This window comes from Thermaerobacter nagasakiensis, from assembly GCF_055396825.1.
Genome location: NZ_AP043740.1, coordinates 2,594,795 through 2,652,465, shown reverse-complemented (window position 1 = coordinate 2,652,465; position 57,671 = coordinate 2,594,795). Strand labels below are relative to the sequence as shown.

Genomic DNA, 57,671 nt, shown 5'->3' with positions numbered 1-57,671 from the left:
CATCCATCAGGGTACCGTCCCCATTCACGTGGAACTGATCAATTCCCTGGGCAATACGCCGCTGCTGCCGATCCTGGCCATGGCCGGCGCAGGCCAGGTGGGCGCCTCGCTGGCCGTCTATGTGAAAACGCGGGATCGGGAGTTGCGGCAGATCATCCTCAGTGCGCTGCCGGTGGGCATCCTGGGCATCGGCGAGCCGCTGATCTATGGTGTCACGCTGCCGCTGGGCCGGCCGTTCATCGCCGCCTGTCTGGGCGGCGCAGTGGGCGGTGCCTTCATCGCCGTCACCAAGATCGGTGCCCTGGCCCTGGGCGTATCGGGTGTGCTGCTGGCGTTCCTGGTGACCAGCCCGGTCCTTTACCTGCTGGGCATCCTGATCTCGTACGCCGCCGGCTTTGCCATCGCGTACGTCATGGGCTTCGACGAGAGCCTGGCCCAGAACAGCCGGACCTTCGCCTTCACCGCGGACTGACCGTGTCAACCGGTGCGCCGGCGGCGATGAGGCGGGCACCGGCCCTACCGACCTCCCGCAAACCGCCTTTCCGAACTGGCACGAGGCCGGCCGCAGCGGGCGGCCGGCCTCGATGTTCGATCCTGGGGAACAGGCGCTGGTACAGGAACGGAAGGTGCGAGAGCCCAGCGCTCCCGCCGACCAGGTGACCCAGCGGGCTACCCGGGCGGTGGGGGAGGGGGCGCCAGCAGATGCGATGGCTGCGGAAGGGCGGGCCGTGAGCAAGGGCTATTGGGGAAGGGCTACGAAGGGGGCAACAACATGGAGGGGCAGCACCAGCAAAGCGGGGCTCGGAAGCCGGACGTGCCGTCTCCAGCAGGCCGAGTCGACCTGTCCCGGCTGGTTACGGAACAGCCCAACCCGGCCACGGCCAGGCTGGATATCCTGGATGCACGGGAGATCTGCCGGTTGATCAATGAAGAGGATCACAAGGTTGCGCCCGCTGTGGCCCAGCACCTGGACGTGATTGCGGAGGCGGTGGAACGCATCGCGGCGGCGCTGCGCCGCGGGAATCGCCTGTTCTACGTCGGCGCGGGAACCAGTGGCCGCCTGGGCGTGCTCGATGCTGCCGAATGCCCGCCCACCTTCGGCACCGACCCCGAGATGGTTCAGGGCATCATTGCCGGAGGGCCCCAGGCCCTGACGCGAGCGGTGGAAGGGGCCGAAGACGACAGCGAAGCCGGCCGGCAAGACATCAGGGCGCGGGGCGTTCGGGCTGGCGACGTGGTCGTGGCCCTGTCGGCCAGCGGGCGTACGCCCTACTGCCTGGGCGCCTTGCAGGCCGCCCGGGAGGCCGGTGCCTTCACCGTGGCCGTCACGTGCAACCCTGGTTCCGCCATGGGCGGCGTGGCCGATCTGGCCATCGAGGTGGTGGTGGGACCGGAGGTGCTGGCCGGTTCGACCCGAATGAAGGCCGGTACCGCTCAGAAAATGGTGCTCAACATGCTCAGCACGGCGGCCATGGTGCGGCTCGGCAAATGCTATGGCAACCTCATGGTGGACCTGCGGCCGACCAATGAGAAGCTGGTGGAACGCGCACGCCGGATCATCATGCGCGTGCTGGGATGCGATGCCTCGACGGCAGCCGACCTCCTGGCCCGGTCGGGAAACCAGGTCAAGGTGGCCATCGTGATGGGCGCCACGGGTCTGGACGCCGAGGGTGCGCGCCGCCGCCTGGACGAGCACGGCGGGTTCGTCCGCAGGGTATTGGACGAAGCGGCGTCTGGGTCGAGCTGAAGGGGGAGGGATCTCCCGTAATGCGGGGACACCGTGGGCGGGCCACCCTCTACATCGAGATCATGGAGTTCCTGCGGCGGCGGATCCGGGAGGGGCACCTCCGCCCCGGCGACCGGATCCCCTCCGAGCGCGAGCTGGCCGAGCAGTTTGGCGCGAGCCGTATGACGGTGCGTCACGCCTTGGACCAGCTGGCGTGGGAAGGGGTGATTCGCCGGGAGCAGGGGCGGGGAAGTTTCGTTGCCGAACCCAAGATTCCCCTGGGGCTGCAGTTCCTGACCAGCTTCTCGGAAGACATGCGCCGGCGGGGGCTTGAACCTTCGTCCCGCCTGCTGTCCGTGGCGGTGGTCGAGGCCGACGATACCGTGGCCGCCCAGCTGGCGCTGGCGGTGGACCGGCGGGTCACCTCCCTGCGCCGCGTGCGCTACGCCAACGGCGAACCCCTTTCCATCGAGCATGTGCAGGTCCCCTACCGGCTCCTGCCCGACCTGGCGGAGCATGTCCGCGAGCGGTTCCGGGGACAGCGAGCGACCGCCTTTTCCCTGTACGAGCGTTTCGACCGCGTGGGCATTGTCCTGCAACGGGCCCGGCAGACCATCGAAGCCGCCGTGGCCACGGCCGAACAGGCCCGCTGGCTCCAGGTGCGGGAAGGGAGCGCCCTGCTGCTGCTCACGCGGGTGAGTTTTGACACCACGGGCCGTCCGGTCGAACTGGTCCGTTCCTGGTACCGGGGGGATCGCTACCGCTATGAAACGGAGTTGATTCGGCCTCCCGCGGCGGCCGAGGTCCTCCCCGCAGCGGCTGGGGGTGAACCGGAACAACCTTGACCAGGACCAGCCTGGGTCCAGGTGCAGGAAAGGAAGCGATGGCCAGCATGGACATGACGCATCCTCTCCGGGAAGCAGCGGAAGGGTTTACCCTTCGGAGCCGTCGCATCGTGGTGCCCGGGGGCATCCTCGACGGTTACGTGCGGGTTGCCGGGGGGCGCATCGCCGAGGTGGGCGCGGGTGACCCGCCGTCTACAGGCGGGGGTAGGGTGACCTACCTCGGAGATGCCTGGCTGCTCCCCGGAATGATCGATCTCCACATCCACGGTCTGGGCGGCTGGGACACCTACGATCTGCGGCCTGAAGCGGCCCGCCACCTGGGGCTCCTGCTGGCGGCGACCGGAACCACGGCGTACTGGCCCACCCTGGCCACGGCGGAATGGGATGCGATGGAGGCGGCCTGTGCCTTCTGGGGCGGGTTCATCCGGGAGGAATGGGCCGGAGGCGGCGATGGGCCTGCTGGGGGTGGCGCGGGTGATGGGAGGGCGCTGGCGTCGTGGGCTGGACGGGTGAGGCCAGCGGTGCGGGCCGGACGGGTGGCGCGGGCGGTGCGGGCGATCCGGCCGGCTCGGCCGGTCCGGCAGGCCCGGCCGGCCACCCGTCCTGGGGAGCGGGGGCGCGGCCCCTGGGCCTTCACCTGGAGGGTCCCTTCCTCAACCCCCGCAAGCCCGGTGCCATGCGCCCCGAGTGGATGGTGCCGCCCGATGCCGGCCGGTTGCAGCTCCTTCTGGACCGGGCCCGGGGAACGGTGCGGCGGGTCACCCTGGCCCCCGAGCTGCCGGGGGCGCTGGACCTGGTCCGGCACCTGCGCCGGCTGGGCGTCGTGGTGGCCGCCGGCCACAGCGAGGCCAGCTATGGGGAGGCGGTGGCGGCCTTTCACGCCGGGGTCACCCTGGGCAACCATATCTTCAACGCCATGCCGCCCCTCCATCACCGGGAGCCGGGCCTGCTGGGGGCGGTGATGGACCTGCCCTTCGACGGCGAGCTCATCGCCGACGGGGTCCACGTGCACCCGGCCGCCATGCGGTTGCTGTGGCGGCTGAAGGGGACCGGCCGGCTGGCGGTGATCAGCGATGCGGTGGCAGCCGCCCTGCTGCCGCCCGGGCGTTACGATCTGCGCGCCTTCGTGGCGGAAGTGCGCCCCGATGGAACCAGCCGGCTGGCCGACGGGACCCTGGCGGGCAGCACGGCCACCATGCTCACCTGCCTGCGGGTGCTGGTCGAACAGGTGGGGGTGCCCTGGCCCGAAGCCGCCCGGATGACGGCCGCGGTGCCGGCGCGCATCGCGGGAGTGGGGGAGCGGAAGGGGGCCATCGTGCCGGGACTGGACGCCGACCTCTTCGCCCTGGACGAGCAATGGCGAGTCGTGGCAACCTGGGTGGAAGGGGTACCCGTCCACACGCCGGAGCGGCCCCTGGTGGTCGCAGACCTCATCAACCGCGCCCTGGCGGTACAGTGAACGGGCTGCCGGGCCGGACGGCACCCGTCCGGTGACCGCCCGGTGCCGGGGGAGCGGTTCGAGCCCCCTGGCCGGCACCGGCAGCCCTGGCGGGCCGGTCCGGGTGGGACGCCTTCTGGAGGGTTGACCATGCCACCCCGCATCCGCATCGCCGAGTCCTACGAAGCCATGAGCGCGGCCGCGGCGGAGGCCGTCGCCCGCAGGCTGGCCGCTCGGCCCAGCCTGCGCATGCTCCTGCCTACAGGGCATACTCCCCTGGGCATGTACCGCCGCCTGGTCGAGATCACCCGCCACGAAGGGCTGCGCTGGGACCGGGCGCAGGTCTTCCTCCTGGACGAGTATCTGGGACTGGGTCCTGAGGATCCCGGCTCCTTCCGCCGTTACATGGCGGAACACCTGCTGCGGCACCTGAACCCGGCCCCGGCCGTGGACAGCCTGAACGGCCGGGCCGCCGATCCCGGGTCGGAGTGCGCCCGGTACGAGCAGGCCCTGGCAGCGGCAGGCCTGGACCTGGTGGTCCTGGGGATCGGGCGCAACGGCCACATCGGCTTCAACGAGCCCGGCTCGCCTTTCACCTCCCGCACCCGGGTGGTGACCCTGACCGCCGATACCCGGCGGGCCAACGCCCCCGATTTCGGGGGTGACCCCGAGGCGGTTCCTCCCCAGGCCCTCACCGTGGGCATCGCCACCATCCTGGAAGGCAAGGAGATCTTCGTCCTGGCCGCCGGGGCTGCCAAGGCCCCGGCGGTGGAACGGGCCATCCAGGGGCCCCTGGATCCCGCCGTACCGGCTTCGGCCCTGCAGCGCCATCCCCGGGTCACCTGGTTCCTCGACCGCGAAGCCGCCGCCGGGCTGGATCCCGAGCTGGTACCTGCCGGGGTGGGAGGCGGCGGGTCCGGGGCATGGCCCGGCAGCGAGGGGCGGAACCGCGGGGGCGCGGGCCGTGACTAGCCCGCCCGGCGGCCCCGCGCGGCGGTACCGGCTGCTGGCCCTTGACCTGGACGGCACGGTCCTGGATCCCCGGGGTCTCATCACGCCGCGCGTCCGCCGGGCGGTGGCCCGCGCCCGGGCGGCGGGCATCCGGGTGGTGCTGGCCACGGGCCGGGTTCTTCCCTCGGCGTGGGTTTATGCGCGGCAGCTGGGGCTCGAGGGGCCGCTGGTGGTAAGCGACGGGGCCGTCCTGGCGACCCTGGGCGATCCCGGAGACGGCGGCACCGCCGGCAGCACGTCCGGCACCGTACCGGCAGAGACCGGAACCGCGGCGGCCGAGGCCGGGGCGGCGGCTGCCGGTGCCGGGCTGCCGCGCCGGGGCCCGTGGACGGTCCTGGACGTCCAGCCGTTTCCGCGCGACCTGGCCGAGGCGGTCACCGCCGAGCTGGTGGCGGCGGGCTGCCCGGTGGTGGTCCAGTTTCCCCAGTTCCTGGCCAGCAGCCGGCGCCCGCCGGTGGGAACGCTGATCCGGTCCCTGGCCGTACCCTACCTGCGGCACTACTGGGTGCTGCGCCGGTACGTGGTCGTCCATCCCGGGGCCGAGCTGGCCCGGTTCGTCGCCCGGGCCCCTGAGCCGCCCGTCAAGATCTCGGCCTTGGGGCAGGGGGCGGTCCTGCGCCCTCTGGAGGAGCGGATCCTCCAGCGCTACGGTCGGGCCCTGCGGCTGACCCACTCCGGACCCGGCAGCTTCGACCTCTTGCCGCCGGGCACCCACAAGGCCGCCGGGCTGCAGCGGCTGGCGGCCCGCCTGGGCATCGACCGGGAGCAGGTGGTGGCCGTGGGGGACAACGACAACGATTGCGAGATGCTGCGCTGGGCCGGGCTGGGGGTTGCCATGGGCAACGCGGATCCCGCGGTTCGGGAGTGTGCCGGCCGGGTCACCGCGTCCAACGCCGAGGATGGGGTGGCGAGGCTGATCGAAGAGGTGCTGCTGGGGGATGATTCGGGGGCCTAGCGGCCGGGCCGCCCGTGGTCCGGCTGAAGGGGAACCGTTAATCGCCGGCGCAAAAAGCCGTACAATCGCCTTGGTGAGCCCCGGACAGGCCCCCGGCCCCGGGCGGCCGCCGCCGGGCCGGAGAAGGCGGCGGGGGCCATCCACCACCCATCCCACGAAGCCGGAGGCGTATCGCTGTGGCCGAACCCCACTGGAGCCGCCAGCTGATCTTCTTCGTGGCGGGGAACCCCGCCGTGACCCGCTTCGTCACCCGCTACGGCATGCGCCTGGGCGCGTCCCGGTTCGTCGCGGGGGAAGACCTGGATTCCGCCCTGACCGTGGCCCGCCAGCTGAACCAGGAAGGGTTTCCGCTGGCCATCCAGTTCCTCGGCGAGCACGTGACCCGGGCGGAAGCCGCCGCCGAGGCGGTGGAGGAGTACCTGAGGCTGCTGGCCGCGCTGGAAGAACGCGGCATCGACGCCTACATCTCCATCAAGCCCAGCCAGATGGGCCTCGAGGTGGACGAGGAGCTCGCCTATGCCAACTGCCGCCGCATCCTTGAGCAGACGGCGGCGGCGGGCCGGTTCGTCCGCATCGAGATGGAGGACTCGCCCTACACCGAAAAGACCCTCCGGCTGTACCGCCGCCTGCGGGAGACCTTCGGGACCCGGGACGTGGGGATCGTCCTCCAGGCCTACCTCTACCGCTCGGCCAGGGACCTGGAGGACCTGGCCGCTCTGCACCCCAACATCCGGTTCGTCAAGGGGGCCTACAACGAGCCGGCGTCGGTGGCCTATCCCGACAAGGCCGACGTGGACCGCAACTACCGGCAGCTGGTGCAGCGGCACCTGGAGCGGGGCGACTACGCCGCCATCGCCACCCACGACGACGTCCTGATCGAGGACCTGCTGCAGTTCATCGAGCAGCGGGGGATCCCCCGCGACCGGTTCGAGTTCCAGATGCTCTACGGTATCCGGCCCCAGCTGCAGCGGCAGGTGCGGGACCGGGGCTACCGGATGCGGGTCTACATCCCCTACGGGCGGGACTGGTACGGGTACTTCGTCCGCCGCCTAGCCGAGCGGCCGGCCAACGTGGGGTTCGTGCTGCGGAACCTGATCCGCGGGTAGGCGACCCGCTGCGCCTGCCCTGTGCCAGGCTCGGCGCCCGCCGTGGCCCGTCGCCGACCCCGGGAACGCGGGTCTGGGATTGATGTGCTCGGACCGCCGATCCTGCGATGACCGGACCTGGGACGGCCCGTGCCGCAGCCGGCGGGCCTGCAGCCTGCCAAGGCCCGCGGCGGCGGCCCGCGGAAGGCGACCCCGGTCCGGCTGGGGCTCGACCGCCGTGGGCCCCGGCCCCGGCCCGACGTCGCGGGCCGGCGACCCTCGCCCGGCGCTCACCTGGCCGCGGCCCGGCGGCCCAGCTCCGCGGCCACGGCATTCCAGCCCGCGTCCCGCACCACCAGGAGGACCGTCAGGTGGTAGAGGAGATCGGCCGCCTCTTCCACCAGGCGGTGGCCGTCCTGGTGCCCGCCGGCCACCACCGTCTCCACGGCTTCCTCGCCGACCTTCTGCAGGATGCGGGGCAGCCCGGCCTCCAGCAGTTGGGTGGTGTAGGATCCCGCCGGCCGCTCCCGGACCCGCTCCCGGATCACGGCTTCCAGGCGCGAGAGCTCGCGGGCGATGGACCCCTCCGGCGCTCCGGCGCGGGCCTCAGCCGGTGCCGCGGCGGCCTGGGCCCCCGCGGTGGGTGCGGGGGCTGTCGGGGCCGCGGGGGACGCTGGGGCCGCCGGGGCTCCTGAGGGAGCCGGGGCTGCCGGAGCCCCCGCGGGAGAAGGGGTTTCGCGGCCGCCAGGGCCACCCGGGGAAACCGCGCCGTCGGCCGGGGCCCCCGCCGGAGCAGCAGCCGAGGCGGCGGCCGGGGCGGCCGCCGGGACGGGGGCCGTGCGGTAGAAGCAGCTGCGCTCCCCGGTGTGGCAGGCGGGACCCGCCGGTTCGACCCGGTAGAGGACGGCGTCGCCGTCGCAATCGATGCAGACCTCCCGCACCCGGAGGGTGTGGCCCGACGTCTCGCCCTTGCGCCAGAGGCGCTGCCGGGACCGGCTGAAGAACCAGGCACGGCCCTCGGCCAGGGTGCGGGCCAGCGCCTCGCGGCTGGCATAGGCCAGCATCAGCACGTCGCCCCGCTCCGCATCCTGGACCACCACGGGCACCAGCCCCCGCTCGTCAAAGCCCACGGATTCGAGCAGGGAGTGCCCGGATTCAGGGAGGGGATGACCGGATGGAAGAAGGGGCGCCGGGCCCTCCACCGCACCTCCGCGATCACCGGCCCGCTCTCGGTCTGCCATGCTGCCCACCTGCCGTTTCTCGAGACGCCCGTTGCCGAAGGCGCATGCCGCCCGAGGGCGGGTTGCCTTCGTGCCGCCTCCAGGGTGTTTGGTTGGTCAGGCGACTTGAGGTTGTTCGAGCCGCACCGGAACGCCCCGGGCCGCCAGCAAGGCCTTGACCTCCGCGATGCTCACCTGCTGCCAGTGGAAGATGGACGCCGCCAGGGCGGCATCGGCCCCGCCCCGGACCAGCACCTCCGCAAAGTGTTCGGGCCGCCCGGCACCGCCCGACGCGATCACCGGCACGGGCACGGCATCCGCCACCGCCCGGGTCAGCTCCAGGTTGAACCCGTCCCGGGTGCCGTCGGCGTCGATGCTGGTCAGCAGGATCTCGCCGGCGCCCAGCCGGGCGGCGCGGCGGGCCCAAGCTACCGCGTCCAGGTTCGTGGGGCGGCGGCCGCCGTGGGTGTAGACCAGCCAGCGGGGTGCGGCAGGGGCGCCGGTGCCCGCGTCCGGGTTGGCCGTGTCCGGTCTGGCAGCGCCCGTGCCGGGGCCGGCCGGGTTCCTCCCCGCGTCGATGGCCACCACGATGCACTGGCGGCCGAAACGCTCCGCCGCCTCGGCCACCAGCTCGGGCCGGGCCACCGCGGCACTGTTGATGGCCACCTTGTCGGCGCCCGCCGCCAGGAGGCGGGCGATCTGCTCGCAATCCCGCACCCCGCCGCCCACCGTCAGGGGGATGAAGACCTCCGCCGCGACCCGGCGGACCACTTCCACCAATGTCTCGCGGCCCTGGACGGTAGCGCTGATGTCCAGGAAGACCAGCTCGTCCGCACCCTCCCGATCGTAGCGGCGGGCCAGTTCCACCGGGTCCCCCGCATCCCGGAGGCCCTGGAAGTGGATTCCCTTGACCACCCGCCCGCGGTCCACGTCCAGGCAGGGGATGATGCGCCGGGTCAGCATGGAGTGCCACCTCCCGCGTCCGGTGGCTCGGGGGATGCCTCGCCTGGGTTGCGGCCGGGCTCCTGGTGTGGGGTGTCGCCTGGGCCCCGGCCCGCGGCCCGCCACGGGGTGTCGCCTGGGCCATGGCCCGGGGCCGGGCGGATGCTCCGCCCCTCGTCCCGGCCCGGGGCCGGGACGGGTTCCCGGCCTGCCTCATGAACCGGGGTCCCGCCGGGAAGAAGGCCGGGGGCCTTGCCCGCTTCCCGCACGGCCGCCAGGGCCGCCGCCAGATCCAGGGTGCCCTCGTACAAGGCGCGCCCGGCGATGACCCCCGCCAGGCCGGCCTGCTGCAGCCGGACCACGTCGTGCACGTCCCGCACGCCGCCCGCGGCGATCACGCGCAAGCCGGCACGCAGGAAGGGCGCGAACACCGCCGGGTCGACCCCGGCCAGGGTACCGTCGCGGCCGGTGTCGGTGACGATGACCTCCGTCACCCCGGCGGCCCTCAGGCGCTCCAGCAGTGCCGCCGGGGGCTCGCCCGCCGCGGTCCAGCCGTCCACCGCCGCCCGCCCCTCCTTGAGGTCCAGGCTGGCCAGCACCCGGCCCGGGTAACGGGTCGCCACCTGGGCCACCACCTCGGGCTGCCGGACCGCCACGGTGCCGAAGATCACCGCGGCGGCGCCGTCTTCCAGATAGGCCGCGGCCGTGGCGGCGTCGCGAATGCCGCCGCCCACCTGTACCGGTACGGGCACCGCCCGCACCAGCTGCCGGATCAGCGCCTGGTGGACCGGCCGCCCCTGCCGGGCCCCGTCCAGGTCCACCACATGGAGCCGCGGCGCCCCGGCGGCCGCGAAGGCCCGGGCGGCGGCCACCGGGTCGTCCCCGTAGACCGTCTCCCGCTGGTAGTCGCCTTGCCACAGGCGGACCAGGCGGCCGCCCCGCAGGTCAAGGGCTGGGATCACAAGCACCGCACATCGCTCCAAAGTTCCGCAGGATGCGCAGGCCGGCCGGCCCGCTCTTCTCCGGATGGAACTGGGTGCCCAGCACCGGGCCGGCCTCCACCGCCGCCACGAAGGGGCCGCCGTAGTCCGCCCGGGCCCACAGGATCCCGGCGGAAGCCGGTGCCGGCGCAGGGCAGGACCCGGCGCCGGAGGATCCTCCGGCCGGGTGCCGGCCTGCCGCCGGGGAGCCCGGCGCGAGACCGGCCGATGCCGGCGGCCCGGATGCCACCGCCGCGGGCAGGGGAGAGGAGGCCGGCCCGGGCGAGCCCGCCGGCGGCCATGGCACCCGGTACGAGTGGACGAAGTAGGCATAGAAGGCGCCGCCCAGGCCCGCCAGCAGGTGGCTGCCCGGCGGGACGGCGACCCGGTTCCAGCCCATGTGGGGCACCTTGAGGGGGCCTTCGGGTGCCCCGACGTCACCCGCGGCTCCCCTCCGCCCTTCCGGGTCGCTGGTCCTGGCTCCTGCCCCCCTCACCGCTCCCGGGCCCCTGGCCTCCGCTCCGCCCCCGGCGGCCGCGCCGTCCCCAGGCGCCACCGGGTCCCCGGCGGCCGCCGCTTCCCGCGGCGCCGCTGCAACCCCGGCCACCGCCAGGCGGGTGGAGAAGGGTTCGACCCAGCCGGGCAGCAGGCCGAGGCCGGGCCAGCAGCCGTCCTCCCGGCTCCCCTCAAAGAGAAGCTGCATGCCCAGGCAGATGCCGAGCAGCGGCCGCCCCGCCGCCACCCGCTCCAGCAGCACGGGGATGAGGCCCAGGGCCTCCAGCCGCCGCCGGGCGGGGCCGAAGGCCCCCACGCCCGGCAGGACCACCCCGGCCGCCCGGGCCAGTTCGTCCGGGTCCGCGGTGAGGCGGGTCCGGCAGCCGGCCCGCTCCAGGGCCTTGCCCAGGCTGTGCACGTTGCCCGTTCCGTAGTCGACCATGGCCACGTACGGCTGCGCCATGCTGCTGCCTCCTTGCCGGTCGGTGCCGCGGGCGCGTTCCCCGGCATTCCCCCGGCCTGCCAGACCGGTCCACCGCCCAGCCGGACCGGTCCGCCCACCCGCCGGGCGGCACCCGCCCGCCCGTCCTTCCCACCCGCCCGTCCTTCCCACCCGGTCCGGCCGTCCGCCCGGCCGGCGGGTTTCCCGCGGACTGCCTGACCGTCCGGCCCGGGATGCCGGCCCCAGGGTGCCCGCCGGCACCCTGGGGCCGGCTCTACTCCAGCACGCCCTTGGTGGAGAGGGGGCCCCCCGGCCGCGGGGCGAGAGCCTGGGCCAGGGCCCTGCCGGCGGCCTTCCAGATCGCCTCCAGCCCGTGGTGGGCGTTGCGGACCCGCAGCAGGTCGACGTGCAGGGTCAGGCGCGCCTCCACGGCCACCGCCCGCCAGAACTCCTCGGCCAGCTCGGTGTGGAAGGCGCCGAAGCTGCGGGGCGGCACCTCCACCGCCCAGACCAGGTAGGGGCGGCCGCTGGCGTCCACCACCACCCGGGCCAGGGCCTCGTCCATAGGCACGTAGGCCGCACCGAAGCGGGCCACGGCGCCGTAGCCGGCGGCCGCCTGGCGGAGGGCCCGGCCCAGGCAGATGCCCGTGTCTTCCACCGTGTGGTGGCCTTCCACCTCCAGGTCGCCCCGGGCCAGCAGGTCCAGGCCGAAGCCCCCGTGCACGGACCAGGCCGTGAGCAGGTGGTCGAAAAAGGGGATCCCCGTTTCGATCCGGGCGGCCGGGCGCGGGTCCGTCCCGTCCAGGTCGATCCGGCAGCGAATGGCGGTCTCCCGCGTGGACCGCTCCACCAGGGCCCGCCGGCCGCCGGCACCGACCGGGCTCGCCTCGGCGGCTGCCGCTCCGGCCCCGCCCGGGCCGGCCTCCTCGGCACGGCCTGGCAAGAGACGTTGTGCTTCTGGACGTTCCATCCCTGGACGTTCCATCCCGGTCATGCCGGGCTCCCTCCCCGTTGCGAGGGGCCGGACCCGTCCGGAGCGGCCAGGGGCTGGCGCCCAAGGCCGGCGAGAGCGGCCGCCAGGGCATCCAGCAGGGCCGCGTTCTCTTCCTCCGTCCCCACCGTGACCCGCAGGTAACCGGCCAGGGACGGCTCCCAGGGGAAGGACCGCACGGCGATGCCCCGGGCGGCCAGGGCATCCTGCAGGGCGGCGGCCCGAGCGGGGTCGGGGGCCGGGGGGGCGCCGGGGCGGCCCGGGCTGGTGCGGGAGCCGGCCTCGGCGCCGGTCCCTGCACCGCTGCCGGCGCCGGCCCGCCCACCGCGACCGGCGGCTTGGTCACCGGCAGCCGTGCCGGCCTGCCCGCCGGCGCCGCGCCCGGAACCGGCCTCGCCTCCGGTTCCGGCCGGTTCTTCCACCCGCACGAGCACGAAGTTTCCCTGGGAGGGCAGCGGCACAAGGCCGGGCAGCCGGGACAGCTGCTCCCTCAAGCGCTCCCGCCGGCGGCGGGTCGCCGCAGCCCGCTCGAGGAAGACGGCCCGGTGCTGGAGGGCCACCCGGGCGGCCACCAGGGACATGGTGTTGAGATTGTAGGGCTGCAGCCAGCGCCCAAGTTCGGCGGCCACCGGCGGGGCGGCCACGGCGTAGCCCACCCGGGCGCCGGCCAGGGCGAAGGCCTTGGAAAGGGTGCGCAGGATCACCAGGCGCTCCGGCGCCCATCCCCCGGGGTGCCCGCTGAAGGCGCCGCGGGCGGTGCCGCTGAAGGCGCCCCTCGAGGCGGTACCGGAGGAGTCCCTCAAGGCGCCGCCGGAGGCGCCGCTGAAGGCGCCATCGAAGGCGCCGCTTAAAGCGGCCGGCGCCGTCCGGCCGAGGCCGTCCAGGATGCTCTCGCCCGCAAACTCGGCGTACGCCTCGTCGACCACCAGCCACAGGTCGGACCGGCGCAGCAGCCCCTCGACCACCTCCGGGGAGCAGGAAAGACCCGTGGGGTTGTTGGGCCGGCACAGGAAGACCAGCTTCTGGCCCGGCAGGGCGTCCAGCACGGGGACCAGGTCGTCCAGCTCCACGGCCCGCTCGGGTGGAACGGGCACCGCCCGGTAGGGCACGCCGGCGGCCGCCGCGGCCGCGGCGTAGTAGCCGAAGGTGGGCGAGGGCGCCACGGCGGCGGTGCAGCGCCGGCCGATGGTGGCCAGCACGGCCTGCACCAGCTCGTCGGAGCCGTTGCCCAGCACCACCGCCTCCTCGGGCACCCCGGCGTAGCCGGCCACCAGGGAGCGGACCGCCTGCCGCAGCAGCCGGGGCGGGTAGCGGTGGGGAGCGCCGTCCTCCAGGGCCCGTGCCAGCTCCCTCACCAGCTCCTGGCGAAGCTCTTCCGGCCACGGCTCCGCTTCATTGGCGTCCAGCTTGATGGGGGCCGGCCTGTCCGCCACGGTGTACCCGGCGGGGACCGCCGGAACGGGCGCCGGGAGGCTCGCCCCCGCCAGCCCGGAGCCGGCCGCGGCCGGAGCACCCTCCGGGGCCGGGCCGCCGTCCGGAGCCGGGCCCCTGCGGGGATCTCCGGCCGGATCGGCTCCCGGGGAGCCCGCCGCGCCGCGGGGGCCGGGGCCTGCCACGGCCGGGCGGCTGCCGCCCGCCGCCCCGGCCTCGCTGCGGCCAGGGGCAGGACCGCCGGCCGACCCAGGCCCGCCGGTGCGGGCCAGGGCGGAACTGCCGGCGCTGCCGGCCGATCGGCTTCCCGCCGGCCCGGGTTCGCCGCCGCCGGCCCGTTCTTCCCGCAGGGCGACACTGGCCGCATGGGCGGGCAGCCCCTCGGCCTCGGCCAGGGTCCGTGCGGCCGGCGCCCACGCCCGCACCCCTTCCCGGGAGCCGGCGAAGAAGGGGATGGTGCGGACGAAGGCTTCCGGGCCCAGGGCCGCCTGGAACCGGGCGGCACCGCCCGTGGGGAGGATGTGGTTGGTCCCGGCGGCGTAGTCGCCGGCCGCCACCGGGGCGTACGAGCCCAGGAACACGGCCCCGGCCGCCCGCACCTGCCCGAGCCACCGCTCCGGATCCCGCACCTGCAGGCTCAGGTGTTCGGGGGCCAGCCGCCCGGCCAGCTCCACCGCTTCCGCCAGGCTGGCGGTCTGCACCAGGAATCCCCGCTCCAGGGCGGCGGCGGCGATGGCCGCCCGGGGGGTCCCGGCCAGCTGCCGGTCCAGCTCCGCCGCCACGGCTTCCAGCAGCGCCCCGTCGGGACTCAGGCAGCCCACCACCGCCAGGGGATCGTGCTCGGCCTGAGCCAGCAGGTCGGCGGCCACCCAGGCGGGGTCTGCCCCGTCGCCGGCCACCACCACGATCTCGCTGGGGCCCGCCAGGGAGTCGATCCCCACCCGGTGGGCCACCGCCGCCTTGGCGGCCGTCACGTAAGCGTTGCCCGGCCCGGCGATCTTGTCGACCGCCGGCACCGTCTCCGTCCCGTAGGCCAGGGCGGCGATGGCCTGGGCGCCGCCGGCCCGGATCACCCGGTCGACCCCCGCCAGGGCGGCGGCCGCCAGCACCACCGGCGGCACCGTCCCGTCGGGGCGGGGCGGCGTGGCCAGCAGGATCTCCCGGACTCCGGCCAGCCGCGCCGGCAGGGCCGCCATGAGGACGGTGGAGGGGTAGGCCGCCCGCCCGCCGGGGACGTAGAGGCCCACCCGGTCCAGAGGCCGCACCACCCGGCCCAGCCGGTTGCCGGCCTCGTCGGTCCAGGCCACGCTCTGGGGGACGAACCGGCGGTGGTAGGCGGCGATGCGGGCGGCGGCCTGTTCCAGGGCCGCCCGCAAGGCGCCGGGCAGGCCCGCCAGCGCCCGGGCCGGCGCCTCGGGCGGGAGCAGCAGCTCCTCGCGGGTGAGGGAGGGGGCGTCCCAGCGGCGGGTGTACTCGAGCAGGGCCTCGTCCCCGCGGCGGCGCACGTCGTCCACGATAGCCTCGGCCGCTTCGCGGACCTCGGGCGCGAAGGGCTGGCGCCGGTCCAGTTCGGCCAGAAGCTCCGCCGGGGTCAACCGGCGCATGGGCTTTCCCTCCCCGCGGCGGCCCCCTGGGCGGCCGGCTGCCGGGCGGGCGTCCCCCGGGCGGCCGCCTCCAGCCCCTCGGCCAGGGGGAGGAGGCGCTCTTCCCGCAGCCGCAGGCTGGCCTCGTTGGCGATCAGGCGGGCGGTGCTGGGGAAGAGTACTTCGTACTCCACCAGCCCATGGGCCCTCAGGGTGCGGCCCGTGGCCACCAGGTCGACGATCACGTCGGCCAGGCCCACCAGGGGCGCCAGTTCCACCGACCCGGCCAGGGGGATGACCTCCACCTCCGCCGGGCCGCCGCCCAGGGCCCGCCGGGCGCAGGAGGGGTACTTGGTCGCCACCCGCAGCCGGCCTGCCTGCAGCCGGCGCCAGGGCCAGAGCCCGGCCCCCGCCGGCGGGCCGGCCACTACCATGCGGCAGGCCCCGGCACCCAGGTCGGCCAGTTCCACCACCCCGGTCGGGTCGAGCCGGCCGCCGCGGGCGTCGCCGGCCTTCTCCTCCAGCACGTCCTTGCCGGTGATGCCCAGGTCCGCGGCACCGAAGGCCACGTAACTCCACACGTCCCCCGGGCGGACCAGCAGGAGCCGCACGCCGCTGGCCTCATCGTCCAGCACCAGGGCTTCCGGGTCGTCGCCCGCGGCCAGGGAAGCCGCGGCGGCAATGCCCGTCCGGGCGCAGAGGGCGGCCACCTCCGCCAGCATCCGCCCCTTGGGCAGGGCCAGGGTGAGGGGCCGCTCACCCCCGGCCCGGGAATCTCCAGGTAAATAACGCATTCAGGCATCGCTCCTGGGTGCGCACCGTTGCCCGTCACGAGGGCGCCCGTCACCGGGCGGCGGGCCGGGCCATGCGCAGGACCCGGCGGCGCCCGTCCAGCCAGAGCAGGCGCAGGCACCCCCGCCGGCGGGCAGCGGCCAGCGCCTCTTCTTCCGAGGAGGCACCGCAAAGGACCACCGCCGACGCCCCCTGCTCCCGCAGGCGGCGCGCCTCCGCCCACAGGCGGCCGGCCTCGTCACCCGCCGGGCCCGCCACCAGATAGTCGATGGCTCCCGCTACGGGCCCTTCTGTCCCCGGGCCGCTTCCCGGGAGCTGTTCCGGCGGGACCGCCCCGGGCACCCGGCCCGCCGGGAGGCCGCCGGCGCCGGGGCCCGGGCCCTCGGGCGGACCGGCCGCCTCGGTCACCGCCTCCAAATCGAAGGCAACCCCCACCGCCGGTCCCCGCCCACCCAGGCGGGCCAGCAGGCCGTCGTACCGCCCTCCGGCGGCGATGCGCCGCCAGCCCGCGAACACCTCGATCACCAGTCCGGTGTAGTACTCGAGGTCCCGCACCAGCCCGGGCTCGAACCGCAGGCGCTGGGCGGCGGCCGGGAAATAGCGGCCGGCCGCCCGGAGAACGGCGGCCAGCTCGGCCGCCGGTGCCGTCCCCAGCTGTTCGAGCCGCTGCAGAGCGTCGGGGAGGGGAAAGCTGCCGGTCAAGAAGCGATAGCTCTCCGTAGCCCTGCCTGCCCCCAGCGCCGCCTCCAGGTGCCGGCGCAGGGCGACCCGGTCCCGGCGCGCCAGGGCCGCGAGGGCGGAAGCGGCGGCGGGTTCGTCCAGGCCGGTGGCCGCCAGGTAGTCCTGCAGCACGCCGGTGTGGCCCACGGCGACCCGGGCGGGGAAGGGGATGCCCTCCGGTCCCGCTGCCTCCAGCGCCGCGGCCGCCCCCGCCGCCGCTTTCAAGGTTGCGGCCGCCTCCACCGTCGCTTCCGTGGTGGCGGTGGCGGAGGCCGTGGCGGCCGTTCCCGGTGCCGCCAGGGCATCCAGGGCCTCCAGCAGAAGGCCCAGGATCTCCACGTCCCCCTCCGGCGCCGGCGAGCCCAGCAGCTCCACACCGGCCTGGGTCACCGCGGTGAAGCGCCCGTCCCGCGGATCCCGCCGGAAGACGGGGTCCAGGTAATAGAGCCGCCAGGGATCGGCCCCGTCCAAGCGCGACGCGGCCCAGCGGGCCACGGCCAGGGTGTGGTCCGGGCGCAAGGCCAGCACCCTGCCCGCGGGATCGACGAAACGGCACAGGGCGGTCTCGGGGAACACCACCAGCAGCTCGTCCCGGGCCTCCTCCCAGAGGGGGGTGCGGATGCGCCGGTAACCCCAGGCGGCAAAGCGCCCGGCCAGGCGGCGGCGGGTTTCCTCGGCCGGGTCGGCGGCCAGGGCTGCCGGTGCCCCGGCGGCCGCCGGCAGGGTGAGGGGGACGGGTGGCATACCGGGCGACCTCCTTGCTGCGCCTTGCAGCGAGCATCCCGCTTGCTTCAGTTCTTTAGCACTTTAACACGATAAAGAAGCGGAGGCAACCCCAGCCGGTGCCGTTTCGCCACCGCCATGGTGCCGGGGTGGCGCGGAGGAGACGGGTGACGGGAGCGGCGGCGAGTCGCCGGCCCGGGGAGCCGAGGGCGCCGGCCTGGCACGGGCTGGCGGATCCTGGATCATGCTTCCGGCTGCACGGGAAAGGGTTCGGGCCCGCGGTGGGGAATTGCCACTGCAACCGGTCCCGCGGCGCTTGAGCGGGCCCGCGGCCGGCAAGCAGGGAGGCATGCTCCGTGTACGACGCGATCGTAGTGGGCCTGGGCGGCATGGGCGGCGCCATCGCGTACCACCTGGCCCGCCGTGGCCGCCGGGTGCTGGGGCTCGACCGCCTGGCCCCGCCCCATGATGCGGGTTCGTCCCACGGCATGAGCCGGATCATCCGGCAGGCTTACTTTGAAGACCCGGCCTACGTGCCGCTGCTGCTGCGGGCGTACGAGCTGTGGGAGGCGCTGGCGCGGGACGCCGGCGAGACCTTGCTGGTCAAGACCGGCGGCCTCATGATCGGGACCCCCGACTCGGCCATCGTGGCGGGCAGCACCGAGAGCGCCCGGCGCCACGGGCTTTCCTACCGCATGCTCAGCCCGGAGGACGTGGGCCGCTGGTTCCCCGCCTTCCGGCTGGAACCCCACGAGGTGGCGGTGTACGAAGAGGCCGCGGGCGTGCTGTTCCCCGAAAAGGCCGTGGCGGCCCATCTCCGCCTGGCCCGGGCGGCGGGCGCGGAATTGCGCCTGAACGAGCCGGTGGAATCCTGGGTGGCCGGGCCGTCGTCGGTGTCGGTGCGCACCACCGCCGGCCGTTACCAGGCGGAGCGCCTGGTGCTGGCGGCCGGCGCCTGGAACCCGAAGCTGCTGGGCGGGTTCTTCCCCATGGAGGTGGAGCGCCAGGTCAGCCTGTGGTTCCGGCCGGCGGAGCGGCCCGACTGGTTCGAGGAGAACTTCCCCGTCTTCATCTGGGACCGGGGGGACGAGCCGGCCCTCTACGGCCTGCCCGGCCTGAACGGCGAGGGCATCAAGGCCGGCCTGCATCACGGCGGCCAGCGGGGGGATCCCGACCGCCTCCCCCGGGAGGTCACGCCGGAGGACATCGAGCCGGTGCAGCGGCTGCTGGCCCGGCGGCTGCCCCTGCTGGACCCGGAGCCCCGGCGGGCGGCGGTATGCCTCTATACCAACACCCCGGACCTGCACTTTCTGGTGGGTCCCCATCCCGATCATCCCGCGGTCCTGCTGGCGGCGGGGTTTTCAGGGCACGGGTTCAAGTTCTGCCCGGTGATCGGGGAGGCGGTAGCGGACCTGGTGGAAGGCAAGGAGCGGCGCGACCTGGCCCTCTTCGACCCCGGCCGGTTCCGGGCGGGGCAGGGGAGGTCATAGCCCGTGGGTTTACGGGGGATGGCCTACGTGCTGGCCGCGGCCGCCCTGTGGGGGACCCTGGGTGTGGTGGCCCGGCTGGCGTATGCCGAGGGCGCCCAGCCCGGCGAGGTGGTGTTCTTTCGGGCCGCCATCGCTTTCGTGCTGGCCCTGGCGGTGGCCCGGCGGCAGGGGGTGGCCCTGGCCGTACCGCGCCGCCGCTGGCTTCTTCTGGGCGCCTACGGGACCATCAGCGTCGGCCTGTTCTACCTGAGCTACTTCTGGGCGGTGCGGATGCTGCCCGTGGCCGTGGCGGCGGTGCTGCTGTACACCGCGCCGGTCTTCGTCGCCCTGCTGGCCCGGCTGTTTTTGGGGGAGACCCTGGGGCCCCGGCGGCTGCTGGCCCTGGCCGTGGCCCTGGCGGGCGTGGTGCTGGTCAGCGCGCCGGACCCGTCGGCCGGGATCCGCTGGGGAGGGGTGGCGGTGGGCCTGCTGGCGGGTCTGACCTATGCCCTCTACAGCATCTTCGGCAAGGTGGCCCTGCGGGACCTGGACCCGGCGGCGGTGGTGGTCTACACCCTGGGCATCGGCGCCCTGGTGCTGCTGGCGGCCTTGCCGCCCGGGCGCCTGCTGGACCTGGCCTGGTCGCCGGCGGTCTGGTGGTGGGTGCTGCTGCTGGGCGTGGGACCCACCTTCCTGGCCTATCGCCTGTACACCGCCGGCCTGCAGTGGGTGCCGGCCTCCACGGCCTCCATCGTGGCCACGGTGGAGCCTGTGGTGGCGGCCCTCTTAGGCTGGCTGGTGCTGGGGGAGAGCCTTTCGGCCGGCCAGGGGGCCGGGGCGGTGCTGGTCCTGCTGGCGGGGTGGCTGGCCCAGGAGGGGCTGAGCTTGCGGGCCGCCGCCCGCGCCACCGGCGGGCCGGAGGGTCATGGTCCCCGGGGCCGGCGCCGGGGGTCCCCTGATGGAAAGGAGGCGGAACGCCCGTGCCCGTCCGCTGGCTGAACGCCGCCGCCGTCGAGCGCTGCCTGCCCATGGCGGAGGCCGTGGATGCCATGGCGGCCGCCTTTGCCGCCGTCAGCGCCGGCCGGGTGGCCATGCCCCTGCGGCTGGCCGTCGAAGCACCCGCCGCCGGAGGCACCACCCTGTTCATGCCGGCCCACGATCCGGAGCTGAACTACACCGTGCTGAAGACCGTCTCCGTCTACCCCGGCAACCCCGCCCGGGGGCTGCCGGCCATCGGCGGCCTGGTGATCCTGCTGGACGGGGCCACGGGGCAGCCCGTGGCGGTGATGGAGGGAGCCACCCTGACGGCCCTGCGCACCGGCGCCGCCAGCGGCGCGGCCACCCGGGCGCTGGCCCGGGAAGACGCGACGGTGCTGGCCGTGCTGGGCGCAGGGGCCCAGGCGCCGTACCAGGTCCTGGCGGTGTGCGCCGTGCGCCCCATCCGCCAGGTACGCATCTACAATCGCACCCGGCAGCGGGCGGAGGCCCTGGCCCGCTGGCTGGAGGGCCGCCTGGGCCCGGGGGTCGAACCGGTGGTGGTGGGCACCCCTGCCGAGGCCGCCCGGGGGGCCCACGTGATCTGCACCGCCACCAGCAGCACCGCTCCCTTGCTGGACGCGGCGGACGTGGCGCCGGGGACCCACATCAACGCCGTGGGCAGCTTCCGCCCGGCCATGCGGGAGCTGGGCCGCGACCTGGTGGCCCGCTGCCGGCCGGTCTTCGTCGACCAGCGCCAGGCCGCCGGGGAGGAGGCGGGGGAGCTGATCGACGCCCTCCAGGCCGGCGTCCTTGAGCCCCAGGATCTGGTCGAACTGGGCGAGGTGCTGGCCGGCGCCCACCCCGGCCGGGTTCGTCCGGACCAGGTGACCCTGTTCAAGAGCTGCGGGCTGGCGGCCCAGGACCTGTACGCGGCGGTCCGGGCGTGGCAGCGGGCCCGGGAGCTGGGGGTGGGGCAGGATGTGGAGCTTTAAGGGGGGGCTCGAGGCCGGTCCCAAGTCGGGCCGCCAGGCCGGTCTCAACGCCGGCCGCCAGGCCGCCCCGCGCCAGGGGAGGCCGCCCGGCCCCGGCGGGGGCGCAGGGCCGGTGCACCCGCTGGCACCCCTGCTGGCCCTGGCCGGAGCCGTGCTGGCCATCTCCTTTTCGTCGGTGCTGATTCGCTACTCCCAGGCACCCAGCGCCGTCATCGCCTTCTACCGCATGGCCCTGACCACGCTGCTGCTCTTGCCCTGGGCCTGGCGGGATGCCGGCCGCGTCCGGCGGCTGTCGCCGCGCCTGCTCTGGGCCAGCGTCCTGAGCGGCGTGCTGCTGGCGGGCCATTTCCTCACCTGGATCGCCTCGCTGCGCTACACGTCGGTGACCGCCTCGGTCCTGCTGGTCACCTCCCACCCGCTCTACGTGATGGCGGCCGATGCCTGGCTCCTGCGGGAGCGGGTGCCCGCCCGGCGGCTGCTGGGCGCGCTGCTGGCCCTGACCGGCGTGGCCGTGGTGACCTTCGCCGGCGCGGGGGCGGGTGACCTGGCCGCGGGCGGGACCGCCCTCTACGGAAACTTCCTGGCCGTGGCGGGGTCGTGGTTCTTCGCCGGGTACATCCTCATCGGCCGCCGGGTGCGGCAGGTGCTCCCCGTCATGCCCTACACCACCCTGGTGTACGGCGTGGCCTCGCTGGTGATCGCCGCGGGGCTGGCGCTGACGGGCACTCCCTTCGGCCCGTACCCCTGGCGCGAGATGCTGCTCTTCGTCGCCCTGGCCGTGGTACCCACCCTGGGAGGGCACACCGTGCTCAACTGGGCGCTGGAGTGGGTGCCGGCAAGCGTGGTGTCGGTGTCGATCCTGGGCGAGCCGGTGGGGGCGTCCCTCTTGGCCTGGCTGCTCCTGGGTGAGGCGCCTTCGGGGGTCGAACTGGCCGGCGGCGCGCTGACCCTGGCGGGCCTGTTCGTCGCCACCCAGACGGCGGGACGGGAAACGGAGCGGCTGAGGGGCGCGGCCGGGGCGGCGGGAACGGCGGGTGCGGGCGGTGCGGCCGGCGGGGGCGGCGCTGCCAGCGCGGCGGCGGTGGAGCCCGGCCCCGGCAAGCGGCTCTGATCAAGCTGTGAAGGAACCCGTCAAGGCCGCAGGACGAGCGGAACCGCACCTGGGGTTGCCCGTGGTGCAGCGACAGAGTGGCCCGGGCCCGGTGGGTGGCCTTTGATGGTCCCGATACGGTTTGGTTTGGTAAGGAAAGTGACAAGGAACTTGACAAGGAAACAAGCGGCATCCTGAATGACGCCATCGACGCCTTCCTGGTTGCGGGACTGCCTCCCGCGACAATACTTTGCACGCGCCGGCTCGCCGGCGGGCGCAGGGGGACGACCGCGACCGCGTCCAAGAGCTGAAGCAGTACGTGAAAGAACCACTGGGACGGCATCGTGGCCGACGCGAACGTGCGGCGGCTCGGTGCGATTGAGGGGTAGAGGCGCTCTACGGACCCCATGCGGACCGCGAGTGGGTGAGGGCGCTGCGGCATCTGGCCGGCCTTTCTGTGGCGTGACCGGAACATGGGTCGGGGGATCCACCTACCGAAGCTTGATGCAGTCTGGGGCTCTTGTGTTGGAGGCGTGGTACCATATGGTAAGGATGAGTGGTTACCGTGCAGGCCGCGCGCCTTTTCTCGGCGCTCACGTCGAACAATGGGCACGACGAAAGCACGGAGGCTGCCATGACGCCAGAGACGCTCAGGCGGCTTATCGCCGCAGGAGAAACGTTGGACATTGAGTTCAAATCTGAGGGGCGTACCCCCCTTACTGACAGGGATCTCATTGATGCCATTGTATGCCTCGCCAACCGTACGGGCCACCACCCCGCCTGGTTGCTCCTTGGCGTGGACGACGACGGCAAGGTGACGGGCGTACAGCCTCGCAGGGACGCCGCCTACTCAGACCCGGCACGTCTTACGGCTCTCATCGCCAACCGTACGCGCCCCTCGCTCTCCGTGCGCATCCACCCCGTCGAGCTGGACGGGCTGCAGGTGTTAGCCATCGAGGTGCCGCCCTCTCGCACGCCCGTCGCCACCAGTGACGGCCGCTACTTACGTCGTGCAGTTGGCGGCGACGGACGTCCTGCATGCGTGCCCATGTTCTTCCATGAAATGCATGCACAGCAGGCCAGCCTGGGGCAGCTGGACTACTCCGCCCTCGTCGTTCCCGAGGTGCGCTGGGAGGACCTCGACCCGCTTGAGTTCGAGCGTTTGCGCCGCAGCATTCGCGAACGTCGCGGCCGAAGCGACGAGAGCCTGTTGGCGCTCTCCGATCTCGAGCTGGCCAAGGTGCTCGGGGCGGTGGAGGGCGAAAAGCATGCCCTGAAGGTTCGCGTCCTCGGGCTGCTGCTCTTTGGCACAGAGGACGCTCTGCGCCGGCTGCTCCCGACCCACGAGGTGGCTTTCCAGGTTCTCCGCGGGCAGGCCGTGGAGGTCAACGACTTCTTCCGCTGGCCGCTGCTACGGCTCTTAGACGAAATTGAGGCCCGCTTCCGAGCGCTCAACCGCGAGCAGGAACTGCTCGTCGGCATGTTGCGCATCGGGGTACCCGACTACCCGCCCGCCGCCTTCCGGGAAGGTGTGGCCAACGCTCTCATCCACCGGGACTACACGCGTCTGGGCGCGGTCCACATCCAGTGGTACGAGGACCGCCTTGAAGTGTTTAGCCCGGGCGGCTTCCCCGAAGGGGTGCGTCTTGACAACCTCCTGGTCACCGCGCCGCGGCCTCGCAATCCTCTGCTCGCCGATGCCCTCAAGCGTGCTGGCATCGTCGAGCGCACCGCGCGCGGAATCGATCTTATCTTCTCCGAACAGCTGCGCAATGGCCGGCCAGCCCCGTCGTATGAGCGCAGCAACGAGACGGGTGTCGTGTTGGTGCTTCCGGGCGGGCAGGCGAACCTCGAATTCATTCAATTAGTGGTCGAGGAAAAGCAGGCGGGGCGGTCCCTGGGCCTTGACGACTTGCTCATCCTCAACACCCTCTGGCATGAACGGTCCATGACAACCGATGAAGCCGCCCGGCTCATTCAGAAACCCGCCGCCGAGGCCCGTGCCGCGATGAACCGCCTGGTCGAGGCTGGTCTCGTCGAGGGCCGCGGCCAAGCACGTGGACGGGCATGGCACCTTTCGGCCGCCACCTACCGGAGGCTCGGCGACAAGGCGGCCTACGTGCGCCAGCGGGGTTTCGAGCCGTTGCAGCAGGAACAGATGGTGCTGCAGTACGTCGACCGACACGGGCGCATTACACGACGCGAGGTGGCAGAGCTCTGCCGCCTCGCGTCGCACCAGGCTCGGAACCTCCTTGCTCGCCTAGTCGCCCGTGGCGAATTGGCCATGCGAGGCCGGGGCAAGGGCGCATTTTATGTCCGGCAGTCCAAAAATATGGATTCGTCCAAAACGAATGCGCAGTCGTCCAAATAGTGTCCAAATTGTGTCCGCAATGGGCCCTCCGCCGTGCGGCGCGGTGCGGCCAGGCGCCAAAGTCCTCGTGCTGCAATGGCCATCGCAGGGGATCAGCGGGCACCCTTACGCCGACACACCCCGTCAGGCATTGGACAATAATGGCCAACATCACAACTGCGCTTCGGCGCGCTCCGTCCGGCGCGCCCGGGGGCGAAGTCCCGGAAGGCGCTCCGTGAAGACCTTCCGGTAATCGCGGCAGCGAAACCGCCGCGGGATGTTACCGAGCTTCTCAATCGACGGACATGGCCGTAACAGCGCGGGGTTCCAGCAGCAACATGGGGCGGCGGGGGCTTTCGAGGAGGGGCACGCCCGCACGGGCCGCCGCTTCATTCCCCGCTGGCGCCTGCCGGGGAGGGGCCGGAGGCGCCGCCGGAGTCCGTCGCACCAGGGAGAGGCGTGCTCTCAGAGCGGGCGTTGCCAGCGGGGCCCGCACCCCCGCGCTGCCGCTGGTCCAGCCGTTCCAGCACCAGGCGGTAGCCGTCGGCACCGTAATGCAGGAAGCGGTTGATGCGGCTGATGGTGGCCGAGCTCATCCCCGTCTCCCGCTGGATCTGCTCGTAGGTCTGGCCGCGGGCCAGGCGCTGCGCCACCTCGAAGCGCAGGGCGAGGGACTGGATCTCCCCCACGGTACAGAGATCCTCAAAGAAGCGGTAGCATTCCTCCAGATTCTCCAGGGACAGGATGGCCTCGAAGAGTCGATCGACCCGGGGGTGCTGTAGGCGGGACTGGTAGGCCACTGGGGCTCCTCCTGTCCGGTCCGGCCGGCTGCCGGTCAGGCTTCTTTGGGCAGCACCGCATCAGGGTTGCCGGACTGCTGGGGGCCGGCCGTCTCCCCACCGCCCGCGGTGGCCGCGTCCCCCGTCGCGGGCAGGCCGTCGCGAGCCCGCCGCTCCTGGCACCGGGGGCAGATCCCGTAGAACTCGAAGCGCTGTCCCAGGATGACGAACTCCGAGCGCTCCGCCACCCGCTGGCCGATGCCCTCCAGGGCGCCGGCATCGACGTCGAAGATGGCCTTGCAGTCGATGCACTGCACGTTGGCGTGGGCGTGGGGGTTGCCGTCGTAGCGCTGCACATCCCCCGGGAAGCCCAGCTGGCTGGCAAGGCCGAGTTCGACCAGAAGTTCCAGGGTGTTGTACACCGTGGCCGGGCTGATCATGGGGAAGCGCTCCCGGGCCTGCTGGTACAGCTCTTCGGCGCTGGGGTGGTGGGAACGGCGCGCGTTCTCCTGCAGCAGCTCGTAGATGGCCAGGCGCTGGGCCGTCACCCGGTACCCGCGATCTGCCAGAAGTCGCCGGAATTCGTCCATGGCCAGGGCCATCGCGCTCACAACCTTTCGCCGGCCGCTGCGGCCCCGCGGGCCGCTGGATCCCGTCCTGGCATCGAAGGCCGCGAAATTCTGCGATTCCCGATAAAATAGTTGCAACTCTAAATAGATCCTATTTTGATCTTAGGTTGGCGTTCGGAAGGGGGTCAAGAGCCCGTCCTCCCGCTGACTTCCGCCGGCGCCGCCGCGCTGTGCCTCGCCGGCCGCACGGCCAGCATCCGTAGCCCGTTGAGCATGGCCAGCACGGTGCTACCCTCGTGCCCCAGCACGCCCAGGGCCAGCCCCAGGCGCCCCACCAGGGTCAGGCTCACCAGGACCACGATCACGCTCAAGGCAAAGATCAGGTTCTGCCAGATGGTCCGCGTCGCTTGTCGGGCCAGGTCGAACACGAAGGGCAGCTTCTCGATCTCGTCGCTGACCAGCACCACATCGGCCGTTTCCAGGGCCACGTCGGTGCCCGCGGCACCCATGGCGATGCCCACCCGGGCCCGCGCCAGGGCCGGGGCGTCGTTGACGCCGTCGCCCACCATGGCCACGGGTCCCAGGGTGCGGGACAGTTCGTCCACCGCCTGGAGCTTGCCTTCCGGCAGAAGGCCCGCCCGGACCTCGGTGATGCCCAGCTGGGCGGCGATGACCCGGGCCACCTCCGGGCGGTCGCCGGTCAGCATGACGGGGATGAGCCCGGCCCGGCGCAGGGCGGCTACGGCCTCGCGGGCTCCCGGGCGGGGCGTGTCCTGGACGGCGATGCAGCCCAGCAGGTTCGGGCCCACGCCGGCCAGCAGGACCGTCTTGCCTTCCCGGGCCAGGCGCTCCATGACGGGCTCGGCCGCCGAGGGGTCGGCGCCGTGGCGGCGGGCGAACTCCGGGCTGCCGGCCCAGGCCAGGCCAAGCCCGGAGCGGGCCGCCACCCCGAACCCCGGCTCCGCCTGGGCGTCCTCCGCTTCGGCGGGGGTGATTCCCTCGGCGGCGGCCGCCGCCAGGACCGCCCGGGCCAGGGGGTGCTCGGACAGGCGCTCGGCCGTGGCGGCTGCCTGCAGCACGGCTTCCCGGGTGGCGCCGCCCAGGGGCACCACGTCGGTCACCCGCGGTTCGCCCCGCGTCAGGGTGCCCGTCTTGTCAAAGGCGACGACCCGGACGGAGGCCAGTTCCTCCACGTAGCGGCCGCCCTTGAGCAGGATCCCGCGGCGGGCGGCGTTGGCCACGGCCGACAGGACGGGCGCCGGCGCGCTGATGGCCACGGCGCAGGGCGAGGCCACCACCATCAGGACCAGGGCGCGGTAGATCGTCTGGGCAGGGTCGGCACCCCAGAGCAGGGGCAGCCCTGCGGCCAGGGCGGCGACGGCCACCACCGCCGTGGCGTAGACCTGCTCGATGCGGTCGATCAGGCGCTGGGTGCGGGAGCGGTCCTCCTGGGCCGCCTGCACCAGGGCGACGATGCGCGCCAGCATGGTGTCGGTGGCGGGCCGGGTCACCTCCACCTCCAGACCGCCCAGCTGGTTCATGGTGCCGGCGAACACCTCGTCGCCGGGACCCTTGGCCACCGGCACCGACTCGCCGGTGATGGCCGCCTGGTCCACGGTGGAACGGCCGGCCCGCACCCGGCCGTCGATGGGAATCCGCTCGCCCGGCCGGACGGCGATGACGTCGCCTACCCGCAGGTCTTCCACGGGCACCTCCTCTTCGGTGCCGCCGGGCCGCAAACGGCGGGCCGTTTCCGGCGCCAGGTCCATGAGGGCGCGGATGGCGCGGCGCGTGCGGTCCATGGCGTAAGACTGCAGGGCATTGCTCAGGGAAAAAAGGAAGAGCAGGGTGGCGCCCTCTTCCCAGGCACCCAGCCCCGCCGCCCCCAGGGCCGCCAGGACCATCAAGAGGTCTACGTCGATCACCCGCTGGCGCAGGGCCGCAAGGCCCGAAAGGGCGGCCGGGGTGCCGCCGGCCAGGTAGCTTGCCACGTAGAAGAACAGGCTGGCGGCCGGGGGCGCCCCCAGCCGTTCGGCCGCCACGCCGGCCAGCAGGCAGGCCAGGGTGGCCGCCGTCAACACCGCCAGGTGGTGCCGCGCCCAGAAGCCGGGTTCTTCCGGTCGGGAGCGGGGCCGCGGAGCCGCAGCGGGGCCGGACGCCTCCCCGGATCCGGCCGATCCCCCGGGTGTCCCGGCCCGCTCCCGGCCGGCAGGCACCGCCGCCCGAACCGGCCCTGGGAGAGCGGCCGGTGCTTCGGCCCCGGCGGCCCGGGATGCACCGGTCCCGGTGACGCCGGCCGGCCCCGCCGCAATGGCTCGCCGGCGGGTTGCCTGTTCGTCGTGAACCGCCTCAGGGACTGCCGGGGAACGGGCCACGTCGAAAGCCTCCTTCAAGCCAGCCTCCGCGCTTGTTGCCACACCCGGATAGGTGGTGCCGCGGCCGGTCGTCCCGCCGGCTGCGGGCTGGCGCAGGATTCTTGAAACTGAATTCCAGTCGCATTTGTTGATACTGTGTCCAACTTTGTAATGAGTATAAAATTTGGGTCTGCCGCCGGTCAACGGGTGGGTGTGCTGCCGGTCCGGCCCGGCGAAGGAAAGGGCCACCCTTGGCGCCCGCGCCGGCACCCGTTCCGCGCAGGGGCCACCCGGGAACCCGGGCGGAGGCCCGGGACGGCCGGGATCGGCCGGGACCGGAAACAGGGGCGGGCGCCCGTCCCAGCGGAAGGGGAAGCCGAGCTGCCGGTGGAGGGCCGGGGAAGAAGCCGGGGCCGGCCCAGGGGCCGGCCCCGCTGAAGAACATCATCCGGTGTTCCTGTGGTGCAGCGCGGGTGGCGCCGGCTTGACGATCAACCGGCGGCATCCTTTCACGATGCCGCCCGGGCGCCGGCGCCGCCGGCCGGGTTCGACCGGTTCGGGCGGTGCTGCCGGTACCGCAGCTCGTACGCCACGGCCCCCAGCGCCAGCCCGGCCGCGCTCATCAACCCGCCGGTGACCAGGACCAGGGGTGCCCGCAGCCACGGGTTGGGAACGCTCTCCAGGACCAGCATCATCAAAACCAGGAAGAGTGCCGCCGCCGCGGCCAGCCCGGCGGCCAGCAGCCGGAGGCGGGCCGGGCCCAACCCTTCGACCCGAAGGAAGAACCGGTGAGCCCTGGTGGGCGTCTTCCCTGCCGTCACGGTGTCACCGCCTTTGTTGCCCACCCTGCGGGGAATGCATCGACATTGAAGATACCATGAGGTCCATGCAGGCCGCCAGCTGCCGGGCAGGACGACCGGCCGGCCCTCTAGAAGCTGCTTCGGCCGCGTGCTACGTTGTTGTCATTCCACGATCTTGCAGGGAGAGGGGCGCCGATGAAGGGGCTGGGGACCCTGATCAACGTGGTGACGGTGCTGGCCGGCTCGGGGCTGGGGTTGTGGCTGGGCTCGCGGCTGCCCGCCCGGACCCGGGAGGTGTTGACGGGAGGCCTGGGGGTCGTCACGTTGCTGATCGGCCTGGACATGGCGCGGGCGACGGGGAACATCCTGATCGTTCTGGGCTCGGTGCTGGCCGGCGGGCTGGTGGGGACGGCGCTGGACCTGGACGGGCGGCTGGAGGCCATGGGCCGGACGGTGGAACGGGCCCTGCTCCGGGCATCCCGGGGCACGAGGCCGGCCGTGGCGGCCGGACGGGCCGGGCGCCCCGAGCCGGCCGAAGTCCCGCTGGCGGTGGCCGCGGCGGGAACGCCGGCGGGGACGGGCCCGGGGGCCGGAACCGGAGCTGGTGCCGGGCCGGGGCCGGCGGTCGTCCCCGCCGGTTCCGGCCCGGAGGGCGGCCGCCCGGAGGCCGGTCACCCGCAGGCGGGACCAGGCCCGTTGCAGGCGGGGGGCGAGGGCGCCATCGCCCGGGGCTTCATTGTCGCCAGCCTGCTCTTCTGCGTTGGACCCATGACCTTCCTGGGTTCGTTCCAGGACGGGCTGGCGGGCGACTACCAGCTGCTCGCGGTCAAGGCCACCCTGGACGGCTTTGCTTCCCTGGCCATGGCCCCTGCCCTGGGGCCGGGCGTGGCCCTTTCCGCCCTCACCGTGCTGGGGGTGCAGGGGAGCCTGACCCTGCTGGCCGGGTTCATCAGCCCGTGGATCAGCGAGCCCATGCTCAACGAGCTGACCGCGGCGGGCGGGGCGCTGGTGGTCATGATCGGCCTGGGCCTGCTGGACATCCGGCGGCTGCCCGTGGCCAATTTCCTGCCTGCCCTGGTCTTCGCCCCGCTGCTGGCCCGGCTGGCCGGCCAGGGATGACCGGGCGGGGCGCGGCGCCGCCTGCGGGGACACCAAACGGGTTGCTGCGGCGTAGGGTGAAAGGAGCACTCCCCCAGCGAGCCTTTGCAGCGTGGAGGAGGTATCGACCCGATGCCTGACGGCAACCCCGATCAAGGCGGCCTGGCCGGCGGTGCCCCCACCCGGGGAGGCAATCCTCCGGCGCCGGAGCCGTCCGGTGAAGGTGGCCTGGCCGGCGGCGCGCCGGCCCGCGGCGGCAACCCCCCGGCGCCTGAAGGGGGCCTGGCGGGAGGCGCCCCGACCCGCGGCGGGAACCCACCCGCCCCCGCGGCCCCGGCGGAAGGGGGCACGCCCCAGGAGCCCGTGCCCCAGCTTGGCCCGGCGCCCGCCGCTCCCGCCGGTGAGACGGCGCCTCCGGCCGGGCCGGGCCCGGAGAAGGCCGCAGCCCGGGGCGGCGCCTCCGAAGGCGTGCCGCCGTGCCCCGGCGGCCAGCCGGTCCAGGTCCAGCCGGGGGACACCCTGTTCCTGCTGGCCCAGCGGTACGGCGTTCCGCTGGCGGCCGTGATCCTGGCCAATCCCCAGATCGTCGACCCCGACCGCATCGTGCCCGGGCAGTGGATCTGCATTCCTTCGGCGCCCCCCGGCTGCCCCGGCGGCCGGCTGGTGGTGGTGCAGCCCGGCGACTCCCTGTTCACCATCGGCCAGCGCAACGGGGTGCCCGTGGAGGCCATGATTGCCGCCAACCCCCAGCTGGCGGACCCCAACCAGATCCAGCCCGGCCAGGTGGTGTGCGTACCTCGGGCGCCTGCGGGCTGCACGGGCATCCTGTACGTGGTCCAGCCCGGGGACACCCTGTTCCAGGTCGCCCAGCGCTTTGGCGTGGAGCTCCAGGACCTCGTCGCCGCCAACCCGCAGATCACCAACCCGGACCGCATCTGGCCCGGCGAGGTGGTGTGCGTCCCGGCAGGGGGATGAACCGGCGGGCGGGGCCGCCCTCCGGCCGCCCCCGCCGCGACCCCGGCATGCGCAGCCTCCGGCGAGCGAGCCCGGCCGGGCGGAACCGGCCGGGCTCGCTGCCTTTCTTCCGTGGCGGCGGCGTTCTTCCGGGCCGGGACGGCAGCTTTCTTCCGGGGCGGCGGCGCCCCCCGGGAGCCGCCGGGGCATACTCCCTCCAGGAAAGGGGACGGCTCGTCCCCGTCCCCAACAATCCCCTCCGGCGCGGCTCCGAGCCGCCGTGCGCGGCTCCGAGCCGCCATGGCCGGAGGGTGGAGGAGCGGAGAGCATGGCGAACCGAGCGGGCGGCAACGGTCAAGACCGGTCGCCCCGCCGCCCCGCGACCCCGCGACCTGCCGGGGGTGAGCGGGCGGCTGCCGAACCGCGGCGGGCGGGGGTGCCGGCGGCGGGCGGGATCGGCGGCCGGGAGGCGGGCGCCGCGCGCGGGGCCGCCGGTGCGGGCGCCGCGGGCGGCGCCGCCGGCGGCGAGGCGGCGGGCCGTGGCGGCGGCGGGGATCAGCCCAGGACCCCGGAGAGTGGCGGGCGTCGCCGCATGGTGCCCCAGCCCCTGCGAGCCCGGCCCATCGGCCTGCGGGCCGCCCGGGCGGGCGGCCGGCCCACCGGGCCCATTCCCCTGCCGGCCTACCGGCTCGAGGGCGCGGGAGCCGATGGGACGCCGGGACCGGGACGGGCGGGTGCCAACCGCACGGGGTCCATGGGAACCTCGGGGCCGGGCGCCGGCGGCGGCACGGGCGGCGGCGTGGCGGGCGAAACCGGCACCGTGACGGGACCGGGTCCCAACCAGAAGGACGACATCCGCCAGTCCTTGTGGGTGCGGCGGCCGGACCTCTTCTACGGCAAGCCCAACCGCGGCAGCCACCGCGCCGCCTTTGCGGAACCCCTGGCACCGGAGCGCGAGCAGCTGCAGGCGCCGTCGGACCCGGCCGCCCTGCGCCGGGAGGGGGTCGAACGCGTCCCCGCGGCCCGCGAGCTTCTGCCCCTGGGCGAGCAGGGGGCGCCTGCGGCGGCGGGCTACCTGCCCGCCCGGCCGTCGGAGGGCCGGGTCGACCGCCAGGTGGCCCGGCAGCTGACCCAACGGCCGTCCCCCAGCTCCCAGGGAAAGCCCGTTGCCCGGACCCGCCCGGCCGGGGTGGCCGCGGGTACCGTGCGCTGGGAAGCGGCGGGTGAACCCGGGGAAGGGATGACCGGTCCCGTCCCGGCGCAGGCCGGGCCTGGAGCGCCGGCCGCCGGGCGCGGGGACCCGGCCGCGGACGTCACGGCCCCGGCCAGGGCGCCGGCAGTCGCCGGCCCCGGCGACGGGGCCGAGCGGGAACCCGCTCCCGGGGACGGGCCTGCGGGCCCCGGCGAGCCTGCCGGTTCCTCCGAGACGGGTCCTGCTGCGATGGTTCAGGAAGTGGGGGGTGCCCCCGTGCCGCTGACGCCCGAGGCGGCCCTGGCCGCGGCCACCGGCCCCAACGCCGCCGGCAGCGTGCGCGAGAACCTGGGGGTCATGTTGCAGGCCTGGGCCGGACACGAGGTGGTTCCCCGCAGCCAGGTGGCCGGGGGGCAGCCCGCGGGAAACCCCGAGGCGCGCCCGGCGGCCGCAAGCCCCGGCGCGGGCGAGCAGGAGCAAGGTGGAGGCGGGCAGGATCGGGCGGGGGAGGCGCCCCTTGGGGATGCCGCCGGCGGCCACCGGCTGGAGGCGGCGGCGGAACTGCGGCCCCGCCCGCGGTTGACGGCGACCCTGCGGCCCCGCTCCTTTCCCCAGGGCAAAGCCGCGGCGGGCATCTACGGGCGGCCGCCGGGCGACCGGTCCACCGATGCCACGGCCCTGACCCGCGGTGCCATCCGGGCGGCGCGGGAGCGCTGGGAGTCCCGGGACGGCGGCGGGGAGGGCGGGCAGGAAGGCCGGACCCCGTAACGAAGAGGGCAACGATCTGCACTGGCTGGACTCGGGGGGTGCACGCGGGGGGGCCGGGGCGGCCCGGACGCCGGACCGGGACCGGCACCGGTCGCGGGGAGGGTGGGCATCGCCCTTCCCCCGGCGGGCCAGGCCATCCCGCCGGACGGGGGCCGCTGGTGCCGCCGGACGGGCTGCATGGATCGGCAGGACGCGCCCGCGCCCTAGGTGAGGTGAGCAAGGGCGTTGACGTCATCGCCTGTGGACGAACCCGCCGGCCGGCGGATTGCCGCGGCCCTGTGGGGCCTGGCTTGTGGAGAGGCCGTGGGACGGGCCTGGGGTTCCCCCCAGGCCGCGTCCGGGTGGCCCACGACGCCCCCGGCGGGCCCAGCCGGCCTCCGCGTGGGCCCGGCGACCCGCCTGGTGATCGCCCTGGCCCGGGCCGTCGCCGCCGGCGAGGGCCGGGTCGACCCCAGCCCGCCTGTGGAGGTCACCGCCGCCCTGGCCGGTTCTGCGCCCGGTCCCCTGGATCCGGCGCTGTGGGCGGTGGTGGCCGGCCTCATCAACCGGCCTGACGATCTGCAGTGGCTGGTGGAGGACGGGGTTGCCCTGGTCCAGGTGGTGGCCGGTGCCGCGCCGGTCCCGCCGCCGGCTCCCGCAGCCCTGGCGGCGGCCGCCGCCGTCGCTGCAGCCGTGTCGGCAGCGGTGGCGGGGGAGGGGCCGGAGGCGGTGCTGGACCGGGCCACCGAAGCCGCGGCCGCGGCCGTGGCGGTGGCAGGTTCGGCCGCAGGGGGTGAAGAGCCGGCCGCCGCCGTGGCCCATGCCCTGGACACCCTGCGCCTGACCCTGGCGGGGCGGGGGGCGGGCGAGCCACCGGGCCGGCTGGCCGCCATCCTGCGCAGTCGCTGGGAACCTGGCCTTGAACCCAGCCGGGCCGTCCCCTTTGCGCTGGTCCTGGCGGCAGCCTGCGGTGACGCCGGGCGGGCCATCCAGGAGGCGGCCGGCGCCGGGTTGCCCGGTGCCGCTTCACCCGGCGCGGCGCCGGTGGCGCCGGTGTTGGCCGCTCTGGCGGGCAGCGTGGCCGGGGCTCTGGCCCCCGCCAGCGTGCCCGCCGCCTGGACCGGTGCCCTCGACGAGCTTGCCCAGGACATGGAGCGCCTGGTCCCGGAACTGGCCCGCTTGCGGTAGCGTCTTGTTCGGGGAGATCCCCCGCGCCGGATGGGAAGGAGGCGGTGCCGTGTCCGAGCGGATCCTGCTGGTGGATGACGAGGCCGCCCTGGTCAAGGGCCTGCGCCGGAGCCTGGAGCAGGCGGGCTTCGAGGTGGAGGTGGCCACCGACGGGCGCCAGGCCCTGGAGAGGTTCGCGGCGGGCGGCATCGACCTCATCATCCTCGACCTGATGCTGCCCGAGGTCGACGGCCTGACGGTCTGCCGGGAAGTGCGCAAGACGTCCCAGGTCCCCATCATCATGCTGACCGCGCGGGACGAGGACGTGGACCGCATCGTCGGGCTCGAGTTGGGGGCCGACGACTACGTGGTGAAACCTTTCAACCCGCGCGAGCTGATCGCCCGCATCCGGGCGGTCCTGCGGAGGGTGAAGCCGGCCGGCGGGGTGGCGGCCGGCGTGGCCGTGGGGACGCCCGTGGCGCCCGGCCGCGCCGGCGCCCCGGCCGGTGGGCCGGGCAGGACCCCCGGCGGTACGGGGGCGGCGGGGGCAGCCGCCGGGGCAGGGCCGGCCACGGGGCAGGGGACGGCCGGGGCGGCTCCAGGGGCCGCAGCCCCGGGGGAGGGCGAGGGGGAGGTCCTGGTACGGGGACCGTTGCGCATCGACCGGGCCCGCTACCGGGTGACGCTCCAGGGGCGCGCCGTGGAGCTGACCCCCCGGGAATTCGACCTCCTGCTGGTGCTGGCCCAGCGGCCGGGTCGTGTCTACACCCGGGAACAGCTGCTGGAACAGGTATGGGGGTACGACTACGCGGGCGACACGCGCACCGTGGACGTGGCGGTGCGCCGGCTGCGGGAGCGCCTGGAACCGGACCCCGCCCATCCCGTCTTCGTCCGTACCAAGTGGGGTGTGGGCTACTATTTTGCTGAGCCGGAGGAGATCGCCCGCCGCCTGGGCGGTGGGGAGGCGGAGCCCGGGACCGGCGTAGGCCGCTAGCGCCGGGTGGGGAGCACCCCCGTCACCGCCGGAGGCCGGCGGGGGCCGTCAAGCGGTGGCCGGGAACGGTACCCGGCAGGGACCGGTCCGAGCGCCGGCGCCATGTCGCGGAAGGGGCGCCGCCCGTGCTCCGGGACGCGGCCCGGCGGTGCTGCGGTGCCACGAGGCCACCGGCTGGCCGGCCGCATCGCCGCCCCCGGCGGGAGCCGCGGCGGGAGCCCCGGCCGTTCCGGCGGGCGCCCGCCGCCCCTCCGTACCACCCTTGCCATCGGGAGACGGGTACCTTGTCCCTGCGCTGGAAGATCATCCTGGCCTTGCTGGCCGTGACCCTGACCAGCCTGGCCGTGACGGTCCAGGTGGCCAGCGACACCACCCGGGGTGTGCTGCTGCGCGACCGGCAGTCCCGGGCCCTGGCTACGGCAGCCTTCTTCGCCGGCAGCCTGGGCGATGCCATCGCCGAAGGCGACCGGGAGCGGCTGGCCAACCAGGTGGCGGCCCTGCGCCTGCAGGACCTGGGCCGGCTGCTGGCCGTGGACGACGCCGGGTTCGTCCTGGCCGACACGGCGGCGGGCACCGATGCCAGCCTGGTGGGCCACCGCCTGGAACACATCGAGATCGTCAGCGCCCTGCAGGGGGTGAGCCGTGCCGGCGTCCGCCGGCTGCCCGACGGCCGGTACGCCATGTACGCCGCGGCGCCGGTGCGCGGGGCGGGCGACCGGGTGGCCGGGGCCGTGGTCCTGTCCACCGACGTGACCGACGTCTTTGCCGCCGTGGACCAGATCCGCCGGCGCATGGTGCAGCTGGGGGCCCTCATCGCCCTGGGGGCCGGAGCCGTGGCCTACCTGTTCGGTGCCTACCTGGCGGCGCCGCTGCGGGAGCTGGCCCGGGCGGCGGGGCGCATCGCCCGCGGCCGGTTCGACGAGCGGGTGCCGGCCCGGGGCGGGGACGAGCTGGCCCAGCTGGCCCGGGCCTTCAACGACATGGCGGCCCACCTGGCCCGCATCGACGAGTCCCGGCGCGACTTCATCGCCAGCGCGTCCCACGAACTGCGCACGCCCGTGGCCGCCCTGAAGACCCTGACCGATGCCCTGATCCACGACCCCGACGCCACCCTTGAGGACTACCGCGAGTTCCTCCGCGACATCGACGACCAGGTGGAGCGCCTGGCGCGGCTGACCTCCAGCCTGCTCACCCTGGCCCGGCTGGACCGGGAGAAGGAAACCGTCGACCTGCGGCCTGTGCCGCTGGCGGAGCTGGTGACGGTGGTGGCGGGGTGGCTGGAGCCGGAGGCCCGCCGGCTGGGTTGCCGGATCCGCCTGGAAGGCCGGGGCAATCCCCAGGTGCTGGTCGACCGGACCAAGATGGAGCGGGCCATCACCAACCTCCTGGAGAACGCCATGAAATACGGCGGGCCCGGCCTGGTGCGGGTGGTCTTCGGCGAGCAGGTGGGCTTCGCCGCCGCGGCGGCTGGCGCCGCCCTGGCCGCCGAGCTGGCCCGGCCGGACGAACCGGCCTCTCCGGAGCCGCCGGCTCCGGGGGTCGGGGCAGCGGGCGCAGGCGGTGCCGGGGAGGCGCTAGGCCCGGGCACCGGCGCCCCAGGCCACGGGGGCGAAGCGGCCGCGGCAGCACCTGCCGGTGGGGACGGTGCGGCGAGGGCTGCGGGAGGTGGGGCCGTACCCGGGGCTCGAGCGGGGAGTCCCTGGGGCCCGGGGGCCGGTCCGGGCCCGGCGGGTGGAGCGGCTGCCGGGCCGGAGCCTGCCCGGCAGCCGGGCGCGGGGCGGGATGGCGATCCCGGTCCGCTGCCGGAGCCCGCGCAGCCGCCCGCGCCGGGGGCTGCGGGGGAGGGGCCGGCCGTGGCGCCGGCCGGGCCGGGCGGCCCGCCTCCCCAGGCAGCGGCCGCCCGCCCGCCGGATGGGGCCGGCCCGCCCGCGGGCGCCGTTCAGGGCGTCCAGGACGAGCCCGCCTATCGCGTGGTGGGCGACGACGATCCCCTCCGGCGGAGCCCGCGGGTCGCCTGGGTGTGGGTGATCGACCGCGGCCCCGGCATTCCTGCCGAGGAGCTTCCCCACCTGTTCGAGCGCTTCTACCGCGTGGACCGGGCACGGGCCCGGGGCGGCGATGCGGGTGGGGCCGGCCTGGGTCTGAGCATCGTGCGGGAGATCCTGCGCCTCCATGACGGCGTGGTGGCCGTGGCCAGCCAGCCCGGGCGGGGCAGCGCCTTCGCCCTGTACTGGCCTGTGGTGGAGTGGCCGCTGGGCGGGACGGCTGCGGGCGCCGGTACGGCGGCGGCCGGCGGGGCCGGGGCGTCGGCCGTGACGGCGCCGGGTGCGGCGCCAGGGGCCAGGGCCGCAGGCTGATCCGGCGCCTGCCTCCTCCCGCCTTCTCCTCGTCCGGGGACGGTCCCGTCCCGCGCCGCTGCGCCAGGGGGCAAGGGCTGGTCACGGCCGGTACCGTGGTTCCGCGCGGATTCGGTACAATGTAACCAATTTCGCGGACGAAGGCCGATGCGGCCGGCACGTTTCGAGGCGCGGCCGCGAGGCATGCCATTTCCGGACGACCAGGCGGCGGGCCGGGCGAGGGCCCGTTCGTCCGCCGAATCCGGCCCTTGGGGGTGACCGCTATCAGCCAGCCGGTGAAGAAATACCTGACGTGGCAGGACATCGAGCAGCTGGTCGACCGGCTGCTGCAGCAGATCCGCATCGACGAGTACGATGCCATGCTGGTGATTACCCGCGGCGGCATGGTGCCGGCCTGCCTGATCAGCGAAAAGACGGGCATGCGCAACATCCTGGTCGCGGCCGTGATGTTCTACACCGGGGTGGGGGAGACCCTCGACCGCCCCACCTTCCTGCAGTTCCCGCCCGACCCCTACCTGAAGGGGAAGCGCGTGCTGATCGTGGACGACGTCTGGGACAGCGGCCGCACCGTGGCCGCTGTGCGCCACCGGGTGGAAGAGGCGGGCGGCCATCCCGCCGTGGCCGTCATGCACTTCAAGCCCCAGCGCTCGGTGGTGCCGGGGCGGCCGGACTACTACGCCGAGGAAACCGACGAGTGGATCGTCTATCCGTGGGATCCCGAATCGGAGCGGTAACGACGGGTTTTGCAACTTCTCCGACACCTTGCTGATAAACGTGCGTAACCGCGTTGCGGTACGATGGCTGGTGGAGGGGAGGCCATCGTGTCCAGCCAAGACGTTTTTTCCCTCAAAGGGCTGCTCTTGTCGTACCGCCCTGCTGCCCGGGGGCCCCACCCGTTGCGGCGGCAGGCGGCCGCGGGGCCCGTCCAATCCGCCCGGCCGGGCCGGCATCGGGCTGCCGCGGTCGCCGTGGCGCTGCTGCTGGTGGCGTCCCTGGGCCTGGCCGCATGCGGCCAGGCGGCCGTCGGCGGTCCCAACGAGCTGGTGATCGCTCCCGACGCAGCCGGGGCGGAAGACGGCCTCCCACCGGCGTCCACCGATCTGGAGGGAGCGCCGGCCATCGTTCCCAACCCCGCTGACGAGCGCGTCACCATCACCCTCTTCTACGGGTCCCGCTCGGGCGTGCTGGATCCCTGGCCCTGGCGGCGGACCGTCGACCGGCCCCAGCGTACCGCCGACCTGGCGCGCATCGCCGTCGAGAACCTGCTGGAGCCCCCAGAGAACTCGCCCTTCGTTTCGGTGCTGCCGCGGGGGACCCGGGTGCTGTCGGTGTCCGTCGATGACAGCCAGCAGACGGCCTACGTCAACTTCTCCGAGGAACTGGTCAAGAACCACCCCGGCGGCAGCTACGGCGAGGGCGTGACCATCCACGCCGTCGTCCAAACGCTGACGGGCATCCCGGGCATCCGCCGGGTGCAGATCCTGGTGGAGGGCAAGCCGGTGGAGACCCTGGCGGGGCACATCGCCATCGACAGGCCTTTGGAGCGGCTGATGATCGTGCCTGGCGGCCCCGTGCCGGGGGCGGTGCCGGGTCCTGCCGCGGATGAACCGGCCGGCGGGGAGGCTGCAAGCCAGGCGGCCGGAGCGGCAGCCTCCGCCGGGAGCCAGGGGGCCGGTTCGTCCGGCGCCGCCGGCGGCGGGTGGACGCCCTGGCAGATGGAGATCGACGACGCGGTGATGAACTTCTTCCAGGGCGAGGTCGTCCAGGGGCGGATGCAGTGGCTCACGGACCCTGTGGAGGCGGCCCGGTACCTGGCCACCACCTTCGGGTTCTACGGCTGGGACGAGTACGTGCTGCTCCACCGGACCGACCGGGGCGAGGGTTCCGGCGTGGGCGAGGCGCTGGTCCGGGTGCGCCACGGCGACAGCTATTACACCTTGCACATGATCCAGCCCCGGGAGCAGGGCGAGCGGGGCATCTGGGTGATCCATGACATCCGCTCGCGGGCCGTGCAGACGGGGCGCAAGCCGGTGGATGCCGGCCTGGTGCGGGACTGGCAGGAGGAAGTGGACGGCGGCGCCAACCTCTGGCGCCTCGACCCGGTGGACGCCGTGCGGTACCAGGGTGGCCTTTACGGCTTCGACCCCTACAGCGACGAGTTCACCCTGGTCAACGTGGACCTCGGCCGGGGGCAGGCGGTGGTGCGGGTCAAGCACGACGGCCGGGACTACGAGGTGATCTTGACTCAGCCGGTGCGCCGGGGCGAGAAGGGTGTCTGGTGGATCGACACCATCCGGGCGCTGCCGGCGGACAAGAACCGGTAGGCTGGCACGGCCACGGCCCGGCCGGTGCGGCAGCAGCCGGGCCGGTACGGCCGGGCGAAGGGATCCATGGGAAAAGGGGCGGCGGCACCGGGAGCCCGGGTTCCCGGTGCCGCCGCCCTTTCACGCTGCGCCAGCGCGCTGCGTCAGCTGGAGGTACCCGCGGACTTGCTCTCCTGCTTGCCGCCAAAGTAGCCGACCAGCCAGGTGAGGACCGCCGACGCCAGGATGGCCGCGATCATGTTGGCGCCGTCCAGGGTCCAGCCCCAGTTGCCCGGGATGAAGGCACCCAGGACGCCGCCGATGACACCCGTCACCAGCGAGCCGGGCAGGTTGCCGGGGAACTGGCGGCCACCGATGGCGTAACGGCCTACGGCCCACCCAAGGATCAGACCGGCGACGATGGCGGCCACCCAACCAAGCACACCCATCATCGCAACCGCCCTCCTTTGCGTCCAGGGTTCGAGGCCGGCCGCCGTGCCCTTGCGGGCCGGCGGACCGGCGGGTCGCTTCCGGGAAGACCGGCGAGCCGGCCGCCCGGGCCCGGCCGGGCCGGCCTTCTGCCTTCACCGTATGCAGGATCGTCAGGGAAGGTCAAAGTCGAAGGGTAGCCTTTAGCGGAAGTGGAAGCAAATCGCAAGGCCGGAATATAAGAACTGCGTCATTCATACTTTCCGAAACTTCATAAATCAAGCCATTTCTACGCAAATCACATCCCGGACGGGCTGGGCGGGAGAAGCCGCCCGGTTCACCGCGCAGGTGGAGGAGGACTTGGCGGCCCGGCCGGCAGGGAACGACGGGCACGCCGGCGAATGGCGGAAAGGCGAATACGTGTTCCGTGGGCGGCGTACCGCCGGGGCCCCGGCCGGCGTCGGCCCCAGGAACCCGCAGTGATATAGAACCCGCAGCGATATAAGACCGGGCGACGGGGGGATGGCTATGCAGGTGCAGGCGGGCCGTGGCGGCCGGACGCGGACACCGGGCGGTACGCCGTGGGTCGCAACCTTCTCCATCGTGGCGGCGGACCCTGCAGCCGGCATCTGGGGGATCGGAGTCCAGTCCAAGTTCCTCGCCGTCGGGGCGGTGGTGCCCTGGGCCGAAGCGGGCACCGGCGCCATCGCCACCCAGGCCTGGGCCAACGTGAGCTACGGCCCCGACGGCCTGGCGCTGTTGCGCCAGGGCCTCTCGGCGGAAGAGGTGGTGGCCCGCCTGGTGGAGGCCGACCCCGAGCGGGATCACCGCCAGCTGGGGGTGGTCGACGCCCAGGGGCGGGCGGCAGCCTACACGGGCAAGGCCTGCTTCGAGTGGGCCGGGCACCGGGTGGGCGAGGGGTATGCCTGCCAGGGCAACATCCTGGCTGGTCCCGCCGTGGTGGACGAGATGGCCCGGGCCTACGAGGCGGCCCGCGACCGCGGCCTGCCCATGGAGGAGCGCCTGATCGAGGCGCTGCGCGCGGCCCAGGCGGCGGGTGGCGACCGGCGCGGGCAGCAGTCGGCCGCCCTGCTGGTGGTCAAACCCCAGGGTGGCTACGGCGGTTACAACGACCGCTGGCTGGACCTGCGGGTCGACGACCACCCGCGGCCCATCGAGGAGCTGGACCGGCTGATGCGCCTCCACCGGCTCTACTTCGGGACGCCCGACCCGAGCCGGCAGGTGCGCCTGGAGGGTCCCGTGGTGGGGGAGATCCAGCAGCTCCTCCTGGCGACGGGCTACTACCGGGGGCCCCTCACCGGCCGGCTGGACGAGGCGACCCTCAGCGCCCTGCAGGCCTTCCAGCTCAACGAGAACTTCGAGGAGCGGGTGGTGGGCCCGGAGGTCATGGACGGGGATGTGCTGGATTACCTCCGGTCCCTGGCCCGGCGGCAAGCGGGCGACGGCGGGGCGGGGTCGGCCCGGAGCCGGTGACCGGAACGCCCCGGTGAAGGGCAGGACCGGCAAAGGGAGGCCGTGGACAGGGTGGCCTGGGTGATATGACACCGGGTACGCGTCCGTCCCATTCCGCCATCCGCATCACCCGCCAGCAGGCGGCGGCTTACCTGCTTTTCCGGCTCGGCCTGGCCGGGTCCCGCTCCAGTACGCCCACGGGGCCGGCCGGCGTGGAGGCGGTACTGAAGCGGCTGGGTGCGATCCAGCTGGACCCGGTCAATGTGGTGGACCGCAATCACCACCTGGTGCTCTTCAACCGCATGGGCGAGTACCGGCCGGCGTGGCTGGAAGATCTGTACCAGCGGGGCCGGGTCTTCGAGGCCTGGTGCCATGCCCGGTGCATCCTGCCCGCATCCCTGTATCCGGCCTTCCGGCCGGCCTTCCGGCGATACGGGGAGGCCGAGCTGGAGCCCGCCGTACGGCAGTGGATGGAGCGGATCCTGGCCCTGGTGGAGGCCTCCGGCCCCGTCTCCGCGCCCAGCTTGAAGCGCCGGAGCGGGTGGTCGGCTACTGGGATCGGGATGTCCCCCGGACCCGGGCCGTGAGCCAGGCCCTCCAGCACCTCTGGGAGGAAGGCCGCCTGGTGGTCCGGTGGCGGCGGGGCAACGAGCGGTGGTATGACCTCCCGGAACGGGTCCTGCCGGACGGCGTCGCCCGCCAGGAGCTGGACGAAGCGGAGGCGGCGGAACAGCGCCTGCGCCACTACGCCCAGGCGATGGTCCTCTTCGACGCCGGCGACCCCTGCTTCGGGTGGCAGCGCTGGCCGGCGGCGCGGCGGCGCCAGGAGGCCGAACGGCGGGTGGCGGCGGGCCAGTGGGTGCAGGTGGCCGTGGAGGGAGTCCGGCGGGTTTACTACGCCTTGGCCGAAGACCGTCCTGTCCTGGAGCGGGCGGCCGATCTGCCGGCGCTGCACGAGGCGCGGTTCCTCCCGCCCCTGGACAACCTGCTGTGGCGGCGGTCCCGGCTGCAGGACCTCTTTGGCTTTGAGTACACCTGGGAGATCTATCTTCCGGCCCACAAGCGGCGTTACGGGCCCTACACCATGCCCGTGCTGTACCGGAACGGGCTGGTGGGCCGGATCGACCTGGAGTTCCGCCAGGCTGGCCGCACGCTGGTGCTTCAGCGGCTGGAGCTGGAGCCTGCCCGGCAAGAGCACCGCAGGGAGATCCGGCGGGCGGTGGAGGCGGAGCTCGAGCGCCTGGGCCGGTACCTGGCGGCGGAGTCCATCGAGGTGGCGGCGCGCCGCTGAAGCTGCAGCGGGTCATGCCGCCCGGGCACCAGGTCCAGGTCCGGCGCGCCCATCCCGGGATCCACCATTCCGGCATCGGATCCTTCCCGGGAGCCGCCATCCCGGGGAAAGGAGTCCGGGGGCCGGTGGGCGTGAGCGCCAAGGCCCGGTGACCGTCAGCCCTCGCCCGGCGTGAAGACGATCTTCACCGCCCCCGAGGCGCGCCGGTCCAGGGCCGCCTTGAGGGCCTCGCGGTAGCGGGCCAGGGGGAAGCGGTGGGTGACCATCCGCTCCACCGGGAGATCGGGGTGGCGGGCCAGGGCCTCCAGCACCAGATCGAAGGTGTGGACGGCCCGCCCGCCCACCTGCTCGAGGCCGTAGCCCACGGCGCCCACGATGTCCAGCTCCCGCATCCAGACGAAGGTCCAGTCAAGGCGGGAGATCTCCCCGGCGGCACCCAGCAGGATCACGGTACCGCCCTCCCGGGCCAGCCGCAGGGCGTCATCCAGGGAACGGCGGGTCCCGGCGCAATCGATCACCAGGTCGAACCCGCCCCGGTAGACATCGCGGCCCAGCAGGGGGCGGAAGGCCCGGGCGCCCGCTTCCACGGCGGCGCGCCCCAGGTCCTGGGGCGCCACCACCTGGTCGGCACCCAGCTCCCGGGCCAGCTGGGCCTGCATGCCGTGGCGCGCGGCCACGGTGACGTGGGCCCCATAGCCCAGCAGCCGCAGGGCGGCCACCGCCGAGAGCCCGATGGTGCCGGCGCCGATCACCAGCACCCGGGCGCCCGGCGCAGGCGGCCGGCGCAGCAGGCCGTGGGCGGCGATGGCCAGGGGCTCCACCAGCACGGCCCGTTCGTCCGGGATGGTGTCGGGCACGGGGTGGAGCTGCATGGCATGGGCCAGCATCCGCTGGGCCCAGCCGCCGGGCAGGTCGCGGCAGTAGCCCACCAGAAACCCGGGGGCCAGGGCCCCGCCGGTGCAGTTCTGGCAGAGGTAGGGGAAACCCCGCTGGCACTGGGCGCAGGGCGGCAGCCCCCGCATGGTGCACGAGATGGACGGGTCGATGACCACCCGGGTGCCGGCAGGCCACGGGACCCGGGCGCCTGCCTCGGCGATGACCCCGACCACCTCATGACCGAGCACCGCCGGAAAGGAACTGAAGGGGGAGGCGGAGGGGGAGGTGTGGGCGGCGATGACCCCCATGTCCGAGCCGCAGAGGCCCGACAGGCGCGGTGCGACGACGGCCCAGTCGTCCCCCGGCAGCACCGGGTCGGGCCAGTCGGTATAGGTCACCGGCCCGGCGGGACCGTACACCAGCCAGGGCCAGCGATGGGCCAGCAGCTTGGCCAGGACCACCCGGGGCAGCGAGAGCCGGTAGACCAGGGCCTTCATGCAGCCGCCTCCTCTCCCGACAGGCGCCGGGGCGCCGCTTTACCTACCACTTCAGGCGCCGCTTCAGCTCATGGGCACCTGGCGCTGGATCCGCCCCTCGATGCGCTCGAAGATGTCGTCCAGCGACCGGCCGGTGATGGTCAGGCCGTGGTTCTTGAGCCCGATGACCGCCGCGGCCGGGTCGGGCGCCTGGCGCACCAGCTCCGCCACCGCCGTGGCCAGCTCGTAGGTGCCGCACGGGTAGTTGGCCTCCGTGGAGGGCACCCCGTCCATCCAGGCATGGACGTGGATGATCGCCTGCACCTCGGGGTGCTCCCGGTAGATCATCCAGTGCTCGATGGCGTCGACGGAGACCCGCCGCGGTTCGATGCCCGCCGGCACGCTGAGGATCATCGCCTGGCGCTCGGGATCGTAGTCCTTGACCAGCAGGATGTCGCGGCCCACCACCTCCATCCGCGACTTGTCGATCCCGCTGGCGCTCATCCAGAAGGTGTTGCCCTCGTGGCGGGCGCTCAGGTTGCCGTAGCTCAAGCCCCCGATGCCGTACAGCAGCTTCAGGTGGCGCAGGTCCCGGGGGGAGAGGTACTCCTCCAGCGGGAACGGTGCCGGCAAAAGGTCCAGCGCCGCCAGCCGCCGGCCGGCCCGGGCCAGGGCACGGGTGGTGTCGTTGCCCTCCCAGAGCGCTTCCGGCAGGTCGGGTTCGAACACGTTGTCCAGGACGAACCGGGACTGGGCCAGGGGCCGCAGCCGCTCGTACACCTCTTCGAAGAAGGCGCCCTCGTTGCGGGTTTCGTAAGCCACCTGGTAGTGGCCGAGTTCCGGCGTGATGAAGTGCAGCGTGCGCCGGCCGTCTTCATCGGTGACGTAGATCAGCAGGTTCGACAAGGTGCGGACCAGGTACGGGTAGGCCCGCTGGAGCAGGTTGGCCCCGGGCTCTCCCTCCATCAGGGTCACGACGAAGGTGCCCCGGGACTGGCGCCGGAAGGGCCGCGGATCGGCCGGGTCGGCCACCTGGATGGCCAGGCCCAGGTCGGGGTCGTCGGCGGTGGTGGGCTCATGCCCGTGCAGGTCCAGCACGCCGCGCAGGCCGGCGATCAGGCGCCCCAAGAAGTCGTCCCGCGCCGGGGCCAGCAGGGCGTAACGCATGACCAATCCCCTCCCTCGAGGCTGGCATGGAGCACGGCCGGCGGGCCGCTCCGGCCGGGGCGGGGGGAATCCCCCGGCGGCATGCCGCCCGCGGGCCTGGCGGGGCAGGGGACCGCCGGCCGGTGGCTGCCCGCGCCGCACGCATCCCCCGGCACGGCGGGCCTGGCAGGCCTGGGCAACCCCTGCCACCGGTGGTAGTCTGTCCCGCATCGCTGCATGACATTTTAGGAAGAAAGGGGCGGGTTCCTCCCGGTGGCGGGCCGCGGGCCCGCTCCAGCGGGCCCGCGCCGGCCACGCACCCGCGGGCAGGCCCGCACGCTTCAGGGGGTGCGGAACCCATGAACTGGATCAGCCGGCTACGAAGCGGAAACGGGCTCCCGGTCCCAGAAGGTCCAGCAGCGGCACGTCGTCGGGGTGGACCCAGGCCACCACGTTGACCCGCGGGTCGGCGGGAAGGTCCTGCAGGGTCACCTGCAGCTCGCCCGCATAGCGCAGGTAGCCGGCATTGTCCACCGTCACCGTGCCCCGGGGCCGGGGTTCCGCCGGCCGCGGTTCGATCATCGCCCCCTGGCCCGCGTAGGCCCGGGAGGCTGTCGAGCGCAGCACCGCTTCGGCCGGGTCGACCCGGTTCACGTGGACGACGTCCAGCAGGATGTGCCGCTCGGCGGCCGTCGCCGCGGGGTGGAGGCGCACCCGCAGGGGCACACCGTCGCCCAGCCACACCTCCCGCACCCCCTGCAGTTCCGCCGGAGACGGGCCGGGGTCGCCAAAGAGCACCGTGTGTACGCAACCCAGGGCCCGCAGTTCGGCCGCGGCCCGGTCGGGGGGAAGGCGGCGGTGGCGCTCCAGGGTGGGCAACCCTTCCCGCAGGGGTCCCCGGCGGCCGGCCTGGGAGGGGACGAAGGCGGCCACCCGGATGCCGCGCCGCGCCAGTTCCTCCGACCGGTGACGGAAGAAGTCCAGACCCAGCCCCGTTTCCGGGCGCGGGTAGAAGTTGTGGCAGGCCGCCAGCCGTTCGGGCCGGGCGCCGGCCGCCAGGATACGGTCCAGGTCGGCCGCCGTCACGGTGCTGGCGTTGAGCACCACGTCCAGGCCGTAAGGGTTGCGGGTCATGGCGGCGATGGCGGGGGCGTCGTAACCGTAGTCGACCCGCAGGGCGGCCAGGCCGAGGCGGGCCAGGGGCGCCAGGTCGCCGGGGGTGGCGCCCAGGGCCGCCAGGGCGGGGGGTGCCACGTCGGCCCAGAGGCGCAGGCCCAGGCGGCCGGCCAACCCGGCCAGCCGCTCCAGCAAGCCGGCGGTGGCGGCCGGCGATGCCTCGGGCAGGTGCAGGGACGTGAAGACCTCGGTGTAACCGTGCCGGGCCGCCTGTTCCAGCAGGCGGGTGATGGCCGCCTCGCTGCCCTCCGGTCCGTAGCCCGGGTAGATGGCCACGCCCAGGGTGAGGGCGGGAGCCTGTTCGTGGGGAGCCTGTTCGTCCATGGGACAACCTCCCTGGGAGGATCCGGGCCGGCGCGTTGACCCTGGCCCGGGGGATGTCTACACTACAGGCGAACTCCTTCCATAGCTTCCACACCGGGGAGGAACCGCCTTGGACCCTGCTGCCGCTCCCTTGCGCATCGCCGTCGCCCAGGTCAACGTCACGGTGGGCGATCTGGAAGGCAACGCCCGCAAGCTGGCCCGGTTCGCGGCCGATGCCGCTCAAACCGGCGCTGACCTGGTGGTCTTCCCCGAGCTGGCCCTGACGGGTTATCCGCCGGAAGATCTGGTCTTCCGGCCGGCCTTCCTCGACGCCACCCGCCACTGGCTGGGGTGGCTGGCCGGGGAGCTGGCCGCGGGGCCCGTGGCCCTGGTGGGGTTTGTCCACAGGGACCGGGACCTCTACAACGCCGCCGCGGTACTCCAGGGCGGGCAGATCAGGGCGGTGGCCTGCAAGCGGTTCTTGCCCAACTACGGGGTATTCGACGAGGAGCGGTACTTCGCCCCCGGCCGGCGAGCCCTGGTGCTGCACCTGCGGGGCGTGGCCCTGGGCGTCAGTATCTGCGAAGACCTCTGGTACCCCCACGGGCCCATCCGGGAGCAGGCCCTGGCCGGCGGGGCGGAGATCCTGCTCAACCTGTCCGCCTCCCCGTACCACATGGGCAAGCCCCGGGAGCGGGAGGGGCTGCTGATCACCCGGGCCACCGACTTGGGTGTGGCCATCGTCTACGCCAACCTGGTGGGCGGCCAGGACGAGCTGGTCTTCGACGGCCACAGCCTGGTGGTCGACGCCGGCGGCCAGGTCGCCGCCCGGGGCCGCCCCTTTGCCGAGGACCTGTTCTTCTGGGACTACGACCCGGCGGTCGCCGCCGTGGCCCGCTGGCACGAGCCCCGTTACCGCCACATGCCGGTGACGCCCGAGGAGGCGGCCCGGGTCGAGCATGTCGACCTGGACGAACCGGCCGCCGGAGGCGGCCCAGGTGGGCGGCTCCCGGGCCCGGTGGCTGGGCCGGGGGTTGCGGTGCCCGGGGTGGCGGGGCCCGGGACGGCTCCGGAGGCGTCGCGGCCACCGCTGCCGCCCCGGCAGGTGGAGGTGCTGGAGGGCGAGGCGGAGGTCTACGCCGCCCTGGTGCTGGCCCTGCGGGATTATTTCGAAAAGAACGGCTTTCGCCGGGCGTGGCTTGGCCTCAGCGGCGGCATCGACTCCGCCCTGGTGGCCTGCCTGGCGGCCGATGCCCTGGGCCCCCAGCAGGTGACGGGCGTGCGCATGCCGTCGCCCTTCACCTCCGCCTCCAGCCTGGACGATGCCGAGGCCGTGGCCCGCAACCTGGGCATCGGCCTTGAGACCATCCCCATCGGCGAGATCTTCGGCGCCTTCCGGCAGGCCCTGGCGCCCCTGTTCGGCGACCGGCCCTTCGACGTGGCGGAGGAGAACCTCCAGGCCCGCATCCGCGGTACCCTGCTCATGGCCCTGGCCAACAAGTTCGGCGGGCTCGTGCTGGCCACTGGCAACAAGAGCGAGCTGGCCACGGGCTACGCCACCCTCTACGGCGACATGGCCGGCGGCTTTGCGCCCCTCAAGGACGTGCCCAAGACCCTGGTCTACCGGCTGGCGGCCTACCGGAACGGCTGGCCCGGGGGCCCGGTGATCCCGCGCTCGGTGCTGGAGAAGGCGCCCACCGCCGAGCTGCGCCCGGGCCAGAAGGATGAGGACAGCCTGCCCCCTTACGCGGTGCTCGACCCGATCCTCGAAGCGTATGTGGAGAGAGACTTGCCCGCCGCCGCGCTGGTGCCCCGGGGGCTCCCTGCCGAAGCGGTGCGCCGGACCGTCCACCTGGTGGCCACCAGCGAGTACAAGCGGCGCCAGGCGGCTCCGGGACCGAAGATCACGGCCCGGGCTTTCGGCCGGGACCGCCGCTATCCCATCACCAGCGGTTACCGGGAAGCTATGCCGGGCGATGGGGGCTCCGGGGGCGAAGGGGCCCCCGCCGGCTGAGGGTTTGCCTGGAAGCGTTCGCCATTCCGGAGTGCCGCCCGCCGGGCGGCGGTTGCGAAGGATGGTATGTGGGGAGGTGGAACCGTGACGGGCGAGATGGATCTCTTGGCCATGGCCGCCGCACCCTTCACCCGCTGGCCCATCCTGGGCAACCCTGTCTGGCGCTGGCTCGTGGCCCTGGGCATCGCCGTGGCGGCGCTGCTTGTGTTGTTGCTGCTGCGCGACCGGCTGGCCGCGCGACTGGCCCACCTGGCCGGCCGGACCGCCAGTGCCTGGGACGACTTCCTGGTCGAGCTGCTGCAGCGCCGCACCGGGTTCCTCACCCTGCTGGCGGTGGCCGTGTGGGCCGGGTCCCAGGCTCTTCTGATCCCCGAGCCCGTCGCCTTCCGCATCCGCCAGATCACCTCCATCGTGTTGATCCTCCAGGTGGCTCTCTGGGCCAACTACGCCATCGGCTTCTTCCTGACCCGGGCCTTCGAGGCCCGCGGTGACGACGAAGAGGTGGCGGCGGCCCTGGCCGGTGCCCAGCTGCTCTCCCGGGTCGGGCTCTGGACCGTGGTCATCCTGGTGGTCCTGCGGCAGCTGGGCATGGACATCACCGCCCTGGTTGCCGGCCTGGGCATCGCCGGCATCGCGGTGGGCCTGGCCCTGCAGAACGTGCTGGGGGATCTCTTTGCTTCCCTCTCCATCGTGCTTGACAAGCCCTTTGTCGTGGGCGATTTCATCGTGGTCGACAACTTTGCCGGCACCGTCCAGCATGTGGGGATCAAAACCACCCGCGTTCGCGCCCTGACCGGCGAGGAGATCGTCTTCAGCAACGCCGACCTGCTCAAGAGCCGCGTGCGCAACATGAAGCGCATGGCCGAGCGGCGGGTGGAGTTTCGCCTCGGTGTGCCCTACGGGACGCCCGTGGAGAAGCTGGAGCGCATTCCCGCCATGGTGCGGGAGATCATCGAATCCCAGCCCCACGTGCGCTTCGACCGCGGCCACTTCAAACAACTGGGCGATTCCGCCCTGGTCTTCGAGTTCGTCTACTTCGTGACGGACCCGGATTACATGCTCTACATGGACACCCAGCACACCATCAACCTGGCCATCTACCGCCGCTTCGGTGAAGAGGGCATCGACTTCGCCTTCCCGACCCAGACGGTCCACGTAGTCGAGGGTACGGAGACTATCCCGGCTGAGGCGGCTCGGGCTGAGGGCCAGGCGCCGGTCGGGGGTGAGGCTCCTATGCAGCGCAAGTTACAGGAGGAGGGCCAGCCTCGCGGGCGGACACAGGCGGAGGGGTAGGTTCCGAACAGGTCCTGGAGAGGTTCCGGGACCGGCTGGCGATTCCCAATTGGGCCGAGCGGCCCCTGGCGACGGCTGTGGCCGCGGGCATGGTACGCGGTGACGGCACCGGACGGCTCAATCCTCACTTGCCCGCGACCCGTGCTGAGACAGCCGTCATGTTGATGCGGTTTCTGCGGGCATGGCTTGATACCGTCCCCGCCGGGCTTCCGGCGGCGGGCGGGAACCAGCGCCCCGGGGGGACCGGTGATGCAACCTGATGGTGTGGTAGCGGCTGGATACGCGGCGCGGCGAACCGTGCGGCGAACCGGCCGGAAGATACTCCGGTCCGGAGGGGGATGGGCGGGGCTGGCCCGTGGTGTCCCGCCTGGCCTGGCCGGCGGGGGTTCCAGCGGCGATGGGCCGGCAGGCGCCCGTCGGAGCCCCCGCCTGCCGTGGGGGCTCCGGTCGCGTGCTGCCGGCGCCGCTGTCCTCGGACTGCTGTTGGCCCTGCTTGTCAGCCTGCTTCTGGCCGGCTGCAGCCGGGCGCCGGGTCCCGACGCCATCCTGCGCCAGTACCTGGACGCCTGGCAGCGGCAGGACTATGCCGCCATGTACGCCCTGCTGGATGCCGCCAGCCGCGAGGCCGTCTCCCAGGACGACTTCGCCGATCGCTATCGCCGCATCGAAGAGGGGATCGAGCGCACAGGTCTATCGGCGGAGGTGCACGTGCCCGACGACTTCCGCCCGGAGGGGGATCAGGTCACCCTGTCCTTCACCGCCCGCTGGGAGACGGCCCTGGCCGGCGCCTTCACCCAGGAGTACCAGACCCAACTGGTGCGGGAGGAAGAGGGCTGGCGCGTCCGCTGGATGCCGGCCCTGATCTTCCCCGACCTCAAGGAAGGTGACAAGGTGCGGGCCCAGAGCCTGCCGGCCCGGCGGGGCAGCCTCGTGGACCGCCAGGGCCGGCCCCTGGCCCTGGACGAACCGGCCCGCACCATCGGCCTGGTCCCCGGCAAGATGGCCCCGGACTCGGCCGAACGGCTGGCCCAGGTGCTCGGCATCTCCACCGTAGCCGTGGAGAAGCAACTGGCGCAGCCCTGGGTCCGGGACGACCTGTTCGTCCCCATCGTGACCTGGCCGGAATCCCGGGCGGAAGCGGCGGAGGGGGACCTGCTGGCCGTCCCCGGCGTCCTCATCAGCTCCAGCCGCGAGACGGCCCGGTGGTACCCCCACGGCGCCCTGGCCGCCCATACCCTGGGCTACACCGGCCCCATCACCGCCGAGGAGCTGACGGACGAGCGGCGGCAGGCCGGGTACGGCACCAACGACCGCATCGGCAAGCAGGGCCTGGAACGGGCGCTGGAGGAAGACCTCCGGGGCCGGCGGGGCGGGCGCATCTGGATCGAGCGGGCGGACGGCAGCGACGGTCCCGAGATCGCCCGCCGCGAGGCCCAGGCCGGACGGGACCTGCAGCTGACCCTGGACCTGGACGTCCAGCGGGCGGTGGAACGGGCCCTGGACGAAACCCTGGGTTCCGCCGGAGCCGGCGCAGGGGGAAGGGGCAGCGGCCAACTGGACGGCCAGGCGGCGGCGGTGGTCCTTGACCCGGCAACGGGGGAGGTGCTGGCCCTGGCCAGCCGGCCCGGGTTCGACCCCAACCGGCTGGCGGACGGCATCACCGCGGAGGAGTGGCAGGAGCTCAGCGACGATCCCCGCTCGCCCCTCTATCACAAGTCCCTGGCCGCCCTGACGCCGGGGTCGACCTTCAAGCCCTTCACCGCGGCCGTGGCCCTGGATGAGGGCGTCATCGCCCCCGACACGGACTTCGGCCCAAGCCCCGAGCAGTGGCAGAAGGACGCCTCGTGGGGTGATTACTACGTCCGCCGCGTGCCCCACCCGTCAGGGCGCGTCGACCTGATCCGCGCCCTGGTGTGGTCCGATAACGTCTACTTCGCCCGGGTCGGCCTCGCCCTGGGGGCAGAGCGCTTCCAGCGGGGCCTGGCGCGCTTCGGGCTGGGCGAGGAGGTGCCCTTCGTCCTGGGCGTGGTGCCGGGCCGGGTGGCCGGCGAGGGCGGGATCCAGGGCGAGATCCAACTGGCCGACAGCGCCTACGGCCAGGGGCAGGTGCAGGTAAGCCCGCTGCAGCTGGCGGCCATGTACACCGCCTTTCTCCACGACGGCGACATCCTGCGGCCGCGCCTCCTGCTGGACGAACCGGCCTCCGGCCAGCCGGCCGGCACGGCGACCGCCCCATCGTCCGGTACGACGCCCGGCCCGCGGGAAGGCACAGCGCCCGGCCCATCGGCCGGTACGACGCCCGGAGGCCGCATCTGGAAGGAAGGGGCGGCGCGCCCGGAGACGGCCCAGGTGATCCGCCAGGCGCTCCGCCAGGTGGTGGCGGACCCCACGGGCACCGCCCACAGCCTGGCGTCCCTCCGGGGCTGGATGGTTTCGGGCAAGACCGGCACTGCCCAGGTGGCCGGTGGCGAAAGCGGTGCCCGCTGGCGGTGGTTTGCCGGGTGGGCGATGCCCGCCGGCGGCGGCGAGCCGCGTTATGTTCTGGTCATTGCCGTACACCAGCTGGGCGCCGCCGAAGAGGCGACGCCGAACCCGGCCGTGGCGGTGGCGGGGCGGTTCTTGGATCGCCTGGCGCCGGCCCGCTGAAACAACCCGTAGGGACGCCGCCGAGCCGAGGGACCATTGACACCGGGCCGTCCGCCTCATATACTGGCACCAGATCATGACGCAGCTGCCACAACGGCGTGGCGGCGATCCAGTGGGCAACGACGCCCCTGCAGGTTCTTCCTGCAGGGGCTTTGTCTTTTGAGGAGGTGAGGGGACGTGTACACCATGGCCGTAGCGGAGCGGCTAACGGGACTGACCCAGCGGCAGATCCGGTACTACGAGGCCCGGGGTCTGATCCGCCTCGCGCGCAGTCCTTCCGGGCAACGCCTGCTGACGGCCAGGGACATCCGGCAGCTGCGTCGCATCCGGTGGCTTTTGCAGCAGGGTCACAACGTCCACACCATGCGGGTCCTGCTGTCCGCTGGGGGCGGAGGAACGTGGCCGCAAAAGGGCGCTCCGGAAGGTGGGGTGCGAGGGGTGCCGCCGGAGGCAGTGCAAGGTACGGCGGCGGGCGCGGCGCCAGGCACGGCCCACGATCCCACGACCCACAGCGCCGCCAGGGACGGGGTTCGCGGCGGGGCAGCGCCACCGACCGTCTCCGGGCGCTGACCACATGCATGGGCGCCAGGCATTGTCCCACCACCGAGAGGAGGAACCAGCGTGAAGAACATGTCCCCCGACGACATTAAGGCCGCCATCCGCGACATGAACATCGGCACCATCAGCCTGCAGTTCACCGACATCCTGGGCACCGTCAAGCACGTGGAGATCCCGGCCAGCCAGATCGACAAGGCCCTGGCCGGCGAGCTAATGTTCGACGGGTCGTCCATCGAGGGGTTCGTCCGCATCGAGGAGTCCGACATGTACCTGCGGCCGGACCCGGCCACCTTCGTCATCCTGCCGTGGAAGACCCGCGAGGGCCGGCGGACCGCCCGCCTGATCTGCGACGTCTACAACCCCGACGGCACCCCCTTCGAGGGCGACCCGCGGTATGTGCTCAAGCGCGTGGTGGCCGAAGCCGCGGAGATGGGCTACGTGATGAATGTGGGCCCCGAGCCCGAGTTCTTCCTCTTTGAACGCGCCTCCGCCGAGCAGGGCCGGACGGTCACCCTGGACCACGCGGGCTACTTCGACCTGGCGCCGGTGGACAAGGGCGAGGAGGTACGGGCGGAGATCGTCCTCACCCTGCAGGAGATGGGCTTCGAGATTGAGGCCGCCCACCACGAGGTGGCGCCTTCCCAGCACGAGATCGACTTTAAGTACGCCGACGCCGTGACCACCGCGGACAACATCGCCACCTTCCGCAGTGTGGTCCGGACCATCGCCCTGCAACACGGCCTGCACGCCACCTTCATGCCGAAGCCTCTGTTCGGCGAGAACGGCTCGGGCATGCACCTGCACCAGTCCCTCTTCCGCGGCGACCAGAACGCCTTCTACGACCCCAACACGCCGGACCGGTTGAGCGACGTCTGCAAGCAGTACATCGCCGGCATCATGGAGCACGCGCGGGCCATCACCGCGGTGACGAACCCCCTGGTCAATTCCTACAAGCGGCTGGTGCCGGGGTACGAGGCGCCGGTATATGTGGCGTGGTCGTATCGCAACCGCAGTCCCATGATCCGGATCCCGGCCAAGCGGGGCCTTAGCACCCGCATCGAGCTGCGCTCGCCCGACCCCGCGTGCAACCCGTACCTGGCGCTGGCGGTGATCCTGAAGGCGGGTCTGGATGGCATCAAGCGGCGCCTGACGCCGCCCGATCCCGTGGAGGGCAACATCTACCACATGTCTGAGGCCGAGCGGGAAGAACTCGGCATCGCCAGCCTGCCGGGCTCGCTGGCCGAGGCGATCCGGGCCCTGGAGCAGGATCCTCTGATCCTGGAGGCCCTGGGCAGCCACGTTGCCTCGCGCTACCTGGAGGCGAAGAAGATCGAGTGGGACGTCTACCGCACCCAGATCTCGCCGTGGGAGCTGCAGGAGTACCTGGCGAAGTATTGATGGGTTAACGGGTTCTCCATACCACTGGTGTCCCTCGCCGGCCACGCCGGTGAGGATGGATCGGTCGCCAGCGCCGGCCGGGACCGTGCTCCCCGTAGCACGGTCCCGGCCGCATTGGTTCCTCCCACCCACGGGAGCCTGTGCCGCGGCTGCGCCGGAGCGGACCGGCGCCGTATGATAGCGGGGAGGCGCGGCGTCCCGGCGCAGCGGGACCCTGCGCCGCCGGGACGGCGGCGACGCGGGCGAGAGAGACGCGGGCCCCCGCCCTGGTGCCACCAGGGCTGGCATGGCGCTCCGGCAGGGCGGCCGGCCCCTTTCGGGGGCGGACGTCCCCGGCCGGGGCGCCGGTGGAGCCGGCAATAGGCGGGGAGGCAAGGGATGAACAAGCCGGAAGTGATCGTGTTCGGCTTCGACTCCGCAGGCCCCGGGGGCCGCTTGCCCGGGGCCCTTCTGGATACGGGGTGGTCCATCCTGGTGCAGGTGGGGTGGCCGTCGGAACAGTGGCTTGCCCGCCGGCAAGCCGACCTGTTCGTGATGCGTCCCGCGGGCATCGAGCGCCCCGCCGAGCGCACCCGGACCCTGGGCCGGGTGACGGGCAGGCCCGTGCTGTGGATGGTGGATCCTGGGGACCCGGAGCCCGAGGGATTGTGGCAGCATCTGGCCTCCGAGGATTGGCCGGTCTGGGCGTTGCTCCCCGCCGACGCCCCCAAGTGGCAGCTGGTGGCCGTCTGCCGGGCGCTGATGGCCGGCGCCGGGCGCCTACAGCAGGCCCGGGAGATGGTGGACGAAGCGATGCGGAAGCTGGAGGACCGGAAGATCATCGAACGGGCCAAGGGCATCCTCATGGACCGGTTCGACCTGGCGGAATCCGAGGCGTACAAGCGGCTGCGCGACACGGCCATGCGCCACCGCAAGCCCTTGCGCGAGATTGCGCAGAGCATCATCGAGTTCACCGCCCTGGACGAGACCGGGTCCCGCCGCTCCGGACGCGGGCGGCGGTAGGGAGAACGCACCGGCCCGCAAGGCCGGTGGCCTTGCGGGCCGGTGCGGGGCCGTGGGGAATGTCCCCTGGATTCAGTCGCCGCCGCCACGGGCGGACGCCGGAGCCGGTGCCATCACGGGTGTGCTCGGCAGGGGCGCCACCTCTTGCGCCGTCGCGGCGGTGGCGACAAACTCGGGATATGGCCTGCATGAAAAAGACGAGAAAGGCGGCCAACAACGTCCACGCCGTGTTGAGGGCAACCGCCACCGCGTCGGTACCGACGGCCTCGGGCATGCCCCTCACTCCCTCCCACGAGCTGTAAGCCGAGCACAGCAGCAGGGACCGCAACAACAAGCAAAGCCCACCCGCAGCGCTACGGCTGCAGGTGGGCTCCCTTGCCCGTGGCGGACGCCGCTGTCCTGTCCCCGGCCTGCCTGCGCGCCCCCCGCTGCCTGCAGGGACGCTGCAGGTCGACCTCACTTCCGAAGCTAGGGTCCTCCTGGCGGGCCGTCAACGATCCCGCCCTGACCCGCCCCTGACCATCCCCTGACGAGAAGATGCCGGTTGGAAGCGCTCGAACGAGCACCGTCGACCGCGACCCTGGCGGGCCGGCCGCCGCCGCGTCCGCCCCTGGACGGGCGAACGCCGCAGGTGCGGTTCAGGACGGACAGGCACGGCCCAGGGGAGCCGGCGTACGATGGCCCAGGCGGCGGGGTGGGCACCTGCCCCGGCCCGCCCACCGAGGGCACGGCCGGCCCTGCCGGGGGAGCCCGGGCCCTGCCGGGGGAACCCGGGCAGCTGCGAAGGCAATTCCAAGCCGAGACAGGGCGCCGGGCCGGGATGCGCGGACCGGCCGGGGTCAAGGGGCGTCCCGGTCGACCGTGGGCCTGACGGTCTGGGGTGCGCGGCGGCGCCGATGGGCAACCGCCCGGCGATGCCACCGCCCCCGCTCGAAGGAGGTCGAAGCCCGTGTGCGGCATCGCGGGATGGATCGACTGGGAACGGGATCTGCGCCAGGAACGGGCCGTACTGGAAACCATGACCGATACCCTCGCGTGCCGCGGCCCTGACGAGCGCGGCCACTGGGTCTCCCGTCACGCGGCCATCGGCCAGCGGCGGCTGATCGTCATCGACCCGGCCGGGGGCGTCCAGCCCATGGTGCGGGAGCGGGGCGGCGGCCCCGTGGTCCTGACGTACAACGGCGAGCTCTACAACACGGCGGAATTGCGCCGGGAGCTGGAGTCCCTGGGCTACACCTTCACCACCCGCTCCGACACGGAGGTGGTGCTGGCCGCCTACCTGGCCTGGGGAGAGCAGGCCCCCCGGCGCTTCAACGGCATCTTTGCCTTCGCCGTCTGGGACGAACCGGCCCAGCGCCTCGTCCTGGCCCGGGACCAGTTCGGCATCAAGCCGCTGTTCTACCGGGAGCAGGGCACCGGCCTGATCTTTGCCTCCGAACTCAAGGGCTTGCTGGCCCACCCCGCCGTGGAGCCGGTGGTCGATGCCGAAGGGCTGGCCGAGATCTTCGCCGTCGGGCCCGCCCGGACCCCGGGGCACGGCATCTTCCGCGGGGTGCGGGAGGTCCTGCCCGGCCACTATGTGATCTTCGACCGGCGCGGCCTGCGCCAGGGCCGTTACTGGCAGCTGGAGAGCCGGCCCCACACCGACGGCCTTGCGGAGACGGTGGCGACGGTGCGCGACCTGCTGGCCGACGCCGTCCGGCGCCAGCTGGTCTCCGACGTTCCCCTGGGCTCGCTGCTGTCGGGCGGCCTCGATTCCAGCGCCGTCACCGCCCTGGCCGTCCGCGCCCTGGCCGGGGTCGGGCAGGCCGACCCCCTGCGGACCTTCTCCGTCGATTACGAGGGCAACGACCGGTTCTTCCAGCCCAACGACTTCCAGCCCGAGGCCGACGCCCCCTACGTCGACCTGATGGCCCGCACCCTGGGCACCCGGCACCGGGTGGTGCGGCTGTCGACCGCGGCCCTGGTGGAGGCCTTGCCTGCGGCCATGACGGCCCGCGACCTGCCCGGCATGGCCG

General features: G+C 73.5%; 45 protein-coding genes and 1 pseudogene (2 of these 46 running past the window's edge). 30 read left to right on the top strand and 16 right to left on the bottom strand.

The features are described from left to right. From ACZ5T9_RS11210 to ACZ5T9_RS11180, 7 genes are all read left to right on the top strand, one after another. Positions 1 to 472 carry the 3' end of a PTS transporter subunit EIIC gene (locus ACZ5T9_RS11210; RefSeq protein WP_464833162.1) on the top strand. The gene continues 905 nt to the left of window position 1, outside the view, so only the last 472 of its 1,377 coding nucleotides appear in the window; its start codon lies beyond the left edge, outside the window; its stop codon occupies positions 470 to 472. Positions 473 to 772: 300 nt separating this feature from the next. Further along, positions 773 to 1,747 carry an N-acetylmuramic acid 6-phosphate etherase gene (murQ, locus tag ACZ5T9_RS11205; RefSeq protein ID WP_006904248.1) on the top strand — a complete coding sequence of 325 codons (975 nt, stop codon included), beginning with the start codon at positions 773 to 775 and terminating at the stop codon, positions 1,745 to 1,747. A 20-nt stretch (positions 1,748 to 1,767) separates the two neighbouring features. After that, entirely contained in the window at positions 1,768 to 2,571 is an 804-nt protein-coding gene (locus tag ACZ5T9_RS11200) for a GntR family transcriptional regulator (RefSeq protein ID WP_464833161.1), read from the top strand. 496 nt (positions 2,572 to 3,067) lie between these two features. Beyond that, a complete protein-coding gene (nagA, locus tag ACZ5T9_RS11195; RefSeq protein WP_464833159.1) occupies positions 3,068 to 4,030 on the top strand; it encodes an N-acetylglucosamine-6-phosphate deacetylase in 963 nt (320 codons plus the stop codon). Between the two features lie 129 nt (positions 4,031 to 4,159). Then, a complete protein-coding gene (locus tag ACZ5T9_RS11190; RefSeq protein WP_006904245.1) occupies positions 4,160 to 4,981 on the top strand; it encodes a glucosamine-6-phosphate deaminase in 822 nt (273 codons plus the stop codon). Next, entirely contained in the window at positions 4,974 to 5,975 is a 1,002-nt protein-coding gene (locus ACZ5T9_RS11185) for an HAD-IIB family hydrolase (RefSeq protein ID WP_464833158.1), read from the top strand. The genes ACZ5T9_RS11190 and ACZ5T9_RS11185 overlap by 8 nt, the downstream gene beginning before the upstream one ends. Positions 5,976 to 6,151: 176 nt before the next feature. After that, entirely contained in the window at positions 6,152 to 7,081 is a 930-nt protein-coding gene (locus ACZ5T9_RS11180) for a proline dehydrogenase family protein (protein WP_464833157.1), read from the top strand. A gap of 269 nt (positions 7,082 to 7,350) precedes the next feature. Here the strand turns inward: ACZ5T9_RS11180 and hisI are convergent, their stop codons facing one another. The 8 genes from hisI to ACZ5T9_RS11140 form a co-directional block, all read right to left on the bottom strand. Continuing rightward, complete coding sequence (hisI, locus tag ACZ5T9_RS11175; RefSeq protein ID WP_464833156.1) at positions 7,351 to 8,301, bottom strand: phosphoribosyl-AMP cyclohydrolase; 951 nt, start codon at positions 8,299 to 8,301, stop codon at positions 7,351 to 7,353. Positions 8,302 to 8,397: 96 nt separating this feature from the next. Next, positions 8,398 to 9,243, bottom strand: a complete 846-nt coding sequence (gene hisF, locus ACZ5T9_RS11170) for an imidazole glycerol phosphate synthase subunit HisF (RefSeq protein ID WP_464833155.1) — start codon at positions 9,241 to 9,243, stop codon at positions 8,398 to 8,400. After that, positions 9,237 to 10,190, bottom strand: coding sequence for a 1-(5-phosphoribosyl)-5-[(5-phosphoribosylamino)methylideneamino]imidazole-4-carboxamide isomerase (gene hisA, locus ACZ5T9_RS11165; RefSeq protein ID WP_464833154.1), 954 nt, complete (start codon positions 10,188 to 10,190; stop codon positions 9,237 to 9,239). The genes hisF and hisA overlap by 7 nt, the downstream gene beginning before the upstream one ends. Beyond that, on the bottom strand, positions 10,168 to 11,160 hold the full coding sequence (locus tag ACZ5T9_RS11160) for a glutamine amidotransferase-related protein (protein ID WP_464833153.1): 993 nt from the start codon (positions 11,158 to 11,160) through the stop codon (positions 10,168 to 10,170). Before ACZ5T9_RS11160 ends, hisA begins: the two co-directional genes overlap by 23 nt. A gap of 253 nt (positions 11,161 to 11,413) precedes the next feature. Then, a complete protein-coding gene (locus ACZ5T9_RS11155; RefSeq protein ID WP_464833151.1) occupies positions 11,414 to 12,133 on the bottom strand; it encodes an imidazoleglycerol-phosphate dehydratase in 720 nt (239 codons plus the stop codon). Beyond that, on the bottom strand, positions 12,130 to 15,165 hold the full coding sequence (hisD, locus tag ACZ5T9_RS11150; RefSeq protein ID WP_464833149.1) for a histidinol dehydrogenase: 3,036 nt from the start codon (positions 15,163 to 15,165) through the stop codon (positions 12,130 to 12,132). Before hisD ends, ACZ5T9_RS11155 begins: the two co-directional genes overlap by 4 nt. After that, positions 15,153 to 15,938, bottom strand: a complete 786-nt coding sequence (gene hisG, locus ACZ5T9_RS11145) for an ATP phosphoribosyltransferase (protein ID WP_464833147.1) — start codon at positions 15,936 to 15,938, stop codon at positions 15,153 to 15,155. Before hisG ends, hisD begins: the two co-directional genes overlap by 13 nt. A gap of 49 nt (positions 15,939 to 15,987) precedes the next feature. Next, complete coding sequence (locus tag ACZ5T9_RS11140; RefSeq protein ID WP_464833145.1) at positions 15,988 to 17,400, bottom strand: ATP phosphoribosyltransferase regulatory subunit; 1,413 nt, start codon at positions 17,398 to 17,400, stop codon at positions 15,988 to 15,990. Positions 17,401 to 17,735: 335 nt separating this feature from the next. On the opposite strand from ACZ5T9_RS11140, the gene solA reads away from it, so the two are divergent. The 5 genes from solA (at position 17,736) to ACZ5T9_RS11115 (ending at position 24,279) form a co-directional block, all read left to right on the top strand. Further along, the gene (gene solA, locus ACZ5T9_RS11135) at positions 17,736 to 18,869 is read left to right on the top strand and encodes an N-methyl-L-tryptophan oxidase (protein ID WP_006904234.1); all 1,134 of its coding nucleotides are present in this window, start codon (positions 17,736 to 17,738) and stop codon (positions 18,867 to 18,869) included. A 3-nt stretch (positions 18,870 to 18,872) separates the two neighbouring features. Then, positions 18,873 to 19,847 carry a DMT family transporter gene (locus ACZ5T9_RS11130; RefSeq protein WP_464833144.1) on the top strand — a complete coding sequence of 325 codons (975 nt, stop codon included), beginning with the start codon at positions 18,873 to 18,875 and terminating at the stop codon, positions 19,845 to 19,847. Then, a complete protein-coding gene (locus tag ACZ5T9_RS11125) occupies positions 19,829 to 20,818 on the top strand; it encodes an ornithine cyclodeaminase family protein (protein ID WP_464833143.1) in 990 nt (329 codons plus the stop codon). The genes ACZ5T9_RS11130 and ACZ5T9_RS11125 overlap by 19 nt, the downstream gene beginning before the upstream one ends. Continuing rightward, positions 20,805 to 21,929: a DMT family transporter gene (locus ACZ5T9_RS11120; RefSeq protein WP_464833142.1), complete on the top strand. Its 1,125-nt coding sequence runs from the start codon at positions 20,805 to 20,807 to the stop codon at positions 21,927 to 21,929. The genes ACZ5T9_RS11125 and ACZ5T9_RS11120 overlap by 14 nt, the downstream gene beginning before the upstream one ends. A gap of 535 nt (positions 21,930 to 22,464) precedes the next feature. Then, positions 22,465 to 24,279, top strand: a complete 1,815-nt coding sequence (locus ACZ5T9_RS11115; RefSeq protein ID WP_464833141.1) for an ATP-binding protein — start codon at positions 22,465 to 22,467, stop codon at positions 24,277 to 24,279. Positions 24,280 to 24,647: 368 nt separating this feature from the next. Here ACZ5T9_RS11115 and ACZ5T9_RS11110 read toward each other — a convergent pair whose 3' ends face one another. The 4 genes from ACZ5T9_RS11110 to ACZ5T9_RS11095 all read right to left on the bottom strand — a co-directional run bounded on the left by ACZ5T9_RS11110 (position 24,648) and on the right by ACZ5T9_RS11095 (position 28,781). After that, on the bottom strand, positions 24,648 to 25,058 hold the full coding sequence (locus tag ACZ5T9_RS11110) for a YerC/YecD family TrpR-related protein (RefSeq protein WP_464833140.1): 411 nt from the start codon (positions 25,056 to 25,058) through the stop codon (positions 24,648 to 24,650). 35 nt (positions 25,059 to 25,093) lie between these two features. Then, positions 25,094 to 25,639 (bottom strand): Fur family transcriptional regulator, encoded by a 546-nt coding sequence (locus tag ACZ5T9_RS11105; protein WP_006904229.1) that lies wholly within the window; start codon positions 25,637 to 25,639, stop codon positions 25,094 to 25,096. A gap of 152 nt (positions 25,640 to 25,791) precedes the next feature. Continuing rightward, positions 25,792 to 27,981 (bottom strand): heavy metal translocating P-type ATPase, encoded by a 2,190-nt coding sequence (locus ACZ5T9_RS11100; RefSeq protein WP_464833139.1) that lies wholly within the window; start codon positions 27,979 to 27,981, stop codon positions 25,792 to 25,794. 488 nt (positions 27,982 to 28,469) lie between these two features. Further along, positions 28,470 to 28,781 carry a hypothetical protein gene (locus ACZ5T9_RS11095; protein ID WP_006904227.1) on the bottom strand — a complete coding sequence of 104 codons (312 nt, stop codon included), beginning with the start codon at positions 28,779 to 28,781 and terminating at the stop codon, positions 28,470 to 28,472. Between the two features lie 174 nt (positions 28,782 to 28,955). On the opposite strand from ACZ5T9_RS11095, the gene ACZ5T9_RS11090 reads away from it, so the two are divergent. From ACZ5T9_RS11090 to ACZ5T9_RS11055, 8 genes are all read left to right on the top strand, one after another. Then, a complete protein-coding gene (locus ACZ5T9_RS11090; RefSeq protein WP_464833136.1) occupies positions 28,956 to 29,879 on the top strand; it encodes a DUF554 domain-containing protein in 924 nt (307 codons plus the stop codon). 111 nt (positions 29,880 to 29,990) lie between these two features. After that, on the top strand, positions 29,991 to 30,833 hold the full coding sequence (locus tag ACZ5T9_RS11085) for a LysM peptidoglycan-binding domain-containing protein (protein WP_464833135.1): 843 nt from the start codon (positions 29,991 to 29,993) through the stop codon (positions 30,831 to 30,833). Positions 30,834 to 31,140: 307 nt separating this feature from the next. Continuing rightward, positions 31,141 to 32,772: a hypothetical protein gene (locus ACZ5T9_RS11080; protein WP_464833134.1), complete on the top strand. Its 1,632-nt coding sequence runs from the start codon at positions 31,141 to 31,143 to the stop codon at positions 32,770 to 32,772. A 225-nt stretch (positions 32,773 to 32,997) separates the two neighbouring features. Beyond that, positions 32,998 to 33,939, top strand: a complete 942-nt coding sequence (locus tag ACZ5T9_RS11075) for a hypothetical protein (protein WP_006904223.1) — start codon at positions 32,998 to 33,000, stop codon at positions 33,937 to 33,939. 49 nt (positions 33,940 to 33,988) lie between these two features. Continuing rightward, the gene (locus ACZ5T9_RS11070; RefSeq protein WP_006904222.1) at positions 33,989 to 34,912 is read left to right on the top strand and encodes a response regulator transcription factor; all 924 of its coding nucleotides are present in this window, start codon (positions 33,989 to 33,991) and stop codon (positions 34,910 to 34,912) included. A 284-nt stretch (positions 34,913 to 35,196) separates the two neighbouring features. Beyond that, positions 35,197 to 37,269 (top strand): ATP-binding protein, encoded by a 2,073-nt coding sequence (locus ACZ5T9_RS11065; protein ID WP_464833132.1) that lies wholly within the window; start codon positions 35,197 to 35,199, stop codon positions 37,267 to 37,269. Between the two features lie 254 nt (positions 37,270 to 37,523). Beyond that, positions 37,524 to 38,003 (top strand): phosphoribosyltransferase, encoded by a 480-nt coding sequence (locus tag ACZ5T9_RS11060; protein ID WP_242823376.1) that lies wholly within the window; start codon positions 37,524 to 37,526, stop codon positions 38,001 to 38,003. A gap of 87 nt (positions 38,004 to 38,090) precedes the next feature. After that, positions 38,091 to 39,593: a GerMN domain-containing protein gene (locus ACZ5T9_RS11055; protein ID WP_464833131.1), complete on the top strand. Its 1,503-nt coding sequence runs from the start codon at positions 38,091 to 38,093 to the stop codon at positions 39,591 to 39,593. Between the two features lie 143 nt (positions 39,594 to 39,736). Here ACZ5T9_RS11055 and ACZ5T9_RS11050 read toward each other — a convergent pair whose 3' ends face one another. Beyond that, a complete protein-coding gene (locus ACZ5T9_RS11050; RefSeq protein ID WP_006904218.1) occupies positions 39,737 to 40,024 on the bottom strand; it encodes a GlsB/YeaQ/YmgE family stress response membrane protein in 288 nt (95 codons plus the stop codon). A 499-nt stretch (positions 40,025 to 40,523) separates the two neighbouring features. Between ACZ5T9_RS11050 and ACZ5T9_RS11045 the strand changes: the two genes are divergently transcribed. Both ACZ5T9_RS11045 and ACZ5T9_RS11040 read left to right on the top strand, forming a co-directional pair. Next, positions 40,524 to 41,495, top strand: coding sequence for a DUF1028 domain-containing protein (locus tag ACZ5T9_RS11045; protein WP_464833129.1), 972 nt, complete (start codon positions 40,524 to 40,526; stop codon positions 41,493 to 41,495). Positions 41,496 to 41,560: 65 nt separating this feature from the next. Next, positions 41,561 to 42,765 (top strand): annotated as a pseudogene (locus tag ACZ5T9_RS11040) (winged helix-turn-helix domain-containing protein). A gap of 155 nt (positions 42,766 to 42,920) precedes the next feature. On the opposite strand, the gene ACZ5T9_RS11035 reads toward ACZ5T9_RS11040, so the two are convergent. The 3 genes from ACZ5T9_RS11035 to ACZ5T9_RS11025 form a co-directional block, all read right to left on the bottom strand. Beyond that, on the bottom strand, positions 42,921 to 44,138 hold the full coding sequence (locus ACZ5T9_RS11035; protein WP_464833128.1) for a zinc-dependent alcohol dehydrogenase: 1,218 nt from the start codon (positions 44,136 to 44,138) through the stop codon (positions 42,921 to 42,923). Positions 44,139 to 44,201: 63 nt separating this feature from the next. After that, complete coding sequence (locus ACZ5T9_RS11030; protein ID WP_464833126.1) at positions 44,202 to 45,284, bottom strand: class II aldolase/adducin family protein; 1,083 nt, start codon at positions 45,282 to 45,284, stop codon at positions 44,202 to 44,204. 348 nt (positions 45,285 to 45,632) lie between these two features. Then, positions 45,633 to 46,763: a DUF871 domain-containing protein gene (locus ACZ5T9_RS11025; protein ID WP_464833125.1), complete on the bottom strand. Its 1,131-nt coding sequence runs from the start codon at positions 46,761 to 46,763 to the stop codon at positions 45,633 to 45,635. A 109-nt stretch (positions 46,764 to 46,872) separates the two neighbouring features. Here ACZ5T9_RS11025 and ACZ5T9_RS11020 point away from each other — a divergent pair, with 109 nt between their 5' ends. The 8 genes from ACZ5T9_RS11020 to asnB all read left to right on the top strand — a co-directional run. After that, positions 46,873 to 48,756 carry an NAD+ synthase gene (locus ACZ5T9_RS11020; protein WP_464833124.1) on the top strand — a complete coding sequence of 628 codons (1,884 nt, stop codon included), beginning with the start codon at positions 46,873 to 46,875 and terminating at the stop codon, positions 48,754 to 48,756. An 84-nt stretch (positions 48,757 to 48,840) separates the two neighbouring features. Continuing rightward, positions 48,841 to 50,049, top strand: coding sequence for a mechanosensitive ion channel family protein (locus ACZ5T9_RS11015; protein WP_464833122.1), 1,209 nt, complete (start codon positions 48,841 to 48,843; stop codon positions 50,047 to 50,049). Between the two features lie 77 nt (positions 50,050 to 50,126). Further along, complete coding sequence (locus tag ACZ5T9_RS11010; RefSeq protein WP_464833121.1) at positions 50,127 to 50,309, top strand: hypothetical protein; 183 nt, start codon at positions 50,127 to 50,129, stop codon at positions 50,307 to 50,309. A gap of 223 nt (positions 50,310 to 50,532) precedes the next feature. After that, entirely contained in the window at positions 50,533 to 52,695 is a 2,163-nt protein-coding gene (locus tag ACZ5T9_RS11005; protein WP_464833120.1) for a penicillin-binding transpeptidase domain-containing protein, read from the top strand. A 186-nt stretch (positions 52,696 to 52,881) separates the two neighbouring features. Beyond that, on the top strand, positions 52,882 to 53,265 hold the full coding sequence (locus ACZ5T9_RS11000; protein WP_464834445.1) for a MerR family transcriptional regulator: 384 nt from the start codon (positions 52,882 to 52,884) through the stop codon (positions 53,263 to 53,265). A gap of 60 nt (positions 53,266 to 53,325) precedes the next feature. Continuing rightward, on the top strand, positions 53,326 to 54,651 hold the full coding sequence (gene glnA / locus ACZ5T9_RS10995) for a type I glutamate--ammonia ligase (RefSeq protein WP_464834444.1): 1,326 nt from the start codon (positions 53,326 to 53,328) through the stop codon (positions 54,649 to 54,651). A 378-nt stretch (positions 54,652 to 55,029) separates the two neighbouring features. After that, positions 55,030 to 55,653 (top strand): ANTAR domain-containing response regulator, encoded by a 624-nt coding sequence (locus tag ACZ5T9_RS10990; RefSeq protein ID WP_464833119.1) that lies wholly within the window; start codon positions 55,030 to 55,032, stop codon positions 55,651 to 55,653. A gap of 949 nt (positions 55,654 to 56,602) precedes the next feature. Beyond that, positions 56,603 to 57,671: the 5' portion of an asparagine synthase (glutamine-hydrolyzing) gene (gene asnB / locus ACZ5T9_RS10985; protein WP_464833118.1), read on the top strand. The gene runs 779 nt beyond the window's last position; the window shows 1,069 of its 1,848 coding nt (coding positions 1–1,069); it begins with the start codon at positions 56,603 to 56,605; the stop codon falls past the right edge of the window.

Excerpts from the sequence above, each read along its gene's own strand:
- ACZ5T9_RS11090 (WP_464833136.1), top strand. The coding sequence starts at position 28,956 with ATGAAGGGGCTGGGGACCCTGATCAACGTGGTGACGGTGCTGGCCGGC.
- ACZ5T9_RS11085 (WP_464833135.1), top strand. The coding sequence starts at position 29,991 with ATGCCTGACGGCAACCCCGATCAAGGCGGCCTGGCCGGCGGTGCCCCC.
- ACZ5T9_RS11105 (WP_006904229.1), bottom strand. The coding sequence starts at position 25,639 with ATGGCCCTGGCCATGGACGAATTCCGGCGACTTCTGGCAGATCGCGGG.
- ACZ5T9_RS11160 (WP_464833153.1), bottom strand. The coding sequence starts at position 11,160 with ATGGCGCAGCCGTACGTGGCCATGGTCGACTACGGAACGGGCAACGTG.
- ACZ5T9_RS11050 (WP_006904218.1), bottom strand. The coding sequence starts at position 40,024 with ATGATGGGTGTGCTTGGTTGGGTGGCCGCCATCGTCGCCGGTCTGATC.
- ACZ5T9_RS11035 (WP_464833128.1), bottom strand. The coding sequence starts at position 44,138 with ATGAAGGCCCTGGTCTACCGGCTCTCGCTGCCCCGGGTGGTCCTGGCC.
- ACZ5T9_RS10990 (WP_464833119.1), top strand. The coding sequence starts at position 55,030 with ATGAACAAGCCGGAAGTGATCGTGTTCGGCTTCGACTCCGCAGGCCCC.
- ACZ5T9_RS11045 (WP_464833129.1), top strand. The coding sequence starts at position 40,524 with ATGGCTATGCAGGTGCAGGCGGGCCGTGGCGGCCGGACGCGGACACCG.
- hisI (WP_464833156.1), bottom strand. The coding sequence starts at position 8,301 with ATGGCAGACCGAGAGCGGGCCGGTGATCGCGGAGGTGCGGTGGAGGGC.
- hisG (WP_464833147.1), bottom strand. The coding sequence starts at position 15,938 with ATGCGTTATTTACCTGGAGATTCCCGGGCCGGGGGTGAGCGGCCCCTC.
- ACZ5T9_RS11080 (WP_464833134.1), top strand. The coding sequence starts at position 31,141 with ATGGCGAACCGAGCGGGCGGCAACGGTCAAGACCGGTCGCCCCGCCGC.
- ACZ5T9_RS11120 (WP_464833142.1), top strand. The coding sequence starts at position 20,805 with ATGTGGAGCTTTAAGGGGGGGCTCGAGGCCGGTCCCAAGTCGGGCCGC.
- ACZ5T9_RS11025 (WP_464833125.1), bottom strand. The coding sequence starts at position 46,763 with ATGGACGAACAGGCTCCCCACGAACAGGCTCCCGCCCTCACCCTGGGC.
- ACZ5T9_RS11190 (WP_006904245.1), top strand. The coding sequence starts at position 4,160 with ATGCCACCCCGCATCCGCATCGCCGAGTCCTACGAAGCCATGAGCGCG.
- ACZ5T9_RS11030 (WP_464833126.1), bottom strand. The coding sequence starts at position 45,284 with ATGCGTTACGCCCTGCTGGCCCCGGCGCGGGACGACTTCTTGGGGCGC.
- glnA (WP_464834444.1), top strand. The coding sequence starts at position 53,326 with ATGTCCCCCGACGACATTAAGGCCGCCATCCGCGACATGAACATCGGC.
- ACZ5T9_RS11200 (WP_464833161.1), top strand. The coding sequence starts at position 1,768 with ATGCGGGGACACCGTGGGCGGGCCACCCTCTACATCGAGATCATGGAG.
- murQ (WP_006904248.1), top strand. The coding sequence starts at position 773 with ATGGAGGGGCAGCACCAGCAAAGCGGGGCTCGGAAGCCGGACGTGCCG.
- ACZ5T9_RS11140 (WP_464833145.1), bottom strand. The coding sequence starts at position 17,400 with ATGCCACCCGTCCCCCTCACCCTGCCGGCGGCCGCCGGGGCACCGGCA.
- hisF (WP_464833155.1), bottom strand. The coding sequence starts at position 9,243 with ATGCTGACCCGGCGCATCATCCCCTGCCTGGACGTGGACCGCGGGCGG.
- ACZ5T9_RS11155 (WP_464833151.1), bottom strand. The coding sequence starts at position 12,133 with ATGACCGGGATGGAACGTCCAGGGATGGAACGTCCAGAAGCACAACGT.
- hisD (WP_464833149.1), bottom strand. The coding sequence starts at position 15,165 with ATGCGCCGGTTGACCCCGGCGGAGCTTCTGGCCGAACTGGACCGGCGC.
- ACZ5T9_RS11000 (WP_464834445.1), top strand. The coding sequence starts at position 52,882 with ATGGCCGTAGCGGAGCGGCTAACGGGACTGACCCAGCGGCAGATCCGG.